At 74.2% G+C, this 54,345-nt stretch carries 54 protein-coding genes and 1 pseudogene (1 of these 55 running past the window's edge); 25 read left to right on the forward strand and 30 right to left on the reverse strand.

Going from position 1 to position 54,345, the window contains the following annotated elements; all coding sequences use genetic code 11:
- Positions 1–837, forward strand: the 3' portion of a protein-coding gene (locus AB0O19_RS22885; RefSeq protein ID WP_363621858.1) for a hypothetical protein. 603 nt of this gene lie to the left of the window's left edge; 837 of the gene's 1,440 nt are visible here — the last part of the coding sequence; its start codon lies off the left edge, out of view; the stop codon is at positions 835–837.
- Between the two features lie 241 nt (positions 838–1,078).
- On the opposite strand, the gene AB0O19_RS22890 is transcribed toward AB0O19_RS22885, so the two are convergent.
- Positions 1,079–2,548 carry a glutamate synthase subunit beta gene (locus tag AB0O19_RS22890; RefSeq protein WP_363621860.1) on the reverse strand — a complete coding sequence of 490 codons (1,470 nt, stop codon included), beginning with the start codon at positions 2,546–2,548 and terminating at the stop codon, positions 1,079–1,081.
- Positions 2,549–2,723: 175 nt separating this feature from the next.
- On the opposite strand from AB0O19_RS22890, the gene AB0O19_RS22895 reads away from it, so the two are divergent.
- Both AB0O19_RS22895 and AB0O19_RS22900 read left to right on the forward strand, forming a co-directional pair.
- On the forward strand, positions 2,724–3,404 hold the full coding sequence (locus AB0O19_RS22895; protein WP_363621862.1) for a response regulator transcription factor: 681 nt from the start codon (positions 2,724–2,726) through the stop codon (positions 3,402–3,404).
- Positions 3,401–4,792 carry a HAMP domain-containing sensor histidine kinase gene (locus tag AB0O19_RS22900; RefSeq protein WP_363621864.1) on the forward strand — a complete coding sequence of 464 codons (1,392 nt, stop codon included), beginning with the start codon at positions 3,401–3,403 and terminating at the stop codon, positions 4,790–4,792. The genes AB0O19_RS22895 and AB0O19_RS22900 overlap by 4 nt, the downstream gene beginning before the upstream one ends.
- 133 nt (positions 4,793–4,925) lie before the next feature.
- Here the strand turns inward: AB0O19_RS22900 and efeB are convergent, their stop codons facing one another.
- The 3 genes from efeB to AB0O19_RS22915 form a co-directional block, all read right to left on the reverse strand.
- Positions 4,926–6,254 (reverse strand): iron uptake transporter deferrochelatase/peroxidase subunit, encoded by a 1,329-nt coding sequence (gene efeB, locus AB0O19_RS22905; RefSeq protein WP_363621866.1) that lies wholly within the window; start codon positions 6,252–6,254, stop codon positions 4,926–4,928.
- Positions 6,254–8,323 (reverse strand): iron uptake transporter permease EfeU, encoded by a 2,070-nt coding sequence (efeU, locus tag AB0O19_RS22910; RefSeq protein ID WP_363621868.1) that lies wholly within the window; start codon positions 8,321–8,323, stop codon positions 6,254–6,256. Before efeU ends, efeB begins: the two co-directional genes overlap by 1 nt.
- Before the next feature lie 207 nt (positions 8,324–8,530).
- A complete protein-coding gene (locus AB0O19_RS22915) occupies positions 8,531–8,854 on the reverse strand; it encodes a hypothetical protein (protein ID WP_363621870.1) in 324 nt (107 codons plus the stop codon).
- A gap of 395 nt (positions 8,855–9,249) precedes the next feature.
- Here AB0O19_RS22915 and AB0O19_RS22920 point away from each other — a divergent pair, with 395 nt between their 5' ends.
- A complete protein-coding gene (locus tag AB0O19_RS22920) occupies positions 9,250–10,872 on the forward strand; it encodes a ubiquinol-cytochrome c reductase cytochrome b subunit (protein ID WP_363621961.1) in 1,623 nt (540 codons plus the stop codon).
- 78 nt (positions 10,873–10,950) lie between these two features.
- On the opposite strand, the gene AB0O19_RS22925 is transcribed toward AB0O19_RS22920, so the two are convergent.
- Positions 10,951–11,349, reverse strand: coding sequence for a cytochrome C oxidase subunit I (locus tag AB0O19_RS22925; protein WP_350881931.1), 399 nt, complete (start codon positions 11,347–11,349; stop codon positions 10,951–10,953).
- A gap of 256 nt (positions 11,350–11,605) precedes the next feature.
- Between AB0O19_RS22925 and AB0O19_RS22930 the strand changes: the two genes are divergently transcribed.
- The 3 genes from AB0O19_RS22930 to AB0O19_RS22940 all read left to right on the forward strand — a co-directional run bounded on the left by AB0O19_RS22930 (position 11,606) and on the right by AB0O19_RS22940 (position 14,302).
- Positions 11,606–12,217 (forward strand): TetR family transcriptional regulator, encoded by a 612-nt coding sequence (locus AB0O19_RS22930; protein WP_363621872.1) that lies wholly within the window; start codon positions 11,606–11,608, stop codon positions 12,215–12,217.
- Positions 12,218–12,244: 27 nt separating this feature from the next.
- On the forward strand, positions 12,245–13,795 hold the full coding sequence (locus AB0O19_RS22935) for an FAD-dependent monooxygenase (RefSeq protein ID WP_363621874.1): 1,551 nt from the start codon (positions 12,245–12,247) through the stop codon (positions 13,793–13,795).
- Positions 13,796–13,864: 69 nt separating this feature from the next.
- Complete coding sequence (locus AB0O19_RS22940; protein ID WP_363621876.1) at positions 13,865–14,302, forward strand: YchJ family metal-binding protein; 438 nt, start codon at positions 13,865–13,867, stop codon at positions 14,300–14,302.
- Between the two features lie 27 nt (positions 14,303–14,329).
- Here the strand turns inward: AB0O19_RS22940 and AB0O19_RS22945 are convergent, their stop codons facing one another.
- Complete coding sequence (locus tag AB0O19_RS22945; protein ID WP_363621878.1) at positions 14,330–15,265, reverse strand: polysaccharide deacetylase family protein; 936 nt, start codon at positions 15,263–15,265, stop codon at positions 14,330–14,332.
- A gap of 253 nt (positions 15,266–15,518) precedes the next feature.
- Here AB0O19_RS22945 and AB0O19_RS22950 point away from each other — a divergent pair, with 253 nt between their 5' ends.
- Entirely contained in the window at positions 15,519–16,040 is a 522-nt protein-coding gene (locus AB0O19_RS22950) for a GNAT family N-acetyltransferase (RefSeq protein ID WP_363621880.1), read from the forward strand.
- Here AB0O19_RS22950 and AB0O19_RS22955 read toward each other — a convergent pair.
- A complete protein-coding gene (locus tag AB0O19_RS22955) occupies positions 16,037–16,927 on the reverse strand; it encodes a carbohydrate kinase (RefSeq protein ID WP_363621882.1) in 891 nt (296 codons plus the stop codon). The two genes, AB0O19_RS22950 and AB0O19_RS22955, sit on opposite strands and share 4 nt — an antisense overlap.
- 378 nt (positions 16,928–17,305) lie before the next feature.
- On the opposite strand from AB0O19_RS22955, the gene AB0O19_RS22960 reads away from it, so the two are divergent.
- From AB0O19_RS22960 to AB0O19_RS22970, 3 genes are all read left to right on the forward strand, one after another.
- A complete protein-coding gene (locus tag AB0O19_RS22960) occupies positions 17,306–18,826 on the forward strand; it encodes a M1 family metallopeptidase (RefSeq protein WP_363621884.1) in 1,521 nt (506 codons plus the stop codon).
- Positions 18,827–19,178: 352 nt separating this feature from the next.
- Positions 19,179–19,703 (forward strand): SigE family RNA polymerase sigma factor, encoded by a 525-nt coding sequence (locus tag AB0O19_RS22965; RefSeq protein ID WP_363585614.1) that lies wholly within the window; start codon positions 19,179–19,181, stop codon positions 19,701–19,703.
- Positions 19,690–20,553, forward strand: coding sequence for a hypothetical protein (locus tag AB0O19_RS22970; RefSeq protein WP_363621886.1), 864 nt, complete (start codon positions 19,690–19,692; stop codon positions 20,551–20,553). Before AB0O19_RS22965 ends, AB0O19_RS22970 begins: the two co-directional genes overlap by 14 nt.
- A 354-nt stretch (positions 20,554–20,907) precedes the next feature.
- On the opposite strand, the gene AB0O19_RS22975 is transcribed toward AB0O19_RS22970, so the two are convergent.
- On the reverse strand, positions 20,908–22,005 hold the full coding sequence (locus AB0O19_RS22975) for a chemotaxis protein (protein WP_363621888.1): 1,098 nt from the start codon (positions 22,003–22,005) through the stop codon (positions 20,908–20,910).
- Between the two features lie 310 nt (positions 22,006–22,315).
- On the opposite strand from AB0O19_RS22975, the gene AB0O19_RS22980 reads away from it, so the two are divergent.
- Positions 22,316–22,552 (forward strand): hypothetical protein, encoded by a 237-nt coding sequence (locus AB0O19_RS22980; protein ID WP_363585617.1) that lies wholly within the window; start codon positions 22,316–22,318, stop codon positions 22,550–22,552.
- A gap of 65 nt (positions 22,553–22,617) precedes the next feature.
- Here the strand turns inward: AB0O19_RS22980 and AB0O19_RS22985 are convergent, their stop codons facing one another.
- The 3 genes from AB0O19_RS22985 to AB0O19_RS22995 all read right to left on the reverse strand — a co-directional run bounded on the left by AB0O19_RS22985 (position 22,618) and on the right by AB0O19_RS22995 (position 25,923).
- Positions 22,618–24,138: a sigma-70 family RNA polymerase sigma factor gene (locus AB0O19_RS22985; RefSeq protein WP_363621890.1), complete on the reverse strand. Its 1,521-nt coding sequence runs from the start codon at positions 24,136–24,138 to the stop codon at positions 22,618–22,620.
- Between the two features lie 118 nt (positions 24,139–24,256).
- Positions 24,257–25,279, reverse strand: a complete 1,023-nt coding sequence (locus AB0O19_RS22990) for a CAP domain-containing protein (RefSeq protein WP_363621892.1) — start codon at positions 25,277–25,279, stop codon at positions 24,257–24,259.
- Between the two features lie 176 nt (positions 25,280–25,455).
- On the reverse strand, positions 25,456–25,923 hold the full coding sequence (locus tag AB0O19_RS22995; protein ID WP_363621894.1) for a GNAT family N-acetyltransferase: 468 nt from the start codon (positions 25,921–25,923) through the stop codon (positions 25,456–25,458).
- A gap of 218 nt (positions 25,924–26,141) precedes the next feature.
- Here AB0O19_RS22995 and AB0O19_RS23000 point away from each other — a divergent pair, with 218 nt between their 5' ends.
- The 5 genes from AB0O19_RS23000 to AB0O19_RS23020 all read left to right on the forward strand — a co-directional run bounded on the left by AB0O19_RS23000 (position 26,142) and on the right by AB0O19_RS23020 (position 30,272).
- A complete protein-coding gene (locus AB0O19_RS23000) occupies positions 26,142–27,683 on the forward strand; it encodes an ATP-dependent DNA ligase (protein WP_363621896.1) in 1,542 nt (513 codons plus the stop codon).
- A 195-nt stretch (positions 27,684–27,878) separates the two neighbouring features.
- Positions 27,879–28,097, forward strand: coding sequence for a ferredoxin (locus AB0O19_RS23005; protein WP_363587319.1), 219 nt, complete (start codon positions 27,879–27,881; stop codon positions 28,095–28,097).
- Positions 28,098–28,275: 178 nt separating this feature from the next.
- Positions 28,276–29,457, forward strand: a complete 1,182-nt coding sequence (locus AB0O19_RS23010; RefSeq protein ID WP_363621963.1) for a cytochrome P450 — start codon at positions 28,276–28,278, stop codon at positions 29,455–29,457.
- Positions 29,458–29,665: 208 nt separating this feature from the next.
- The gene (locus tag AB0O19_RS23015) at positions 29,666–29,830 is read left to right on the forward strand and encodes a hypothetical protein (RefSeq protein WP_363621898.1); all 165 of its coding nucleotides are present in this window, start codon (positions 29,666–29,668) and stop codon (positions 29,828–29,830) included.
- A gap of 100 nt (positions 29,831–29,930) precedes the next feature.
- Positions 29,931–30,272 carry a hypothetical protein gene (locus tag AB0O19_RS23020; RefSeq protein ID WP_363587318.1) on the forward strand — a complete coding sequence of 114 codons (342 nt, stop codon included), beginning with the start codon at positions 29,931–29,933 and terminating at the stop codon, positions 30,270–30,272.
- 4 nt (positions 30,273–30,276) lie between these two features.
- On the opposite strand, the gene AB0O19_RS23025 is transcribed toward AB0O19_RS23020, so the two are convergent.
- The 4 genes from AB0O19_RS23025 to AB0O19_RS23040 all read right to left on the reverse strand — a co-directional run bounded on the left by AB0O19_RS23025 (position 30,277) and on the right by AB0O19_RS23040 (position 32,136).
- The gene (locus tag AB0O19_RS23025) at positions 30,277–31,098 is read right to left on the reverse strand and encodes a hypothetical protein (RefSeq protein ID WP_363621900.1); all 822 of its coding nucleotides are present in this window, start codon (positions 31,096–31,098) and stop codon (positions 30,277–30,279) included.
- A gap of 102 nt (positions 31,099–31,200) precedes the next feature.
- Positions 31,201–31,485: a DUF427 domain-containing protein gene (locus AB0O19_RS23030; protein ID WP_063346074.1), complete on the reverse strand. Its 285-nt coding sequence runs from the start codon at positions 31,483–31,485 to the stop codon at positions 31,201–31,203.
- Positions 31,486–31,580: 95 nt separating this feature from the next.
- Entirely contained in the window at positions 31,581–31,817 is a 237-nt protein-coding gene (locus AB0O19_RS23035; protein WP_350886018.1) for a DUF6296 family protein, read from the reverse strand.
- 82 nt (positions 31,818–31,899) lie between these two features.
- Positions 31,900–32,136: a DUF2277 domain-containing protein gene (locus tag AB0O19_RS23040; protein ID WP_063346075.1), complete on the reverse strand. Its 237-nt coding sequence runs from the start codon at positions 32,134–32,136 to the stop codon at positions 31,900–31,902.
- A 156-nt stretch (positions 32,137–32,292) separates the two neighbouring features.
- Here AB0O19_RS23040 and AB0O19_RS23045 point away from each other — a divergent pair, with 156 nt between their 5' ends.
- The gene (locus tag AB0O19_RS23045; protein WP_363621901.1) at positions 32,293–33,507 is read left to right on the forward strand and encodes an MFS transporter; all 1,215 of its coding nucleotides are present in this window, start codon (positions 32,293–32,295) and stop codon (positions 33,505–33,507) included.
- Here the strand turns inward: AB0O19_RS23045 and AB0O19_RS23050 are convergent.
- The 3 genes from AB0O19_RS23050 to AB0O19_RS23060 all read right to left on the reverse strand — a co-directional run bounded on the left by AB0O19_RS23050 (position 33,504) and on the right by AB0O19_RS23060 (position 36,112).
- Complete coding sequence (locus AB0O19_RS23050) at positions 33,504–34,064, reverse strand: gamma carbonic anhydrase family protein (protein ID WP_363621903.1); 561 nt, start codon at positions 34,062–34,064, stop codon at positions 33,504–33,506. The two genes, AB0O19_RS23045 and AB0O19_RS23050, sit on opposite strands and share 4 nt — an antisense overlap.
- Positions 34,065–34,141: 77 nt before the next feature.
- Entirely contained in the window at positions 34,142–35,344 is a 1,203-nt protein-coding gene (locus AB0O19_RS23055; RefSeq protein WP_363621905.1) for a serine hydrolase domain-containing protein, read from the reverse strand.
- 201 nt (positions 35,345–35,545) lie between these two features.
- On the reverse strand, positions 35,546–36,112 hold the full coding sequence (locus tag AB0O19_RS23060) for a DJ-1/PfpI family protein (protein WP_063346079.1): 567 nt from the start codon (positions 36,110–36,112) through the stop codon (positions 35,546–35,548).
- 256 nt (positions 36,113–36,368) lie between these two features.
- On the opposite strand from AB0O19_RS23060, the gene AB0O19_RS23065 reads away from it, so the two are divergent.
- A complete protein-coding gene (locus AB0O19_RS23065) occupies positions 36,369–36,917 on the forward strand; it encodes an alpha/beta fold hydrolase (protein WP_363621907.1) in 549 nt (182 codons plus the stop codon).
- A 31-nt stretch (positions 36,918–36,948) separates the two neighbouring features.
- Positions 36,949–37,533 (forward strand): hypothetical protein, encoded by a 585-nt coding sequence (locus AB0O19_RS23070; RefSeq protein ID WP_350886005.1) that lies wholly within the window; start codon positions 36,949–36,951, stop codon positions 37,531–37,533.
- Between the two features lie 8 nt (positions 37,534–37,541).
- Here AB0O19_RS23070 and AB0O19_RS23075 read toward each other — a convergent pair whose 3' ends face one another.
- The 5 genes and pseudogenes from AB0O19_RS23075 to map form a co-directional block, all read right to left on the reverse strand.
- On the reverse strand, positions 37,542–37,838 hold the full coding sequence (locus AB0O19_RS23075) for a hypothetical protein (protein ID WP_363621909.1): 297 nt from the start codon (positions 37,836–37,838) through the stop codon (positions 37,542–37,544).
- A gap of 68 nt (positions 37,839–37,906) precedes the next feature.
- Positions 37,907–40,306: a transglycosylase domain-containing protein gene (locus AB0O19_RS23080; protein WP_363621911.1), complete on the reverse strand. Its 2,400-nt coding sequence runs from the start codon at positions 40,304–40,306 to the stop codon at positions 37,907–37,909.
- A 180-nt stretch (positions 40,307–40,486) separates the two neighbouring features.
- The gene (locus AB0O19_RS23085) at positions 40,487–41,968 is read right to left on the reverse strand and encodes an alpha/beta hydrolase (protein WP_363621913.1); all 1,482 of its coding nucleotides are present in this window, start codon (positions 41,966–41,968) and stop codon (positions 40,487–40,489) included.
- A gap of 181 nt (positions 41,969–42,149) precedes the next feature.
- Positions 42,150–42,281: pseudogene (locus AB0O19_RS23090) on the reverse strand (hydrolase); the annotation flags it as partial.
- A gap of 15 nt (positions 42,282–42,296) precedes the next feature.
- The gene (gene map, locus AB0O19_RS23095) at positions 42,297–43,064 is read right to left on the reverse strand and encodes a type I methionyl aminopeptidase (RefSeq protein ID WP_363621915.1); all 768 of its coding nucleotides are present in this window, start codon (positions 43,062–43,064) and stop codon (positions 42,297–42,299) included.
- A 160-nt stretch (positions 43,065–43,224) separates the two neighbouring features.
- On the opposite strand from map, the gene AB0O19_RS23100 reads away from it, so the two are divergent.
- The 3 genes from AB0O19_RS23100 (at position 43,225) to AB0O19_RS23110 (ending at position 45,900) form a co-directional block, all read left to right on the forward strand.
- Positions 43,225–43,494: a helix-turn-helix transcriptional regulator gene (locus AB0O19_RS23100; protein ID WP_363621917.1), complete on the forward strand. Its 270-nt coding sequence runs from the start codon at positions 43,225–43,227 to the stop codon at positions 43,492–43,494.
- Positions 43,495–43,855: 361 nt separating this feature from the next.
- Positions 43,856–44,893, forward strand: a complete 1,038-nt coding sequence (locus tag AB0O19_RS23105; protein WP_363621918.1) for a lysine-2,3-aminomutase-like protein — start codon at positions 43,856–43,858, stop codon at positions 44,891–44,893.
- Between the two features lie 29 nt (positions 44,894–44,922).
- A complete protein-coding gene (locus AB0O19_RS23110) occupies positions 44,923–45,900 on the forward strand; it encodes a DMT family transporter (protein WP_363621920.1) in 978 nt (325 codons plus the stop codon).
- 133 nt (positions 45,901–46,033) lie between these two features.
- Here the strand turns inward: AB0O19_RS23110 and AB0O19_RS23115 are convergent, their stop codons facing one another.
- The 3 genes from AB0O19_RS23115 to AB0O19_RS23125 all read right to left on the reverse strand — a co-directional run bounded on the left by AB0O19_RS23115 (position 46,034) and on the right by AB0O19_RS23125 (position 49,315).
- Positions 46,034–47,425, reverse strand: coding sequence for an ABC transporter substrate-binding protein (locus AB0O19_RS23115; protein WP_363621922.1), 1,392 nt, complete (start codon positions 47,423–47,425; stop codon positions 46,034–46,036).
- Positions 47,426–47,489: 64 nt separating this feature from the next.
- On the reverse strand, positions 47,490–48,398 hold the full coding sequence (locus AB0O19_RS23120; protein WP_363621924.1) for a carbohydrate ABC transporter permease: 909 nt from the start codon (positions 48,396–48,398) through the stop codon (positions 47,490–47,492).
- Positions 48,395–49,315, reverse strand: coding sequence for a sugar ABC transporter permease (locus AB0O19_RS23125; protein ID WP_363621926.1), 921 nt, complete (start codon positions 49,313–49,315; stop codon positions 48,395–48,397). The genes AB0O19_RS23120 and AB0O19_RS23125 overlap by 4 nt, the downstream gene beginning before the upstream one ends.
- Positions 49,316–49,638: 323 nt before the next feature.
- Between AB0O19_RS23125 and AB0O19_RS23130 the strand changes: the two genes are divergently transcribed.
- Positions 49,639–50,301 (forward strand): SMI1/KNR4 family protein, encoded by a 663-nt coding sequence (locus tag AB0O19_RS23130; RefSeq protein ID WP_363621927.1) that lies wholly within the window; start codon positions 49,639–49,641, stop codon positions 50,299–50,301.
- 103 nt (positions 50,302–50,404) lie between these two features.
- Here the strand turns inward: AB0O19_RS23130 and AB0O19_RS23135 are convergent, their stop codons facing one another.
- The 3 genes from AB0O19_RS23135 to AB0O19_RS23145 all read right to left on the reverse strand — a co-directional run bounded on the left by AB0O19_RS23135 (position 50,405) and on the right by AB0O19_RS23145 (position 53,283).
- Positions 50,405–51,166: a glucose 1-dehydrogenase gene (locus AB0O19_RS23135; RefSeq protein ID WP_363587301.1), complete on the reverse strand. Its 762-nt coding sequence runs from the start codon at positions 51,164–51,166 to the stop codon at positions 50,405–50,407.
- Positions 51,163–52,596: an MFS transporter gene (locus tag AB0O19_RS23140; RefSeq protein WP_363621929.1), complete on the reverse strand. Its 1,434-nt coding sequence runs from the start codon at positions 52,594–52,596 to the stop codon at positions 51,163–51,165. The genes AB0O19_RS23135 and AB0O19_RS23140 overlap by 4 nt, the downstream gene beginning before the upstream one ends.
- 105 nt (positions 52,597–52,701) lie before the next feature.
- Complete coding sequence (locus AB0O19_RS23145) at positions 52,702–53,283, reverse strand: TetR family transcriptional regulator (RefSeq protein ID WP_363621931.1); 582 nt, start codon at positions 53,281–53,283, stop codon at positions 52,702–52,704.
- Positions 53,284–53,434: 151 nt separating this feature from the next.
- Between AB0O19_RS23145 and AB0O19_RS23150 the strand changes: the two genes are divergently transcribed.
- Positions 53,435–53,920, forward strand: coding sequence for a DoxX family protein (locus AB0O19_RS23150; RefSeq protein WP_363587298.1), 486 nt, complete (start codon positions 53,435–53,437; stop codon positions 53,918–53,920).
- Between the two features lie 55 nt (positions 53,921–53,975).
- Here AB0O19_RS23150 and AB0O19_RS23155 read toward each other — a convergent pair whose 3' ends face one another.
- Positions 53,976–54,272, reverse strand: a complete 297-nt coding sequence (locus AB0O19_RS23155) for an MTH1187 family thiamine-binding protein (protein ID WP_363621933.1) — start codon at positions 54,270–54,272, stop codon at positions 53,976–53,978.
- Positions 54,273–54,345 lie beyond the last annotated feature (73 nt).

Genomic DNA, 54,345 nt, shown 5'->3' on the forward strand with positions numbered 1-54,345 from the left:
TGGACGGGCGGCAACATCTACGTCACCGACCGCTCGACGGGCGGGACCCGCCTGGTCAGCGTCGGCGCGGACGGAACCGAGGCGAACGCCTCCTCCGCCGAGCCGGTGATCAGCGGGGACGGCGGCTCGGTCGGCTTCATCTCGAAGGCCACCAACATCATCGGCCAGGACAAGCCCGGCGCCCTCGCCGCGAAGGCCGCCGCCGAGCTCGACGGCGTCTCCGACGAGGAGTTCGTCCGCGACTCCTTCCGGCACGACGACCAGCCGACGATCCTCAAGCCCCGCTTCTACCCGCTCTACGTCCGCGACCTCCGCGACGAGCAGAGCGTCCTGGTGAGCACCGACGGGGCGGGCGGCTACCGCGGGGCGGCCTCCCCGGCGCTCAGCCGGGACGGCCGCTACGCCGTCTACTCGGCGCTGCTCCAGGACGGCAACGGCCCCCGGGGGCACCACTTCGAGGTGTACGTCCGCGACCTGGAGGAGGACACCGAGACCCTGGTCAGCGCCGGGCTCCCGGGGACGAAGACCTCCGGCGACTCCTACCACGCGCAGATCACCGCCGACGCCCGCTGGGTCTACTTCGACTCCGACGCGGCGAACCTGGTGCCAGGGGACACCAACAACGCCGGGGACGTCTTCCGGCGCGACCTGCGGACCGGCCGCACCGAGCGGGTCAGCGTGGCGACGGACGGCTCGCAGACCGCCGGCGCCTCGGAGCGGCCGTTCATCGACGCCCTCGGCACCACGGTGCTGTTCACCTCCGAGGACGGCACGCTCGTCCCGGGCGACACCAACCAGGCCCCTGACGTCTTCCTCCGCCGGCTGCCGCTGCTCTGACCCGAAACCGACCGGGCCCGGCCCCGCTCACCGCACCGGCAGCAGATACCCCACACCGCAATGGGTTGCGCGGAGGTGCGGCCGGGCCGCCGGGCCCGCCCGCACGCCCCTCAGAGCAATGAACGCCCGCACGCCCCTCAGCGCGTGAGCGCCCGCACGCCCCTCAGCGCGTGTGCGCCCGCACGCCCCTCAGCACGTGACCGCCCGCACGCCCCTCAGCACGTGACCGCCCGCACGCCCCTCAGAGCGTGAGCGCCCGTGCCGACGCCCGGATCGGCGCCGGGAGTTCGGTGCCGCCGCGCAGATGGCGGTCCACCGCCGCGGCCACCGCCCGCCCCTCGGCGATCGCCCACACGATCAGTGACTGCCCGCGCCCGGCGTCCCCGGCGACGAAGACGCCCGGCGCGCCGGTGGCGAAGTCGTCGTCCCGGGCCAGGGCGCCGTCCGGGCCGGTGGTGAGGCCGAGTTGGGCGATCAGCCCCTGGTCCGGCTCCGGGCCGCTGAAGCCCAGCGCGAGCAGCACCAGCTCCGCCGGGATGCGCCGCTCGGTGCCGGTCCGGGGGCTGCGGTCGGCCGGTTCGGCCTCGGCGAAGCGGACGGCGGCCAGCCGGCCGTCCGGTCCGGCCTCGAAGCCGACCGTGGTCGCCGCGAACACCCGGGGACCGGCCGCCGCGGCCCCCGACTCCTCGTGCGAGGTGGTCTCCCGGTACACCTTCGGGTGGACGGGCCAGGGCTGCTCCGGCGCCCGGCACACCGGCGGACACGGGTTGATGTCGAGCTGGGTGACGGAGGCCGCGCCCTGGCGCAGCGCCGTCCCCAGGCAGTCGGCCGCGGTGTCCCCGCCGCCGACGATCACCACGTGCCGACCCTCGGCGGACACCGGCGGGGCCGCGCGGTCGCCCTCGTCGACCCGGTTCGCCCAGGTCAGGTAGTCGATCGCCTGGTGCACGCCGGGCAGGGCGCACCCCGGCACCGCCAGCTCCCGGCAGGCGGTCGCACCGACCGCCACCACCAGCGCGTCGCACCCGGCCCGCAGTTCCCCGGCCGCGAGGTCCCGGCCGACGAACACCCCGGTGCGGAAGTCCGTGCCCTCGGCCCGCATCTGGTCGAGCCGCCGGTCCAGCCGGTGCTTCTCCAGCCGGAACGGCGGGATCCCGTAGCGCAGCAGCCCGCCGGGACGGTCGGCCCGCTCGTACACCGTGGTGGCGTACCCGGCCCGGGTCAGCTGTTGCGCGGCGGCCAGGCCCGCCGGGCCCGAGCCGACCACGGCCACCCGCCACCCGGCGCCCCGATCGGGCGGCTGCGGCAGGTCCCAGCCCTCTTCCCAGGCCCGGTCGGTGATCGCCAGCTCGACGTTCTTGATCGCCACCGCCGCGCCGTCGATCGCCAGCACGCACGCGCTCTCGCAGGGTGCCGGGCAGAGCCTTCCGGTGAACTCGGGGAAGTTGTTGGTCGCCAGCAGCCGGGCGGCGGCGGCCCGCCAGTCCGCGTCCGCCACCAGCCGGTTCCACTCCGGCACCAGGTTTCCCAGCGGGCAGGCGTGGTGGCAGAACGGCAGCCCGCAGTCCATGCACCGGCCCGCCTGCCCGCCCACCACCGGCAGCGGCGTCCGCGGCTGGTACACCTCCCGGGAGTCCCCCAGTCGCTGCTGTGCGTCCCGCCGCTCGCGCTCGGCGCGCGGGGTGGTGAGGAAGGCCATCCGGTCTGCCATCGCGGCCTCCGGCGGGGTGTGCCGACAAGGACCCGGCGGCGCCCCCGGCGGACACGCCACCGTGTGGCCACCGTACGCCCCTCCCCGGCGCTGCGAAAGCCGCGGCCGGCACGGCCACCGGCCGGGCCCGGACCCGCCGGACGCCGCCGTGGGCGCGCCGGGGAGAATCGGGGCCATGACCCACACCGTGCTGATCGCCGAGGACGACCGGGCCATCCGCGACTCCCTCACCCGCGCCCTCCAGTTGGAGGGCTACCGGGTGAGCACCGCCGCGGACGGCGCGCAGACCCTGGCCGCCCTCACGGAGCAGCGCCCGGACCTGCTGGTGCTGGACGTGATGATGCCCGGCCCGGACGGCCTGGAGGTCTGCCGCCGCCTGCGCGCCGACGGCGACCGCACCCCGGTCCTGATGCTCACCGCCCGGGTCGAGGTCCCGGACCGGATCGCCGGGCTCGACGCCGGGGCCGACGACTACCTGGTCAAGCCCTTCGACGTGGACGAGCTGTTCGCCCGCCTGCGCGCCCTGCTGCGCCGCAACCCGCCCGAACCCGCCGGGGGCGTCCTCGCGGTGGCCGACCTGCGGGTCGAGCCGCACGCCCGGCGCGCCTGGCGGGCCGGGCAGGAGCTGGAGCTCTCCCGGACCGAGTTCGACCTGCTGGAGCTGCTGACCCGGCACGCGGGCTCGGTGCTCGACCAGGCCACGGTGTACGAGCGGATCTGGGGCTACGACTTCGGCCCCGGCTCGAAGAACCTCGCGGTGTTCATCGGCTACCTGCGCCGCAAGCTGGACCGGCCCGGCCTGACACCGCTGATCCACACCGTCCGCGGCGTCGGCTACACGCTGCGCGAGTCGTGACCGGCCGGGGCCGGTCGCGGCCGCGGCCGCTGTGGCCGCGCCCGGGGCTGCGCACCACCGTCTCGCTCGCCTTCGCCGCGATGGCCGCCCTGGTCGCGGTGCTGATCGGCGCGCTCGGCTACCACTCCGCCGCCCGGCTGATCCGGGACGACGAGGGCGCCGACTTCACCGCGGCCGTCCAGGCGGTGCACCAGCAGGTCGGCCGGGAGATGCTGTTCCCCGGCGACTTCAACGGCACGGGCGGCCTGAGCGAGGATCTGCTGCGCCCGATCCGGGTCACCTCGCAATCCCTCGGCCCCGACGGGGAGGTGCTGCCCGGCACCGCCCGGATCGACCTCCGGCCGACCCCGGAGGACCGCTCCCTCGCCCGCTCCGACGACCCCGGCCAGACCTCGTCCGGGCTCCGGCGCGTGCACGGCGACACCTACCGGGTGGCCGTGGTCTCGCTCGGCGGCGGCCGCGGCGCGGTCCAGATCGCCCAGCAACTGGGCCCCACCGAGCACCTGCTGGCGACGCTGCGGATCCGTACCGGGGTGTCGGTGGCGGTGGTCGCGGTGCTCGCGGGCGGGGCCGGCTGGCTGCTCGCCCGGCGGATCACCGGCCGGCTGGTCCGGCTCACCGACGCGGCCGAACTGGTCGCCGCCAGCGGACGGTTGGACGTTCCGGTACCGGCCGCCGGAACGGACGAGGTCGGCCGGCTCGGCCGGGCCTTCGACCGGATGCTGGGCCGGCTCGCCACGGCCAAGGAGAACCAGCGCCGGCTCGTCCAGGACGCCGGGCACGAGCTGCGCACCCCGCTGACCAGCCTGCGCACCAACCTCTCGGTCCTGCCCGGCCTGGACCGCCTGCCGCCCGCCGAACAGGCCGCACTGATGGCCGATCTGGCCGAGGAGGCGAGGGAGTTGACGCTGCTGGTGGAGGAGCTGGTGGCGCTCGCCGCGGACCGGAAGGCCGACGAGGAGCCGACCGAGCTGGTGCTGGCCGAGCTGGTGCGCGAGGCCGCCGCACAGGCCCGGCGGCGCAGCGGCCGGGAGATCACCGTGGACGCCGACGACACGGTGGTCACGGCCCGCCCGGACGCGCTGGCCCGGGCGGTGGGCAACCTGCTGGACAACGCCGCCAAGTTCGACCCGGCCGGGACGGCCCCGATCGAGGTGGTGGTGCGCGGCCGCCGGGTCGAGGTGCGCGACGGCGGGCCGGGGATCGACGAGGCCGACCTCTCCCGGGTCTTCGACCGCTTCTACCGGGCCACCGCCGCGCGCAGCCTGCCCGGTTCGGGGCTGGGCCTGGCCATCGTGCACGAGGTGGCCGGCTCGCACGGCGGCGAGGCCTTCGCCGCCAACCGGGACGGCGGCGGCGCGGTGATCGGCTTCACCCTCGGCCCGTAGGGCGTGTCCTCGACCTCCCGTCCGCGTGGCGGCTCCGGGGCACGCGCAACGCCGCCGGGCCCCGGGCACGCGGCAGCGCCCCGGGCCCGGCGGCGTCACGTCGGCCGCCGTGGGACCGCCCGTCAGACCGCCGTCAGACCGCCGCGAGCAGCCCGCGCCCGAGCCAGTCGGCGTTGTCCTTCACGCCCGGCAGGACGAAGAAGTACCCGCCGCCGGTCGGCGAGATGTAGTCGACCAGCGGCTCGTCGATGAGCCGGGTCTGGGTGGCCTCGAACTGCCGCACCACGTCCTGCTGGTAGCAGCAGAACACCAGGCCCATGTCCAGGTTGCCGGCCTGGTCGACGCCCCGGTCGTAGTTGAAGCCGCGGCGCAGGATGCGCGAGGTGTCGGTGTCGGCGGTGCGCGGGTTGGCGAGCCGGATGTGCGCCTTGAGCGGGATCGCCTTGCCCTCCGGGTCCTTGCCGTAGTCCGGCGCGTCGGTCTCCTGGCGGCCGTCCAGCGGCGCGCCGGTGTCGCGGCGGCGGCCGAACATCTTCTCCTGCTCGGCGAGGGTGACGCGGTCCCAGAACTCGATCAGCATCCGGATGATCCGGATCACCTGGTAGCTGCCGCCGGTCGCCCAGGCGGGCTCGCCCAGCCCGTCGGTGATCCAGATCAGCCGGTCCATCTCGCGGGCGGAGGTGGTGTCGGGGTTGACGATGCCGTCCTTGAAGCCGAGCAGGTTGCGCTGGGCGCCGTCCGGGCGGGACTCGCTCTGGAAGCCGTCGATCCGCCAGAGGATCTGCATCGCGCCGCGGGTGTGCCGGGTGATGTCGCGCAGCGCGTGCAGCACGGTGTCCTGGCGGTCGGCGCAGATCTGCAGCGAGAGGTCGCCGTGGAGTTCGGCGGCCTGCAGATTGTCGTTGGGGAAGGTCTTCATCGGGGCCAGCTTGGTCGGCTTGGCCTTGGCCAGCCCGTACCGGTCGTCGAACAGCGAGGCGCCGACGCCGACCGTGACGGTCAGGTTGTCGGTGGGCACGGTGGGGCCGAGGATGCCGCTGTCGGCGGGCGGCGCGCCGACGCCGAGGTCGGGCGGGGTGCCGCCGGCGGTGAGGAAGCGGATCCGCTCGGTCAGGGTCTTGAGGAGGTCCTCCAGGCCCTTGCGGTCCTGGGCTATCACCTGGCAGGACACGAAGGCGGCGTAGCCGGGGGCCGGGGTGGTGACGCCGGCCTGGTGGTCGCCGTGGAACGGGACGACTCCGCTCTTCGCCTGGCGGCTGTCCCCGGCGGAGGCCGGGCCGGCGGCCAGGGTGAACGCCCCGCCCGCCATGACGGCCGCTCCGGCGCCGGCGCCGAGGGCGGTCCGGACGAAGCTGCGGCGGGCCGGACCGGCCGGGCAGCCGCCCTCGGCGACGGCCGGGGCGGACGCGGCGGCGTGCGGGAACGGGCAGGAGCCTCCGGTGGCAGCGGTGTGGTCGGTCATCAGGCGGCCTTCCGGATCTCGAGCAGGGCGGGGATGGGGGCGAGGTCTTCGAGCAGTTGGCCGGTGGCGCCGTTGAGCTGGCGGCGGGCGTCGGCGGGGAGCTGCTCCAGTGCGGTCCAGCCCTCGGGCTTGTGGGCGGCGGCGACCAGATCGCCGACCCGCTTCATCCCGGCGTCGACGCGGGGGAGCAGCTGGGGGTCGCGCTCGTCGAGCAGCGGCTGCAGGACGGTCAGCAGTTCCCGGGTACCGGCCAGGTTGGCCTGGGCGGTGGCCAGGTTGGTGCCGCTGCCCTGGTCGGTGTCGCCGGTGAGCTCGAACTGGAGGGTGTTCTCCAGGATCTCGTGGGCGCGCAGCGGGAGGTCTCCGGGGTCGAAGTCCTGGCCGGGGAAGTCCTGCCCGAGCTTGGCGACGTCGGCGGCCAGCTGGTCGGCGACGGGCGTCAGGTCGGCGGCGGACTGGCCGTGCCACAGGCCGTACTCCAGGCGTAGGAAACCGGTGAAGTCCTTGTCCTGGGCCTTGTCGGCGAGCCCGTCGGGCCGGCCGTCGATCTTGCCGTCGAGCTCGGCGAAGGTGCCGTAGGCGGCGCCGAGCGAGGCGTACTGGAGGTGGGCGGTGAGCCAGTCGGCCTTGGCGGTGGCGAGGTCGCCGCCGTGGACGTCTGCCTGGAGCTTCTGGGTCTGCGTCAGCAGGGTCGCGAGGCCCTTGCCGACGTAGTCCTTGTAGGCGTCGAGCGGGCCCTTGAGGTCGTCCTCGGCGACCGGCTTGACGGCCTTGACCTGGCCGCCGCCGGTGACGTGCACGGCGGCCGAGGTGACGGACGTGCCGCCGGTGGGCACGCAGCGCCAGGCGTAGTCGCCGGAGCCGATGGTCGCGGTCAGCGCGCGGGTGGTGCCGGGGGCCAGGCCCTCGATCTCGCCGTAGACGGCGCCGCTGGCCGGGTTGACCAGGTAGACCTCGGAGACCTTGTCCCCGGTGTTGTGCATCTGGAAGACCTGCTGGCCGGGCAGCGGGGTGCTGAAGCCCTTGCCGCACTCCTGCTCGGAGACGGACACGGTGGCGGAGCTGCCCTGCTTGCCGTCGCTGACCGCGATCACGGCCCCGGCGACCACCACCGGCACCGCGACCAGCGCGGTCGGCACGGCCCAGCGCGGCCGCCCGGACCGCACCGGCCCGGCGGCCTCGGGCGCGGCCGCCCCGGCCTTCTCGCCCTGCGCCGCCTCGCCCTGCGCCGCCTTCCCGGCGGCCGGAGCGGTCTTGCCGCCGCGGACGCCCTCGACGAACAGCGTCATCACGATGCACAGGTAGGCGAGGTAGCCGACGACCTGGAGGACCGTCATGGTGACGGTCAGGTTGAGGGTGCCCTGCACCAGCGTGGCGTACCAGGACGAGGCGTCCAGGTGGCCGCTCAGGTCGAAGGCGTACGAGCTGCCGCCGCCGACCAGCCCGGACTCCTGCAAGTCGCGCAGGCCGTAGCCGAGCACGCCCGCCGCGACCACGATCAGGCCGGCGCCGGTGATGGTGAAGAACCGGGTGAGGTTCATCTTCAGCGCCCGCCGGTACAGGCCCCAGCAGAGGCCGGCCGAGAGCACCAGGCCGACGGCCGCGCCGAGCAGCGGCCCGGTGGACTCCCCGGCGGTGCGCACGTTGGTCCACAGGAAGAGCGAGGTCTCCAGGCCTTCGCGGCCGACGGCCAGGAAGCTGGTGAGCACCAGCGCGCCGGCGCCCATCGCCAGCGAGGCCTGGACCTTCTCCTTCAGCTCGGCGGAGAGGGTGCGTGCCGAGCGGCGCATCCAGAACACCATCGCGGTGACGAAGCCGACCGCGATCAGGCTCAGCACCCCGCCGAACGCCTCCTGGGCGTGGCCGGAGAGGTTGGCGGCGGTGAAGGTGAGCACCGCACCGAAGCTGAGGCTGAGCGCGATCGCCGCCGCGACGCCGGTCCACACCTGCGGCAACCGGGCCTTGTGCCCGAAGCGGACGAGCGTGGCGACCAGGATCGACACGATCAGTCCGGCTTCCAGACCCTCGCGCAGCCCGATCAGAAAGCTGGGAAACGCCTCATCCCACATGCAGCGGGCTCCTCCCCCGGTCACCCCGGGTCGTACCTGAACTCGGCGGCCCGCCGCGGGTGGCGGCGGCGCGGCACAGCCGAACGCCCCGGACACGAAGGTCCAGGGCGCTTCGACTTAGCTTAGGCAAACCTTAGAGCCGCCGTGGTCAACAGCACCCCCCGTTCAGGTAAGGGTTCGGTATGAGGGCTGCCGAGTCGGCCCGGCTCAGCCCCACCACTGCTCCGGCACCGTCTCCGGCTCCGCCGGCACCGCCACCGGTGCGGCGGCGGGCGTCACCAACAGCTCGCCGCCGGCCGTCTCGGCGACCAGGTAGCCGCACTCGCGCAGCACGACGGCGGCCGCACCGCTGACCGCCTCGCGCGCCCCCCGGGAGGGCGGCCCGTCCGGCCCCTCCCCCGGCGACCAGCCGACCGCCACCCCCGGCGGCCGATGGCCGATCCGCAGCAGGGACGGGCCCGGCCCGGCGTCGATCCCGGCGCGGGCGAGGGCCGCGGTGACGTCCTCGAAGAGTTCAGGGTGATCCACCATTGGCGCAGCGTAGGCCCGGGATCGCGCGACCTCCGGACGCGGCGCGCGCCGAAACGGTTCAGCGGCACCCGGGCGCAGCACCGCCACCCGTCCGGCGGCCGATCGGACGTCAGGACCCCCCGTCCGGCCCGACACGAGCGGCCGTACGGACCGATGGACGTGCACAGTCGGCCCCCTGCCGACAGCATGACAGAGTAAGCGCTCCATCACCCTGAGCAACGGGCCAGTGGGTCACCCGCTCCGCGTGCCGGTTCAGCCGGCGGGCCCGTATCGAGAGGTCCCATGATCACAACACTTCGCCGGCCGGCGTCTTTGCCGGCGGGCCTCCAGCCCGGCACGCCGAGGACGCCGGGGAGTCCGTCGTGAGAACCGACCAGCAGTCGCAGCCGGGACCGGTGACCAGCACGCGCGCCAACCCCGCGAACAAGGCCGAGGCCCTGGCCGACTGGACCGACGGCCGGGTCGGCATCTACTCCCTGGCCAAGGCCAATCTGCGCAAGATCTTCCCGGACCACTGGTCCTTCATGCTGGGCGAGATCGCGCTCTACACCTTCGTCATCATCATCATCACCGGCGTCTGGCTGACCCTCTTCTTCAAGCCGAGCATGGGCGAGGTCATCTACGACGGCTCGTACGTCCCGCTCAAGGGCATCCAGATGTCGGAGGCCTACGCCTCGACCATCGACATCAGCTTCGAGGTCCGCGGCGGCCTGCTGATGCGCCAGGTCCACCACTGGGCGGCGATCGTGTTCGTCGCCTCGATGCTGACGCACATGATGCGCGTCTTCTTCACCGGCGCGTTCCGCAAGCCCCGCGAGATCAACTGGGTCTTCGGCGCACTGCTGCTCTTCCTCGGCATGTTCGACGGCTTCATGGGCTACTCGCTGCCGGACGACCTGCTCTCCGGCACCGGCATCCGGTTCATGGAGGGTGCCGTCCTGGCCGTGCCGATCGTCGGCTCGTACCTGCAGTTCTTCATGTTCGGCGGCGAGTTCCCCGGCCAGGACATCGTGCCGCGGCTGTTCACCGTGCACGTCCTGCTGATCCCGGGGGTCATGGTCGGCCTGCTCGCGGCGCACCTGATCCTGGTCTTCTACCACAAGCACACCCAATTCGCCGGGCCCGGCCGGACCAACGACAACGTGGTCGGCATGCCGCTGATGCCGGTCTACATGGCCAAGGCCGGCGGCTTCTTCTTCCTGGTCTTCGGCGTGGTCGCGTTCATGTCGGCGATCGCCACCGTCAACCCGATCTGGGCCTACGGCCCCTACCGGCCCGACCAGGTGTCCACCGACGCCCAGCCGGACTGGTACATGGGCTTCTCCGAGGGCCTGGTGCGCGTGATGCCCGGCTGGGAGATCAGCGTCTGGGGCGGCCACACCCTGAACCTCGGGGTGTTCGTCCCGCTGATGGTCTTCCCGACCGTGCTGCTGATCATCTGGTGCTACCCGTTCCTGGAGGCCTGGGTCACCGGGGACCGCGGCGAGCACCACATCGCCGACCGGCCGCGCAACGCACCGGTGCGCACGGCCTTCGGCGCGGCCTGGATCGGCCTCTACCTGATCCTGCTGGCCGGCGGCGGCAACGACCTGCTCGCCACCCACTTCCACCTGTCGATCAACGCGATCACCTACGCGGTGCGCACCGGCTTCTTCGTCGTGCCGGTGGTCGTCTTCGTGGTCACCAAGCGGTGGTGCCTGGGCCTGCAGCGGCGCGACAAGGAGAAGGTGCTGCACGGCCGGGAGACCGGCGTCATCAACCGGCTCCAGCACGGCGAGTTCGTCGAGGTGCACGCCCCGCTCCCGCCGGGCCGGATGTACACCCTCACCGCGCACGAGCAGCCGCAGCCGGAGGACCTGCCGCCGGAGGTGGACGAGAACGGGGTGGTCCGCAAGGCCGGGCTGTTCGCCCGGACGAGGGCCAAGCTGTCCCGCGGCTTCTACGGCGAGGGCAGCCAGATCGCCAAGCCCACCGCCGAGGAGCACCAGGAGATCAGCAGCGGCCACGGCCACCACTGATCCCCGCGCACGCCCGAGGGCCCGCTGCGCCGTCATCGGCGCGGCGGGCCCTCGGGCGTGCCGGCGGATCGGCCCGGCTCAGGCCCGCAGGGCCGCCGGGACGACGGCGAACAGCGCCGCCGCCAGGGTGACGGAGAGGCAGAGCGCGGCCCAGCGGGCGCAGATCCGGCGGCACTCGCTGCGGTAGCGGGCGGCCAGCCGGCGGCAGCGCTCGACGGCGCGGTCGACGACCTCCTCGGCGTAGCGCAGCCGGTCGGCGGCGTAGGCCTGCTCCAGGCTCTCCCGCTCCGCGGCGGGCAGCCACGGGAACTGCCCGGCGAAGGCCCGGGCGTCCCGTTCGGCCGCCGCCACCTCGGCCTCCCAGGCGAGATAACCCTCCAGCCGGGCGATCTCCGCCCGGGCGTTCACCCGGCCGCCCGCGACGGGCCTGCCCTGCCGAGGGGTCCGCGCTCCCGGCGGACGCTGTCTGCCACCCATGACCGCTCCTCATGTCCTGTCGAGGTGTGCTGTCGGGACGTCCTGTCGAACCGTCCCGCCGAACCGGCGCGGGAGACCGCTCCGCAACCAGGCCACTACTATCAGTGACCAACCGGGTGGGCAGGGCGACTCGCCGAGCCGCCGCGCGACTCCTCGCAACCCCGCCGGGGCGGATCCGCCCGGGGTGTCGGATCCGAAAAAGTTGCGTGCCACGCAGTCTTGCGCGGCGCGCAGACTTCCGGGGAGAGTGGTGGTCATGACGAAGAGTCAGATCGGTCTGCGGGAACGGAAGAAGGCCGCGACCCGGGAGGCGCTGAGCTGGGCCGCACTGCGCCTGGCGGTGGAACTGGGCCTGGAGAACGTCCGGGTCGAGGACATCGCGGCCGCGGCCGGGGTGTCGCCGCGCACCTACAACAACTACTTCTCCAGCAAGGCCGAGGCCATCGTCTCCCGGCACTGCGACCGCATCCGGCTCGTCGGCGAGGCGCTGAGCGAGCGGCCCGCGGCCGAACCGCTCTGGGAGGCGCTCACCCGGGCCACCCTCGCGCCCTTCGACGGCGCGGCGGAGCAGCCGGACCCGCGGTGGACCGCCGCGGTGCGGCTACTGCTGCGCGAACCGGCCCTCCAGGCCGAGCTGGCCCGCGCCGGCGCGGACGCCGAGGCCGGGCTCACCGCGGCGGTGGCCGCCCGGACCGGGGCCGACCCCGGCGGCCTCCACCCCAGACTGGTCGCCGCCGGCGTCCTGGCCGCGCTCAAGGCGGCCAGCGACGTATGGCTGCGCGCCGACCCGCCGGTACCGCTGCAAACGCTCCTGGCGGAGGCACTGCGGCAGCTGGCGGCCGGCCTCCCCGAACCGTCGTCTTCGTGAACTCACCGTCGCACAGGGGGATTTACCATGACCCACGATGTCATCATCGCCGGCGCCGGCCCGAACGGGCTGATGCTGGCCTGCGAACTGGCGCTGGCCGGAGTCCGGCCGGTGGTGCTGGACCGGCTGGCCGAACGTTCGTCGGAGCAGAAGGCGAACGGGCTGGTCGGCCAGGTGATCCGGCTGCTGGACCACCGCGGCCTGTACGAGCGGCTCGGCGGCCCGGGCGCCCCGGTCCCGGTGCCCCGCTTCGTGTTCGGCGCGTTCCCGCTGGACCTCCGGGAGCTCGACGGCAACCCGCTGTACGCCCTGCCGGTGCCGCAGCACCGGATCGAGCAGGCCCTGGCGGAGCGGGCCCGCGAACTCGGCGTGACCGTGCACCACGGCCGCGAGGTCACCGGCCTGAGCCAGGACGCGGCGGGGGTGACCGTCGAGGTCCTCGGACCGGACGGGCCGGAGCGGCTGCGCGCCCGCTACCTGGTCGGCGCCGACGGCGGCCGCAGCACCGTCCGCAAGCTGGCCGGGATCGGCTTCCCCGGGGTCACCTCGCCCGACCCCGTCGCGCGCATCGCCCACGTGCGCCCGCCCGAGGGGCTGCGGGTGCTCGACACCGGTGAGGTGCTGCTGCCCGGCTGCCCGACGCCGTTCCGCCCGTTCACCCACACCCGCACCGCGCACGGCGTGTTCGTGCTCGCCCCGATGGGCCCGGAACTCGCCATGATGGCCACCATGGAGTGGGCCGGCCCGCCCGTCGACGAGACCGTGCCGGCCACGCTGGACGAACTGCGCGCCAGCGTCCGCCGGGTGACCGGCGCCGACCTGCCGCTCGCCCCGGCCGACACGCCCGGCGCGCACACCCCGCGCCGCCAGGTCGGGCACAACACCCGGCTCGCCGAGCGCTACCGCGAGGGCCGGGTGCTGCTGGTCGGCGACGCCGCGCACGTGCACGCCGCCACCGGCGGTCCGGGCCTCAACCTCGGACTCCAGGACGCCGCGAACCTCGGCTGGAAGCTGGCCTCCGACCTCCAGGGCTGGGCCCCGCCCGGCCTGCTGGACAGCTACCACCGCGAGCGGTACCCCATCGGCGAACGGGTCTTCATGCACTCGCAGGCCCAGATGGCCCTGATGTCCCCGGGCCCGGCCGTCACCGCCCTGCGCGCCCTGTTCGGCGAGCTGCTCGCGTACCAGGACAACCTCGGGCGGATCGCCGCGCTCATGGCGGGCAGCGACGTCCGGTACGACACCGACTGCCCGCACCCGCTCGCCGGCGGCTTCGCGCCGGACCTCCCGCTGACCACCGCCGCCGGCCCCACCCGGCTCGCCGAACTGGCCCGCGGCGGCCGGGCCCTGCTGCTCGACCTCGCGGAGGGCCCGCCACGGCTCGCCGACCTCGCGGCCGGTTGGAAGGGCCGGGTGGACGTGCTCACGGCCGACTGCCCGCAACCGCCCGCCGGCGCGCTGCTGGTACGCCCGGACGGCTACGTCGCCTGGGCCGCCGCTCGCGGGGAGGAGGATCCGGACGGGCTGCTGCGCGCGCTGCACGCCTGGTTCGGCGAACCGGACTCCGCCCGCTGCTGAGCACCCGCACCCGGACGCCCCACCGGCCCCGGTCGGGGCGGCCGGGGCCGGAGGGAGAGAATGGACCGCATGTCCCGACGTCACCCCGCGCCCCGCGCCTCCGCCTCCGTGCCCCGGCTGCTGCCCTCCTCCCCCTGCCCCTGCGGCCTGCCCGCCGCCTACGGCGACTGCTGCGGGCGGCTGCACCGCGGCCAGACGGCGGCCACCACCGCCGAGTCCCTGATGCGCTCGCGGTACAGCGCCTTCGCCGCCCAGGACGAGGCCTACCTGCTGCGCACCTGGCACCCGGACACCCGGCCCGCCGAGGTGGACTTCGACCCGGCGCTGCGCTGGACCGGCCTGGAGGTGGTGGCCACCACCGAGGGCGGCGCCTTCCACGCGGAGGGCACGGTCGCCTTCCGGGCGCACTGGACCGAGGGCCGCGAGCAGGGCGTGCTCACCGAACACAGCCGGTTCGTCCGGCACGAGGGCGCCTGGGTGTACCTCGACGCCCTCTCGCTCGGCTGATCCTCGGGGCCCTCGACGGGCGAACCCCTACAGGTAGTCGTCCAGCCGGCCGAGGGCGAAGCCCTGCGCGGTGACGTCGTTGACGACCTTGCGGAGCAGGTCCGGCATCGAGGCCTTCCAGAGGTCGGTGCCCCGGAAGTGGGTGAGGATGATGTCGCCCGAGTGGAGCTTGCGGTCGTCGTAGCGCCACTCCATGTGGTCCGGGAAGGCCTCCTCGTTCCACAGCGGCACCGCCTGGACCCCGCAGGACGCCGCCGCGCGCAGCGTGTCGTCGTTGTACTCGCCGTACGGGGGCCGGAACAGCCGGGGGCGGACGCCGATCTGCTTCTCCAGCTGGTCCTGCTGACGGCAGATCTCGTCGCGCTGGGCCTCGTAGCCGAGGACCTTCAGGTTGCGGTGGTTGATGGTGTGGTTGTTGATCTCCACCCCCTGGGCGTGCAGGTCGCGGAAGTAGCCGTAGTTCTCGCGGGCCAGGTAGTCGGAAACGTAGGTGCTGAGCGGGATGCCGAGTTCGTCGGCCATCCGGGAGAACTCCGGGTCCTTCTCGGAGCCGTCGTCGACGGTGAGGAAGACCACCTTCTCGTCGGTCGGCACCCGGTAGACCACCGGCGGTCGCCCCTCCTTGAGCTTCACGCCCTGCGACTGGGCGAGCACCGGCCTGGTCGCCGGGCGTGGCGGCGCCTTCAGCGGCGGGGCCTCCAGGCCCCAGCGGTGCGCGGTCTCCAGGGCCGCCCGGGTTTCCGACTCCCGGCGCGCGACCGCCTCGGTGCCGGCCTCCTCCTCCTTGCGGGCCAGGCCCGGCAGCACCGGCAGCGCCTCGGGCGGGCGGCCGACCCCGTGTTCGACGACGGGCACGGCACCCGGCGCGGGCGGGACGACGGCCGGCTGCGCGGGGTCGGCCGGCCCCGCGCAGCCGGCGGCGACGGCGGAGAGGCAGACGGTGGCCAGCAGACCGGTCCGCACACCTGCCCGAGCGCCGGCGCCGCGTCCCTGAATCCCTCTCAAACCCGCATTAATGCGATGATTTGATGATCTGTTCATAGACGCACTGCTCCCCCGCAGCGCACCCCCGCCAACCCCCTCATCACCCGTGCGGGGCAACGACGCGCCGGGCTCCTTGCCCTTCCTTTGCCGAACCGGCCGGGCACCCGAGCCGACCGGGCGGCCGTGCGAAACCCGATTGCGGACCGGGCCCGCGACCACCGATCATGCGCCCATGACCGACACCGCGCCCCGCACCGCCCGCCTCTGGTCCGTCGCCACGGCGGACGTCACCGCACCCGAGGCCCTGGCCCTGCTGCGCGAGTACTACTACGACGTGGCCAACCGCTACTACCGCCTGCACCTCGGCCGCGAAGGCACCCCCGAGGAACTGGAGTCGGGGCTGGCCGGCTCCCCCAGCGACGACCTCGCCGCACCGGACGGCCTCTTCCTGCTCGGCCACTACGACGGCGCGGCCCAGTCCTGCGCCGGGCTGCGCCGACGCGACGCCGACACCGTCGAGCTGACCCGGGTGTTCGTCCGCCCCGGCCTGCGCGGCACCGGCGGCGGCACCCGGCTGCTCGCCGCCGTCGACGAGGCCGCCCGCTCGCTCGGCGCCCGGCGGATCGTCCTCGACACCCGCCTCGACCTGGTCGAGGCCCGCGCGCTCTACACCCGCCACGGCTACCGCGAGATCCCCGCCTACAGCAGCGGCCCGTACGCCCAGATCTGGTACGGCAAGGAGCTGGCCGGCTAACCCGTCCGCGTCAGGGCGGCCGTCAGCTCCGCCGTCGAGGGCGGGTTGGCGCCGGGGCGGGAGACCGTCAGCGCGGCGGCCGTCACCGCCTGGGTGAGGCAGCCGGCGAGGTCGGCGCCGGCCGCGCGGGCGTGCAGGAAAGCCGCCGTGAAGGAGTCCCCGGCGCCGACGGTGTCGGCGACCGGCACCGGAACGGCTGCGGCCCGCGCGTGCCCGCCCCCGGCGGTGAGCGCGAACGCGCCGTCGGCGCCCAGGGTCACCGCGACCACGGCCGGGCCGAGGGCGAGCCAGCGGCGCGCGACCGCCTCCGCGTCCTCACCGGGGTAGAGCCAGGCCAGGTCCTCGTCGCTCGCCTTGACCACGTCGCTCAGTGCCACGCAGCGCTCGACCCGCCGCACGGCCCGCGCCCGCTCACCCATCAGCGCGGGGCGCACGTTCGGGTCGTAACTGATCTGCGCCCGGCCGCGCCACCGCTCGACCAGCGCCAGCACCGCCGCCGCGCCCGGGTCGGTGACCGCCCCGATCGAGCCGAGGTGGATCGCGCCCGGCGCTTCGGCGAGTTCGGTCGGCGGCAACGTCCAGCCGATGTCGAAGGTGTAGCGCGCCCGCCCCTGCCCGTCGAGACGCACCACGGCCGAGGGGGTCCGCGCCACCCCGGCGGCCCGGACCACCACCCCCACCGACTCCAGGTGCGCCCGGATCAGCCGGCCGTTGGCGTCCTCCCCGAGCTGGGTGAGCAGGGTGGCGGGCCGCCCCAACCGGGCCAGGCCGTAGGCGACGTTCGCGGGGCTGCCGCCGGGGTGGACGGTGTCCGGGGCGCCATCCGTGCGGACGATGTCGGCGACGCACTCGCCGATCACCAGAACGTGCGAATCGGGGCTGGTCACGGCGGCTCCTGGCATCCGGTACGCGGGCGTCGTCTCGGCCGCCAGCCTACGGGGTGCGCCCGGGCATGAAGGACGGCCGCCGGACCTGGCCAGGTTCTCCGACGGCCGTGGCCTCGTCCGTCAGGGGGCGAAGCACTTCGAACGTTAGCCAGCGCGCGGCGGCCCCGCCATCGCTGTAGGCCGTCCGGGGGATCCTCGTGTCGACAGCCGTCCGGGCGGCAGCGCCTGGCGGGCGCCCCGGTCCGCTAGGGTCCGTGCCCGGTGCGTCGCGCACGTACCGCCGCCCGGCCCCGCTCCTCACCGGGGCTCCCGAAGCCAGGACTCCCGAAGCCACGAGTCCCCCAGCCAGGCCCCCGAGGCCACGACTCCCGAAGTGCGGTGATCGCCCTGTCCAGGCCCCGTGTCGGCCTCGTCCTCCCGCTCGTGCTCAGTGCGGTGCTGCTGTCCGCCGGCACCCCGGCCGCCACCGCCGCGGACGGCCTCGGCGACCCGGTCTTCCCCTCACTCGGCAACAGCGGGTACGACGCGCTCGCCTACGACCTGTCGTTCGACTACCGCGCCGATACCCGCACGGTCGACGCGACCGCGGTGATCACCGCCCGGCCGTCCCGCACCCTGGCACACCTGGAGCTGGACGCGCTGGGCCTGACCGTGCGCGCCGTCCGGGTCGACGGGCGCCCGGCGGGGTTCGCCTCCCACGACGAGAAGCTGACCATCACCCCGCCCCGGCCCCTGCACCGCGGCACCACCGCGCGGCTGACCGTCGAGTACACCGCCGACCCGCGCGCCAGGCTCCCGCACACCGGCTGGGTCCCGACCCCGGACGGCTTCGCGGTGGCCGGCCAGCCGGACAGCGCGCACACCGTCTTCCCGTGCAACGACCACCCCAGCGACAAGGCCCGGTTCACCATCGCCGTCACCGCGCCCGACGGCCTGCTGGGCGTCGCCAACGGGGAGTTGACGCAGACCGAACGGCTCGGCGACGGCCGGACCACCCGGCGCTACGCCTCCCGCGAGCCGATGGCCACCGAACTGGTGCAGGTCTCCGTCGGGAACTACACCGTCCGCGAGCGCACCGGCCCGCACGGCCTGCCGCTGCGCGACGTCGTCCCGACCGCCCGGGCCGCCGACCTCGAACCCGCCCTGGCGCTCACCGCCGACCAGCTGACCTGGGCCGAGCAGCACCTCGGGCCGTTCCCCTTCGAGACCTACGGCCTCCTGCCGGCCGACACCGACGACCCCGCCGCGTTCGGCTTCACCGGCCTGGAGACCCAGACCCTCACCCTCTACAAGCCGAACTTCCTGCGCCAGCCCGAGTCCGCGATCGGCTCGCACCAGATGCACGAGTTGGTGCACTCCTGGTTCGGCGACAGCGTCTCCCCCGCCAGTTGGGCGGACCTGTGGCTCAACGAGGGGCACGCCGACTACTACGCCCTGGTCTACCGCTACGAGCGCGGCTGGCCGGACGCCTGGGGCCACACCACCCTGGTCGACCGGATGCGGGCCCTCTACGGCCTCGGCGACCAGTGGCGGCACGACTCCGGACCGGTCGCCGCTCCCAGCGCCGCCAAGCTCTTCGACAGCCAGCGCTACACCGGCGGCGCGCTGGTGCTGTTCGCGCTGCGCGAGCGGGTCGACGCCGAGACCTTCGACCGGATCGAGCGCACCTTCCTGCGCGAGCACCGGTACGGCACCGCCACCACCCGGGACTACCTGCGCACCGCCTCCGAGGTCTCCGGCCAGGACCTCTCCGGCTTCCTCACCGACTGGCTGTACGGGCTGCGCACCCCGCCGATGCCCGGCCACCCCGACTGGACGGTCACCCCGGTGACCTCGGACCCGGCGGCCGCCGCCCGCGGTGTCCCCACCGAGGCGCCGCACGGCTCCGGGACGCTCTGACCCACCGCCACCCGGTCGGCCCGGTCCGTGGGTCCGCCGCCCCCTGCGTCCCACCCGTACGCCCCTGGCGCGCCGCATCGTGCGCCCGGACGCCCCGTGAGCGCCTCTGGCCGGACGGGCCCGACGCGGCCATCGTGGTGCCCACGGCCCGCCCGCCGCCCGGCCGAGTCCCGGCCGGCTCGCGGGCCGTCCAACCTCCCCGCGCCGGCCGGCCGAAAATCCCCGTGCCCGGAAGACAACCCGAAACACCGTCCAGCACGTTCATCAGCTGTGAGTAGGACACCACGATCGCGGCCCAGCAGGCCGCCACGGCTGACAGGGACGACACGGACACCATGGCGGGGACGGCGGGATGAGGGATGGCACACCGGACTTCGAGGAGTTCGTCTCCGCCTGCGGCCCGAAGATGCTGCGGGTGGCCTGGCTGTTGACCGGCGACCCGCACCAGGCGGAGGATCTGCTGCAGACCGCGCTCGCCAAGATCTGGCCCAAATGGGACCGGATCTCCATCGACCGGCCCGAGGCCTACCTGCGCAAGGTGCTGGTCAACTGCAACGTCTCCTGGTGGCGCCGCCGCTGGACCGGCGAACTGCCGCACGGCGAACTGCCGGAGCCGCCGCCGGCGAGCGCGGACCCGTACGAAGGGGTGGTGCTCGGAGAGGTGGTCGCCCAGGCCGTCCGCGCCCTGCCGCCGCGCCAGCGGGCCGTGGTGGTGCTGCGCTTCTTCGAGGACCTCAGCGTCGAGGAGACCGCCGAGGTCCTGGGCTGCAGCACCGGCACGGTCAAGAGCCAGACGCACCGCGCGCTCGCCGCGCTGCGCGGCCGGCTGCCGGCCCGGGAACTGCTGCTGGCGGGGGGACCCCGTGATCGGTACTGACCTGCTGGACCCGGACGACCCGAGGCCGGACGGCGGTGAGGGCGAGGAGCTGCGGATCCTGCTCCACCAGGCCGTACCGGAGCTCGCCACGCCCGAGGACCGGATGGAACGGGTGCGCGCCCGCGCCATCGGCACCCGGCGCCGACGGCGGGCCGCCGGGCTCGGGGCCGGACTGACCGCCGGGCTGGTCGCCACGGCGCTGGCCGCCGCGCCCGCGATCGCGCCCACGCCGGAGCGCGGAGTGGGCGCGGGACTGGGGACGGCTGCGGGACCGGGGGTGACCGGACCGGCCGAAACGGTGCCGGGCGGGGTACCGCCCGCTCCGACGATCGGCCCCAGCGCGACACCGACCACGATGCCGACGCCCGGATCGCAGGTCCACTTCTCGTCGTACCCGAACCTGGCGCTCGACCTGCCGAGCGGCTGGTACAGCCAGAGCACCTTCAACGGCGACCCCCGGAACGGCATCGGCTACCTGGCCACCGGGCCGATCAGCCCCACGTCCCCCTGCCGGACGGCGGGCATCGCCTGCCCGTCCAACACGCTGCTGCCCGTCGGCGGCGCCCTCCTCTCCCTCCGGCTGGTGGACCAACCGGACCTGGTCGGGAAGTTCACCAGCTCATTGGCCGTCACCTCCGACATCACGCTCGACAAGGAATGCCTCACACGCGGCGGCACCCGAGAGCTCATCGGCCATCGGGCCGTCGCCCGGACCGGCACGCTGGTGCTGATCCAGCTGACGGCCTGCCTGCGGGAGCCGTCGCACGTGACGATCCAGCAGGTACAGCAGGTGCTGGACTCGATCCGGACCTCCGAGGGGAACACTCCCTCCTCGACCACGACCCGCTGAGGACCGTCCGGGCCGACCTGGCCGACCCGGCCGACCTGGGCTCAGTGTCAGTGGCTCCTGCTAGCGTCCCGAGCACGATCAGAGAACGGGGGTCCTCTCATGGATGGCGAGCGGCGACGGGTAGCTGCCGGGGGCTGCGACCGGTGGACGGCGCGGTGGTACGGCGCGGGCGGCGGGGCGGCCCTGCGCGGTGCGGACGCCCGGCCGATCACCGGCGGGCTGATACCCGGGGTCGGGTCGGTCTCCTCGGGTGCCGCCGGGCGGGCGTTCCACCGGTCCTGACGCGGCCGTGACACGGCGGTGCGGGCCCGGTGCCGTGCCGGGCCCGCACCGGGCGGTTCAGTACCGGGCGGGTCAGTACCGCAGGACGGCCGCGATGTGGCCGCGGGCGTCGAGTTCGCCGGTGGGGACGAACTGCACCTTGGCGCCGGTGTCGAGGGCGCGCTCCACGATCTCGTCGACCATGTCCTCGCGGACGTCGGGCTCACCGGCCGCCGCCGGGACGAGGTGGTTGTCGGTCACCCGGACGGGCTGCCAGTAGTCCTCCTCCACCGCGACCAGCGCGGCGCGGCCCTCGGCGACGGTCTGCCAGACCTCGTCGATGCCGGCGGCCAGGCCCTTCACGCCCTGGGCCTGGTCGAGGCGCTCGTGCAACTCGGTGACGGCCTTGCTGCCCTGCTCGGCGACCGTGGACCGGACGGCTTCGGCCACCGCGGCGGCGGCGTGGCCGAGGCCGCCGTGCGAGACCTGGGCGGTGGCCCGCTTGGCAGCGGTGCCGACCTCGTCGAGCAGGGAGATCGCGGCGGCCTCGCCGAGCACGTACAGCGGGCGGTTGTCGGCCTCCAGCACGGCGGCCAGCGCGGTGTCGGCCGAACGCAGGAAGCGGCGGGTCTCCTCGTCGCGGAAGGTGCTCGGTACATCCCCGATCCGCTCCTGGCGCTCGACGTCCCAGTCCGGCCGGACCTGGTCGAGCGGGAAGGCGGCACCCGTGTGCTCGGCCAGGTGCGCCCCGCTGCCGCTGAACAGGGCGACCCGGTCGGCGGCGACGGTCAGCACCCAGTAGGGCGCACCGGCGGTGTAGGCGGAGACCAGGTTGCGGGTCAGGAAGGTTTCGGACAGCACGACCCGGGAGGGCACCGGGCGCGGCAGGGACCACACCTGGTGCTCACCGGGGGCGGCGTAGATCACCAGGCCGTCCTCGGCGTGCACGAGGTCGACCTCGGTGAGCGCGCGGTCCAGCTGCTCGACGACGTCCAGCCGGTCGGCCCGGCTGACCGCCTCGTCGGCGTGCAGCCGGTTCTTCGCCTCGGCGACGAGGTTGCGCAGGCGGACCGGGTCCTGGGTGTTGTCGGGCTCGCTGCGGTGGGTGGGCAGCAGAACGGAGACGGCCGGGTAGCGCCGGGGGCGGCGCAGCTCGGCGAGGACGGCTGGCGTGAGCTCGGCTGCGTGCATCGGGTGCCCTTCGTGTCGCGGTGGGGGGTCCTGGTCGATGAGACCGACGTCGATGAGACCGAAAGTGTGGTGATTCAACCGATTTGCCGGAATCATTCCCGACCCCTCCCCATCCCACCGCCCTCCCACGCCTCCCGCCACCGGAAAAGGCCCGGGGCCCGACAGCCCGTCCGGGGCCCGCGGCGCCACCGTTCGGCCGACCGGCCGTCACCGGGCTGCGGCTGTGCCGCGGCCCCGGCCGCACGGCCACGGACGAGGGAATCCGCCGCCGTCCTCGTAACCCGCCCGGCGGATCGTCGTTGGACCCGCCATGAAGAAGCGCAGCATGCTCGCCGTCGCCTCGCTCGCCGTGGGTTTCGTGGCCTCGCTCACCGCACCGAGTGCGCACGCCAGTGCCGTCGGGGGGCAGGACGGACTGTCCGGGTCGCTGACCAGCGCGCCGGACGCGTTGCCGGGGCAGGTCGGGGACGCGGGCGGTGTGGTCGGGGAGGCGACCGGGTACGTGACGGGCTCGGCCGACGGACTGGTCGGTGTCACCCCCGCCTAGCTCGCGGCAGCGCGACAACGCGGCGGTACAACGGTGCTGCGGTACGACGGTGCTGCGGTGCGGTGTCAGGACAGCGGGGAGCCGAGGTCCTGGGTCCAGTAGGTGCCGGCGGGGCCGGTGGCCAGACCGACGCCGACGTCCTTGAAGCCGCAGTCCAGCATGTTGGTCTGGTGGATGCCGCCGTCCATCCAGTGGGCGACCACCGTGGCGGGGGACGTCGGCCCCCGGTCGAGGTTCTCGCCCCACTGGGACCAGCGGTAGCCGACGGCCGTCAGCCGGGCGTCGGTACGGACGCCGTCCGGGTTGACGTGGTCGAAGAAGCCACGGGCGACCATGTCGTCGGCGTGCTTCTGGGCGGCCGCGTGCAGCCGCGGGTCGATCCGCAGGGGGGCGCAGCCCGCCTTGCCGCGTTCGACGTTGACGAGGTCGACGAGTTGGCGCTCCGGGCTGGGCGGCGGCGGGGCCACCGACCGGGTGGCGGTGGGTGACGGCGTCGCCGTCGGTGTCTCGCTGGGGGTCGGCGTGGGCGTGGCCGACAGGGTGACCGGGGCGGCGGCCGGGGTCGCGGGGGGCACCGGGGCGACGGGAGCGGCGGCCGGGGTGGTGGGTACGGGGGTCGCCTCCCTCGGGGTGTCGGCGGGGTGCGACCAGACCAGGGCGAGGGTGGTGACGGTCACCACCGCCACCGCACCGCTCGCCAGGACGGCCTTGCGCGCGGCGGTCCCGGCCCAGCCCGCATGGGTGCTCGCGGCGGTCGGGGCGGTGGTGGCGACGGTGGCCGCGGTGTGCTGGAAGTGCAGCAGCGCGGGCGATCCGAGCGGGATCGGCACCAGGGCGAGGCCGGCCAGCAGTCCTTCGGCGGGGAAGAGGTCACGGCCGAGGCGGTCGCAGGTGGCGCAGCCGCGGATGTGGCGGGCGATGCGCTTGCGCCACACGGAGTTGGGGGTGCCGTCGAAACCGGTGGTGACGTCGGCGAGTTCGGGGCAGCGCGGGTAGGCGCCGAGGGCGCGGACGACGATCCGGCCGGCTTCGAGCTGCTTCTTCATCCGCTGCACGCGGACGGCGGTGTGCTGCGGGGTCAGGTCGAGGGCTTCGGCCAGTTCGGCGCGGGTGAGTTCGCCGCTGGCCTCCAACCACCAGAGGGCGAGGAGTTCGCGGTCGTCGGGGTCGAGCCAGCGGGTGGCCTCGGCGACTTCCCGGCGCTGGCCGGAGAGGCCGAGGCGCAGGACGGTGAGGTCGGTGAAGTCGGCCCTGGGGTCGGCGAGTTCCCAGGTCTCGTCGAGGCCCCCGACGGTGGGCTGCTGCTGGCCGGCGGCGTGGCGACGACGGATCTGGTTCATCGTGATGGCGACCAGCCAGGAGCGGAAGGACTCCGGCTCGCGCAGCCCGTCCAGGCCGTCCAGGGCGCGGATCATGGTCTCCTGGGCGACGTCGTCGACGTCGGCGTGACCGTCCAGGGCGCGCCCGGCGACGTTGTAGACGAGCGGCAGCCAGGCGGCGACCAGCGCCTCCTGGGCCTGCCGGTCGCCCGCCTGGGCCGCGCGTACCAGGGTGGTCCCGGTCCTGTTCTGCACGTCAGCGTTCATGGTCCGCACTCCGTCTTGCCGTGTTCCGTTCGCCGCTGCCTCCTCGGAGACCTGTGGTGAGTGATCAGATAACAACAATTTGCGCGGAATCGGAAAACGGACCCTGCCGGAGGGCCGGTCAGGCCGGGGCGGCGAAGACCTGGGTCCACCAGGGGCCGCCGGAACCGGTCCGCACACCGACCCCGAGCTGCTTGAACGCGCAGTTCAGGATGTTCGCACGGTGACCGGGGCTGTTCATCCAGGAATCCATCACCGCGGCCGGGTCCTTCTGGCCGCGGGCGATGTTCTCGCCCCAGGTGCTCCAGCGGTAGCCGGTCACCTCGATGCGGTGGTCGGCGTGGTCGCCGTCGGGGCTGGCGTGGTCGAAGTAGTTGCGGTCCGCCATGTCGTCGCTGTGCGACTGGGCGGCGCCGGCCAGCCGGGGCTCGGCGCTGACCGGGCCGCAGCCGGCCTTGGCGCGTTCGACGTTGACCAGGTCGACGACCTGCTGGGCGGAGGAGGGCGCGGCGCCGCCGCCGACCGGGGTGGGCGCCGAGGCGCTCGTGGGGGCGGGGGCACCGGTGCGCTGCGCGGCGGCCGGGGTGCCGGCGGACTTGGCGGGAGCGGTCACGGGCGTGCTCGGGCTCGGCCTCCCGGTGGCCGTCCGGGTCGGCGTCGCGGTCGCCGGGGCCGTCGGGGACGCCGGGGCGGCGGGGGTGGTCGCGGCGGCACTGGTCGGGGCCGGTGCCGGGTCGGTGGCGGCCGGGGTGACCGGCGGCGCGGCGACGTCGGGGCCCGCTCCCCCGGCGCCGGGGACCTGGATGCCGTCGTGGGTGCCGGCCTCGGCTGCTATCAGGGCGGCGTCCGCCGCCAGCGCCTGGCCGGTGGCGTCCCGGTCGGCCTGCTTGCCACCGTAGGCCGCGTAGCCGGCGCCGACCAGGGCGGCGAGCAGTCCGGTGCCGGCCACGGCGGCGGCGACGGCGGCGACCGGGCCGACCGGACCGCGCCGTCCGGCCCGGCGGGCCCGGCCTCCGGGGCGTTCCGCGTGCCGCTGGGCGGCCCGGCGCGCGGCGCGGCCGCCGGGTCGGCCGGAGGCTCCGCTCCGTGCACCGCTCTCGGCACCGTTCGCCGGGAGGATGGTCGTCCTGTCGTCGCTGTTCACGTGCCCACGCTTTCTGTCCGGGTCGGCGGGTCGGGTGCCGACACCTGGGAGACCACCCGGCGACGCCCCGATAACAGAAAGTCCGAACGAATGTCCGGCGGCAGGGCCGCGGGCCCGGCCGCGGCCGGGCCCGGGGCCCGCTCCCGAGGCACGCCCTCAGGCCGCCCGGCCGCGGGTCACGGGGCGTCCGGGGCCATGTCGTAGGTGACGAACATGGTCCGGGTGGCGACCTGGTCGTACTTGCTGCGGGCGCGGTGGTTGTCGTCGGCGGTGATCCAGCGGACGGTGTTCCAGCCGCGCTCGGCGGCGATCGCCCGCAGCCGGGCCAGCAGCTGGTCCACCGCGCCGCCGCCGCGCACCTCGGGCGCGACGAACAGGTCGTCGAGGAAGCCTCCGACCGCGCCGTGCAGGGGGCGGGCGAACGGGCGGTAGTGGGCGAGTCCGACCGGCGTGCCGTCGCCGCCGCGGACCAGCAGGCCCTCCAGTTCGTGGTCCGGGTCGTGGAGCCAGGACCAGACCAGTTCGGCCTTCTCCTCCGGCATCGGCAGCCGGTAGAACGCGCAGTAGCCGCGGAAGAGTTCGCGCCAGGCGGGGTAGTCGGCGCGCTCCGGCGCGCCGACGCTCCAGCGGGTCGTGGTGGTCAACTCGGTCTCCCTCGATCGGGCGGGCGGGCCCCGGGGTCGCCGGGCCGCGGTGTGGCGCCAGCATGACGGGCCGTCGGCTCCGCGCCGAGCTCCACCACGGCCAAGACCGGCCGCCCGCGCACTCCACTCCGGCACGGTACGGGCGCACCGCCCGCCGTGCGGTGGCCGGTCGGGTGGCCGATCCTGGACGCCCGGCCACGCACCACCCGAGGAGCGCCATGCGGCTGCGGCACCTGGCCCAGACGTCCCGCGCCGTCGCCGCCGAGCCCGGACGGCGGGCCAAGACGGCGCTGCTCGCGGACTGCCTGCGCGCACTGGGCCCGGCCGAGGCCCCGGCGGCCGTGGGCCTGCTGTCGGGCGAGTCGCGGCGGCTGCGCACCGGCGTCGGCCCGGCGGGCCTGCGCGACCTGCCGCCGCCCGCCGCCGAGGCCTCGCTCGACGTCCGGGAGACCGAACGGGAGCTGGAGCGGATCGCCGGGGTGCACGGGCCCGGCGCGCAGGCCGAGCGGCGGCGGCTGCTGGCCGGGCTGTTCGCCCGGGCGACCGAGGTCGAGCAGGCGTTCCTGCGCGCGGTGCTGGTCGGCGAGCTGCGCCAGGGCGCGCTGGACGCGCTGGTCGGCGACGCCGTCGCCCAGGCGGCCGGGGTGCCCGCGGCGGCGGTGCGCCGGGCGCTGATGTTCCGCGGCTCCGCCCGGGCGGTGGCGGAGGCGGCGCTGACCGGCGGGGCGCCCGCGCTGGCCGCGTTCCGGCTGGAGGTGGGCCGGGCGGTGCGGCCGATGCTGGCCGCCTCCGCGCCCGACGTGGCCTCGGCGCTGGAGCGCACCGGCCCGGCCGCCCTGGAGTGGAAGCTGGACGGCGTCCGGGTGCAGGTGCACCGGGACGGCGCGGAGGTCGCGGTGTTCACCCGCGGCCTGGACGACATCACCACGCGCGTCCCCGAGGTGGCCGAGGCGGCGCTCGCGCTGCCGCTGCGCTCGGCGGTGCTGGACGGCGAGGCGATCGTGCTCGGGCCCGACGGGCGGCCGCGCCCGTTCCAGGAGACCGCCGCGCGCACCGCCTCCCGGCGGGATCCGGAGCGGCTGCGCGCCGAAGTCCCGCTCAGCGCCTTCTTCTTCGACCTGCTGCACCGGGACGGCGAGGACCTGGTGGACCGCCCCGGCCGGGAGCGGTGGGCGGCGCTGGACGAGGCGGTGCCGGAGGGCCTGCGGGTGCCCCGCACCGAGACCGGGGACGGCGAGCGGGCACTGGCGTTCTTCCGCGAGACCCTGGCCCGCGGTCACGAGGGCGTCCTGGTCAAGGACCCGGCGGCCGGGTACGCGGCCGGGCGGCGCGGCGCCGGCTGGATCAAGGTGAAGCCCCGGCACACCCTGGACCTGGTGGTGCTGGCCGCCGAGTGGGGCAGCGGCCGGCGGCGCGGCCTCCTCAGCAATCTGCACCTGGGCGCCCGGGCGGCGGGCGAGCCCGGGCTGGGCCCGTGGGTGATGCTCGGCAAGACCTTCAAGGGCCTCACCGACGAGACGCTCGCCTGGCAGACCGCCGAACTCCTCGCCCGCGAGAGCGGGCGGGACGACTGGACGGTGCGGGTCCGGCCGGAGCTGGTCGTCGAGATCGCCTTCGACGGTCTCCAGCGCAGCCCCCGCTACCCGGCGGGGCTGGCCCTGCGGTTCGCCCGGGTGGTGCGCTACCGGCCGGACAAGAGCGCCTCCGAGGCCGACACCGTCGCCACCGTCCGGGAGATTGCCGCCGCCGAGGGGCTGTGAGCCGTCCTTTGGCGGAGTAACGTCAATTTCAAACCCCCTTTGCGGCGACGCTGGACCGGCTCCGACCCGAATCGGCCATTCTGGACGATCCCCGCATCGCCCCTCCGTGGACGCAAGGGTGACGGTTAGGTTGGCAATGACAACGAGAGGCGGCCGCCGGACGCCCGGCGCCGCACTGGCGAGAGGTGCTCGACCATGAAGGTGAGCGTCGACCGGGACCGCTGCTGCAGCTCCGGGATGTGCGTCCTGAACGCTCCGGAGATCTTCGACCAGGACGAGCAGGACAGTCTGGTGGTCCTCCGTCAGACCGAGTTCAAGCCCCCGCAGTTCGCCGTGCTGAGGCTCGCCGCCGAGCTCTGCCCGGGCGGCGCGATCACCGTCACCGAGGAGGACTCCGCCGAGGACGCCGGCTGACGCTCCCGCCGGCTCCCGACGGTCCCCCGCCCGCGCCGACCCCGGCCACCGTGACGACCGCCGCTCCCGGCCGCCGTCGCGCGAACCGTCGGCCCCGGCGCCACCCCACCCACCCGAGGACATTGCGACGCAAGGAGACCCCACCTTGACGAGCACACCCACCGCCCGGACCTTCCCGATGCCCGCCCCGCGCGACGCCGGCTGTCCGTTCAGCCCGCCGCCCGCCTACACCGAGGCCGCCGCGACGGCGCCCATCACCCGCGCCGCCCTGCCCGACGGCGAGTCCTGCTGGCTGGCCACCGGCTACGCCGAGGTCCGCACCATCCTGTCCGACCGCCGGTTCAGCGCGGACGCCCGCCACCAGGGGTTCCCGATGCTGGTGCCCGGCCGCCGGGAAGCCCTCCTCGCCAACCCGAGCTTCCTGCGGCTCGACGACCCCGAGCACGCCCGGCAGCGCCGGATGGTCACCGGCGACTTCCTGGTCAAGCGGGTCGAGGCGATGCGCCCCGGCATCCAGCAGATCGTCGACGAGGCGCTCGACCGGATGACCGACGGCCGGACCGAGGCCGACCTGGTCGCCGACTTCGCGCTGCCCGTCCCCTCGCTGGTGATCTGCCTGCTGCTCGGCGTCCCGTACGAGGACCGGGACCGCTTCCAGGGCCTCAGCCGGACCCTGCTCAACAAGCACAGCTCGGCCGAGGAGGTTCAGGCCGCCTCGGACGAACTGCGCGAGTACCTCGGCGGCCTGGCCGCCCGCAAGCGGGAGGAGCCGGGCGACGACATCCTCAGCCGGCTCGCCGTCCGGGACGACCTCACGCCGGGCGAGGTCGCCACGACCGGCATCCTGCTGCTGATAGCCGGGCACGAGACGACCGCGAACATGATCTCGCTCTCCACCGCCCTGCTCCTCGACCAGCCCGAGCAGATCGCCAGGCTGGCCGACCCGGCCGCGCTGCCCGGCGCCGTCGAGGAACTGCTGCGCCACCTGACCATCGTGGACCACGGCCTGCCCCGGGTCGCGCTGGAGGACGTCGAGCTGGGCGGCACCGTGATCAGGGCCGGGGAGGGCGTGATCGCGCTGATCTCCACCGCCAACCAGGACGAGGAGATGTTCGGCGGCGCCGACCTGCGGCCGGCCGACCAGCTCGACCTCGACCGGGACGCCCGGCGGCACATGGCCTTCGGCTTCGGCGTGCACCAGTGCCTCGGGCAGCCGCTCGCCCGCGCCGAGCTCCAGATCGCCCTGGCCACCCTGTTCCGGCGGCTGCCCGGCCTGCGGCCGGCGGCCACCGGGGAGGGCCGGAAGTTCCGCTCGGAGGCGTTCATCTACGGAATGCGGTCGCTGCCCGTCACCTGGTGACGGCTGTCGGACGGAGGGCGGGGCCGGCCGACGACCAGGGCGTCGTGTCTGGCAACGCGCGCCCGGCGGGAATTGTCAGACCCGCCCTAGCCCGTTCGGCTGGCCCCGGGGCCGGGGCGGGGGCAGGCTGGGGGGTGAGAGACAGACCCGGCCCTGCCGCACCCCGGCTCGGAGCGCGCCCGGACCGGCCGAGGAGACGGAGCCCGCCATGACCGACATGAGCGAACGGGCCGGGATGAGCACGGACCGTGACGAGGACGTCCGCGCCGCGGATCCCGAAGAGGGCATCACCTCGATGCAGAACCTGCACGCGCAGGACACCTCCCAGGCGGAGGGCGAGCCCACCCTGGAGGAGTCCGGTCCGGACCGCTGAACAGCTGTGAGCACCCGACCGCCCGGTGGGACCGGGCGGTCTTCGCGACCGCAGGTGTCGCTGCCCGGGCAGCGACTCACCGGCGGGGGAGGATAAGCGCATGACCGAACACGATCAAAACGGCAGGCAGGCCCGACCGCCCGTCGACCCGCGCACGTCGTGGGCGACCTGGACCACGCAGTCGATCATCAGCGGACCCGGCGGGGTCACCACCACCGAGATCGGCCCCATCTCCGGCGACCTCACCGTGCACACCACCTGGGTGGACGGCGAGGCCCGGCTCACCGTCCAGTACACCGGCGCCTTGGACTGGTACACGGTGACCGGCAGCCCCGTCCCGGCGGCGGACGAGACCACCGCGCGGGCGATACACCAGGCGATGGTGAACGGCGTCAAGGCCGGCCGGGGCGCGGCCGCCCCGGCCCCGCCGGACAGGCCCTAGCTGTTCAGTCCCCCGGGACGACCTCGCCCCGCACCGCCGGCGCCGCGGCGGCCCAGTAGGCGCGGTCGACCGGGGGACGCGCACGCAGGTCCGCGCGGACCTCGACGGCCAACCGACGGGTGTCGCGCCGGTTGACGGTGGCGCCGATGCCGGCGCCGACCAGCAGCGGGGTGAGCGACGGCAGGCGGCGCAGCGAGCTGCGGGTGAGCCGGCGGCTGACCTGCTGGCGCACCTCCGCCCCGAGCGCCAGGGCGGCGAACCCGGCCGGCCGGGACAGCAGCCTCGCGTCGATCCCCCGGCGGTTGGCCCAGGCGCCCAGGTAGGCCCCGGCCCGCTGGGTGACACCGCCCGGCGCCCGGGCGCCGTAGACCTCGTGCAGTTCGGCGATCAGCTTGATCTCCAAGGCCGCGACGGCGAGCGTCTCCGCCGCGATCTCCACCGGCATCGCGGGCGGCACCGGCAGCATCGCCGCCGCGCCCACGCCGGCGCCGAGCGCGCCGGAGGCCCGGGCCGCGCCGGTGACCAGCAGGTCGGCCAGCGCCTCCGGGTCGGCCGCGCCGGGGTGCTGGGCGCGCAGCGTGGCGAGGTCGCGCACCGGGATCCGCGGCGCGGCCCGCACCAGTTGCTCGGTGAGGGCGCGGCCGCCGAACACGGCACCCTTGGCGGCGACCCGGCCGCCCCGGCCGAGCAGGTGGGCCGCGTTCGCCACCAGGGCCCGGCCGCGGCCACGGCCGGCCCGGTACTCGGCGATCCGCCACTCGCCCTCGGGCTGCTCGGCCTGCTCGACCAGTTCGGCGAGCTCGCCGGCCAAGCCGGCGTCGGGCACGGCGGCGGGGGTGGGAGCGGGCTCGGGGTCAGGCCTGGAACGTCCGGGTTTACGGAAGACTGCCATAGATGTCCGGTACCCCCTCCGCTCCCGGGGTACGCCCTACCCGGTGATCTCGACCCCGCGCCAGAACGCCACCCGGCCGCGGATCTCCTCGGCCTCCGGCTTCGGGTCGGCGTAGTACCAGGCCGCGTCGGGGTTGGTCCGCCCGTCCACTTCCAGCGTGTAGTAACCGGCGGTGCCCTTCCAGCCGCAGACGGTGGTGGTGTCGGACGGACGCAGGAATTCGGTCCGGACGGATTCGACCGGAAAGTAGTGGTTGCCCTCGACGACGACGGTCTCGTCGCTCTCGGCGACGACGGTGCCCTGCCAGCGCGCTGTGGTCATGCGGCCGATTCTGCCCCAGGGGCGGACGACACCCGGGGGGTTCGCGGAAATCGTCGGCGGATGCCGGCCGGTCAGGGCAACAGCCGGGGCAACGGTCAGGGCAGCGGCTCGGCGTGGACCGGCAGGTGCGGGGACTGGTGGCCGCCGCTGGCGAGCATCCGGACCTCGCCGGCGTCGCTGATCTCGGCACGGACGATGCCGCTGGCGTCCTCGTACACCGGGTGTCCGCCCGGGCCCGTCGCGCTGGTGCGGACGACCACGACGACGTCCTGCGGGGCCTGGGTGCCGGGGGTGCCGGGGAAGGTGAGCACGTAACGGTTCGCGGGGGTCATCTCCATCTCCTGTCCCGATTGTCCCGATCTCCTGGTCCCGATGCGTGGCCGCGGTCGGCGGACCCGCCGGACGGCGGTCGGCCTACGCGGTGGCCCCGGCGGCCCGGGCGGGCGCGCCGCGGACCTCCAGCTCGGTGAGCAGCCGGGCGGTGGCCTCGGCGACCGCGTCCACGGCCCGGTCGAAGGCCTCGCGGTTGTGCGCCGCCGGGGCGCGGAACCCGGACACCTTGCGGACGTACTGCAGCGCGGCGGCGCGGAAGTCGTCCTCGTCGGCGTCGAGCGTCACCGGCGGGCGCAACGTCTTGATGTTGCGGCACATGCACCCAGTCTCGCGCGTGGACGCCGTACTGGCGACCCCCTCCCGTCACGCGCACCTCACGGCGGCGTCATCCGACCGGATTAGGATGCCGGACGAACGAATCCCCCCGTCCCGCCGCGCCAACCCGTCCGCGGGCGTCACCCCGGAGTCACCCCCTTGCCTCTCGCGCTGCTCGCGCTGGCCGTCACCGCGTTCGCCATCGGCACCACCGAATTCGCCGCCATGGGGCTGCTCCCCCAGGTCGCCGACGATCTGCACGTCTCCATCCCGCAGGCCGGCTGGCTGATCTCCGCGTACGCGCTGGGCGTGGTCATCGGCGCCCCGCTGCTCACGGCGCTCGCCTCCGGCCGGCCGCGCAAGGCGGTGCTGGTGGCGCTCGCCGGGCTGTTCGCCACCGGCAACCTGCTGTGCGCGCTGGCGCCGGACTTCTGGACGCTGGCCGCCGCCCGGCTGATCACCGGACTGCCGCACGGCGCGTTCTTCGGGGCCGGCGCGGTGGCCGCGGCCGAACTGGTGGCCCCGGACCGCCGGGCCCGGGCGGTGGCCGTGATGTTCTCCGGCCTGACCATCGCCAACATCGTCGGCGTGCCGGCCGCCACGCTGCTGGGCCAGCACCTGGGCTGGCGGGCGACCATGCTGGTGGTCGTCCTGATCGCCGCCGCCGGGACGCTCGCCATCGCCCGGCTGGTGCCGTCGCTGCCCTCCCCCGGGCAGGCCGGGCTGCGGCACGAGCTGCGGGCCTTCCGCGACGGGCAGCTGTGGCTGGCGCTGGCCACCGTGGTGTTCGGCTGCGGCGGCTTCTTCGCCTGCTACAGCTACATCGCGCCGCTGCTCACCGAGGTGTCCGGGTACGCCACCGGCTCGGTGACACTGGTGCTGGCGCTGTTCGGGGTGGGGATGACGATCGGCAACGTGATCGGCGGGTTCGCGGCCGACCGGGCACTGCGCCCGACGGTCTGTGCCGCCTTCGTGCTGCTGGCCGCCACCCTGGCGCTGTTCGCGGTGACCGCGCACGCCCGCTGGTCGGCCGCCGTCACGGTGGTGCTGATCGGGCTGTTCGGCTTCGCGATCGTGCCGGCGGTGCAGACGCTGGTCCTGCAGAAGGCGCGCAGCGCGCCGACGCTGGCCTCGGCGACGGTGCAGGGCGCGTTCAACCTGGCCAACGCGCAGGGCGCCTACTTCGGCGGGCTGGCCCTGGACGCCGGGTTCGGCTGGACGGCGCCGACCCTGGTGGGCGCAGGCCTGGCCGCTTCGGGCGCGCTGATCGCGGTGCTCGCCTGGGCGGCCGACCGGCGCCGGCCCGTGCCCGCCGCACCGGAGCCTGCCGCGACGGCTCCGGCCGCGGCGGCTCCGGTCGGCGTCCAGGGTTAGGGCTGGGGCTGGATCTTGGCCTGGGGCTGCGCCAGGGGTTCGAGCTCGCGGTGGGCGGCGGCCAGCAACAGGTAGCCCTCGCCGTTGGCCTTGATGCCGGCCTTCTCGTCCTCGGTCAGCTCGCGGCGGACCTTGGCCGGGACCCCGGCGACCAGCGAGCCGGGCGGCACCCGCATGCCCTGCGGCACCACCGCGCCCGCCGCGACCAGCGAACCGGCGCCGATCCGGGCGCCGTTGAGCACGGTGGCGTTCATCCCGACCAGGGCGTCGTCCTCGACCACGCAGCCGTGCAGCACCGCGTTGTGCCCGACCGAGATCCGCTCGCCGATCACCAGCGGGAAGCCGGGGTCGGCGTGCAGGGTGCAGTTGTCCTGGATGTTGCTGTCCCGGCCCACGGTGATGGACTCGGCGTCGCCGCGCAGCACCGCCCCGTACCAGACGCCCGCGCCGGGGCCGATCGTCACGTCCCCGACCACGACGGCGTTCGGTGCGAGGAAGGCGCCCGGGTCGACGGTGGGCACCTTGCCCCCGACTGCGGCGATCAGCGGCTCTGCCATGTCTCGTCCTCCTGGTGACGGTCGGCCGTTCCTGTCGCCGGACAGCGTAGGGGGCGGTCCGATCCGCAGCACCCGTCCTACCCCTGCCCGCCGCACACGCCGGCGTTCACCGCCCGCTGCCAGGCGGCGAGGGCCGCGGCCGGATCCGGGGCGTCGTAGAGGGTCGTGCTGTTGGCGAACTGGCGCTTCCCGTCGAGCGAGCCGAGCATCATCGTGCTGTAGCCGGGGATCCCGCCGGCGTGGCCCCAGAACGCACCGCACGGGGTGTCCACCCGCTGGAGGCCGAGCCCGTAGGCCTGGCCCCCGCCGTGGGCGGTGGTCTTCTGCATCTCGGCGAGTTCGGCGGGGCGCAGCAGCCGGCCGCCGAGCAGGGCGCGGATGAACGTCGTCAGGTCCGTGGTGGTGGAGATGCCCGCGCCGGAGGGGCCGGCCATGGAGGGGTCGAGCGAGGTGACGTCGGCCGGGCCGCTGTCGAGCTTGAGGTAGGCGTGGGCGTGCGGGCCGGGGATGACCGGGGAGTAGAGCGGCATCGAGGTGGCCGTCAGGCCGAGCGGGCGGATGATCCGGCGTTCCACCTCCTCGTTCCAGCCGTGGCCGGTGAGGCGTTCGATGATCAGCGCGACCAGGGCGTAGTTGGTGTTGGAGTACTGCCAGTCCTGGCTGGGGCGGAAGGCGGGCGGGTACTTGTCGGCGATGTCCACCTGGTCCTGCGGGCTGTACGACGTGTAGCGGCCGGTGTCGAGCCAGTTCTGGTCGTAGGAGTTGAAGGCCGGGTCCTGGGTGTAGTCGGCGACGCCGCTGGTGTGGTTGAGGAGTTCGCGGACGGTGATGTCCGCGCTGTTCGGCACCGCGCCGGGCAGCAGGCTCTCCAGGCGGTCGTCCAGTCCCAGCCGTCCCTCGCCGACGAGTTGGAGCAGCACGGTGGCCACGAAGGTCTTGGTGGTGCTGCCGATCCGGAAGCGGCCCGCGGGGTCGGCGGGGGTGTCGGCGCCGAGCCGGGCGACGCCGCCGGCGGCGCGGTGGACGAGCCGGCCGTTCTCCCGCACGGCGGCGAGGGAGGAGGTGGCGACGTTCTTCGCGGTCAGGTCGGCGAGGGCGGTGTCGAGGGCCGTCCAGTCGGCGCTGCGGTCGGTGGCGCTCGCCGGACGGGCCGCGTCCTGGGCGGCGGCGGCCGGGGCGAGCGCGGCGATCAGGCCCGCGCCCGCGAGGGCCGCGACGGCGGCGCGCAGGGCCGGCCCGCGTCGGCGGCGCCGGGTGGTGGCGGCTGGGTCGGTGGTCATGGCGTCCTCCCTGGTCCGGCCGGCAGGGCTGTCAACCTCCGCCGCTGCCACGGTCTTTGACACCATGGCAGGGCGACTGCGGGGTGGTCGTCAGCCTCCGGGGCGGCGCGTCTGCTACCTGGGGAGGGGCGTGACCCTGACGGGTTCCCGGAGTCGCGCCCCCGAGACGGGTCGGGGGCGCGACGGGCCGGGGCGGGCGGGTCAGGAGGCCGGCGCCTTGGTGCGCAGGATCTCGATGAACGCGCGCAGCCACGCCGGGTGGTCGGGCCAGGCGCGGGCCGAGACGACCACGCCGTCCACCACCGCCTCGCCGTCGACGAATTCGGCGCCCGCCGCCTTCACGTCCGGCGCCAGCGCCGGGTAGGCGGAGCTGCGGCGGCCGGACAGCACCCCGGCGGCGGCGGTGATCAGCGGGCCGTGGCAGATCTGTGCGACCGGCTTGTCGCCGGCGAAGAAGTGCTGGACGATCCGCTGCACGTCCGGATCGTTGCGCAGGTACTCGGGGGCGCGGCCGCCGGGGATGACCAGCGCGACGTAGTCGGCCGGGTCGACGTCGGCGAAGGCGAGGTCGGCGGGCCAGGTGTAGCCGGGCTTCTCGGTGTAGGTGTCGTAGCCGTCGACGAAGTCGTGGACGACGAACTGGAGTCGCTTCCTGGTCGGGGCGGCGATGTCGACCTGGTAGCCCTCCTCGCGCAGCCGCTGGTACGGGTAGAACACCTCCAGCGACTCGGCGGCGTCCCCGGTGACGAGCAGGATCTTCGATGTCATCGCCGACATCCCTCCACATGGTCGAGCGTCCGACACGGCGTGGGCCCCGGCCGGTGGCCACCGGCCGCGGGCCCGGACCAACCTCCCGCACCGGCCGTGCCGTTGGCAACAGGGCGCACCGGGCGTACTGCGGCGCGTCACCGGGCGTACGCGCCTGCCGAGGGCCGTGCGCGCCGGGTCACCGCCCGGCTGCGGGCCGCGGCTGCCCGCGTCCTAGACTCCTGCTGCCCGCCACGACCGCACACCGGAGGAGCCCATGCCGGACCGCACCACCCACCTCGTCCTGCCCGGCTACCAGAACTCGGGCCCGGAGCACTGGCAGACCCGCTGGGAGGCCGCCGAACCGGACGCCTTCCGCCGGGTCCAGCAGGCGGACTGGGACCACCCCGACCAGAGCGACTGGATCGCCCGGGTGGACGCGGCGGTGGCCGAGGCCGCCGCCGACGGGCCGGTGGTGCTGGTCGCCCACAGCCTCGGCTGCGTCACGGTGGCCCGCTGGGTGGCCGCCGCGCCCGCCGGGCGGACCGCCGCGGTGCGCGGCGCGCTGCTGGTCGCCCCCGCGGACATCGACACCGCCGAAGTCCCGCAGCTGACCGGCTTCCGGCCGGTGGCCCTGGCACCGTTCCCGTTCCCGGCCGTGGTCGTCGCCAGCACCGACGACCCGTGGGTCAGCCCCGAGCGGGCCCGGCTGTTCGCCGGTGCGTGGGGCGCCCGGTACGTCGAGCCGGGCGCGTACGGACACCTCAACTCGGACTCCGGGCTGGGCGACTGGCCGGAGGGCCGCAAGCTGCTCGCGGAGCTGTGACGCATCGGACGGGGGGACGATGAGGAACCGGATGCCGAAGGCCAGGCGCGTCCTGGTCCGGCTGCTGCTGGCGGGCGGGGCGGCCGCCGTGCTGCTCTACACCGAGGGGCAGTGGGAGAGCCGCTCGGGCGGGCTGATGCTGGTCGCCGACCTGCTCAACCGGCCCGAGTTGCTGCTCGGCGCGGCGCTGGCCGCGCTGATCGCCGCCGCCTGGCTGGGCGACCGGCGCACCGCCGTACGGACGGCCACCCGGGCGGTCACGGTGACGGCCGGGGTGGTGTTCCTGCTCGGCGTGCTGGCCGCGCACAAGGTCTCGGCGGCCGAGACGCGCAGCCGGGAGACCGCCCCGGCCCGCCCGGAGCTGGCCCTGGTCGTGGTGCACCGTTCGTACGCCACCGCGCCGAAGGACAACGACGACTGGCAGGTGCTGCTGGAGGTCGGCGCGGGCTGGTCCGGGCGGCGCTGGTCACTGGCCCAGATCGGCCGGGCACCGGACGACGCCCGGCTGGTGGAGGCGAGTTGGACCGGCCGGGACCAGATCACCGTGGTCACCGACTCCTACCGGCGGGTCTTCAACCTGGACCAGGACACCGGCGAGCCGGTCGAGGCACGGTAGCGTCCGCGCTACGGCAGCCCCACCGCGTGGGCGAGCAGGGCGAGCAGCGCCGCGTTGCCCGCCGCGCCCACGGCGGTGGCGGACAGGAAGCGGGCCGCACTGCCGTCCGGGAACGGGTTGACGACCATCGCCGGCAGGAAGCCGGGCAACGTCCAGACGGCGGCGGTCCACTGCCGGACCGCGTTGGCCGCGCCGGTACCCGCGCGCAGTTCGCGGGCGGCGGCGAGCCCGATCACCAGGTACCCGGCCAGGTAGCCGATCGAGGGCCAGAACACGGCGGGAACACCGAGGATGCTGTGCGGCATGGCACCCATCGTCCGCCGCCGGTCAGCGGTCCCGCCTGAGTACGGGTACCCAGGCGGGACCGGGCGGCTCACTGGTCCTGGTTGTCGCCGGGGTCGGCCGGCGCGGAGGGGGCCAACGGGGTGGACTGCCCGGACTGCCCGGACGGCGTGGACGGCGCGGAGCGGCCGACCGGACTGTTCGGGTTGAGCGGACCGCCCGTGCCGCCCGGATTGCCCAGGGTGCTCGGGTTGCCGGGGCTGCTCGGGGTGCCGGGGCTGCTCGGGCGCTGCTTGCCCGAGCCGCTCCCGCAGGTGCCGGTCGGCGAGCCGCTGGGGGTGGCGCAGTTCGGGTCGCGCTTGGGCGGGTCCGGGATGTAGACCGTCGGGAAGTCCTTCTCCGGCATGTTCCGGACGGCGTCGCTCATCGCCTGCTCCCAGATCGGGCCCGGGCCGGTCGCGCCGAAGACCTCCTGCTGGTAGTGGCCGCCGATCCGGATGTTCTTCATCGGCACCTTGGTGCCCGGGCTGCCCAGCCAGACCGAGCCGGCCAGGTTGCCGGTGTAGCCGGTGAACCAGGCCGACTTCTTCTCGTCCGTCGTCCCGGTCTTGGCCGCGATCTGCCGGCGGTCGTCCAGCCTGAGCTCCTTGGCGGTGCCCTTCTCCGTCACCCCGAGCAGCACGCTGTTGATCACGTCGGCGGTGTCCGTGGACATCGCCTCGGTGCACTTGGCCGGGCTCACCGGGACGTCCTTGCCGTCCACCGTGGAGATCTTGTTGATCGCCAGCGGCGCGCAGTAGGTGCCGCGGGCGGCGAAGCTCGCGTACACGTTCGCCATCGTCAACGGGCTCACCTCCTGGGTGCCGAGGCCGAGGGCGGGGACCTCTTCCAGCGGCTTGCCGTCGGCCTTGCCGGTGACGCCCAGCTTGTCGGCCATCTGCTTGACCGCGCAGAGGCCGATCTCCTGCTCCATCTGCACGAAGTAGGTGTTCACCGAGAGGGCCATCGCCTCCTTGAGCTCGTACGGGCCGACCTCGCGCGGGCTCTCGTTCGGGATGCTGCCCTCCTTCTTGCCCTTGTTCGGGTTCTTCCAGGTGCCGTCGCAGGTCCTCGTCGTCGGCCAGTCCATCCGGTTGGGCGAGTCGTACCGCTGGGTGGGCGGCAGGCCGGCCTCCAGGGCGGCGGCGGCCACGATCGGCTTGAAGTTGGAGCCGGGCTGGAAGCCGATGCCGCCGCCCATCGCCGCGTCCACGTTGTAGTTGACGACGGTCTGGTTCTTCTCCTTCGCCAGACCGTAGGGGCGGGTCTGCGCCATCGCCAGGATCTTGCCGGTGCCGGGCTCGACCATCGTCATCGCCGCCGAGACCGGGTCGGTGACGTACACCTGCTCGGAGACGGCGTTCTGGGCGGCGGCCTGCTTCTCCGGGTCCAGCGTGGTGTAGATGTTGAGGCCGCCGGTGTCCCACAGCTTCTTGCGCTCGGCGGCGCTCTTGCCGAACACCGGGTCCTGCTTGACCACGTGGCGCACGTAGTCGCAGAAGAAGCCCATGCCGGCCTGGGCGGTGATGCAGCCGTTCTGCGGGTCCTGGTACTTCAGGCCCAGCGGTGCGGCCTTGGCCTCCTTGGCCTGGTCCGCGGTGATGTGCTTGTTCTCGACCATCTTGTCGATGACGGTGTCCCGGCGCTTCTGCGCGGCCACCGGGTGCAGCTTCGGGTCGTACTGGGACGGGTTCTGCACCAGCCCGGCCAGCATGGCCGCCTCGGGGAGGGCGAGGTCCTTCGCGTCCTTGCTGAAGTAGCGCTGGGCGGCCGCCTGTATGCCGTACGCCTGATGGCCGTAGAAGGTGATGTTCAGGTAGTTGGTGAGGATCTGATCCTTCGTCAGATCCTCCTCCAGCTTGATGGCGTACCGGAGTTCCTGGATCTTGCGGCCGAGCGTCTTGCGCTGCGCCTCCAGGACGGCCACCGGGTCGTCGCCGGCCTTCTCCACGTTGACGTTCTTCACGTACTGCTGGGTGAGCGTCGACGCGCCCTGGACGGCGGCGCCGCTCTCCGCGTTCTTGGTGATCGCCCGCAGGATGCCCTTGAGGTCGACGGCGCCGTGCTCGTAGAAGCGGGCGTCCTCGATGTCGACCTGCGCCTGGCGCACCAGCGGTGACATCTGCTCGGCGGGTATCACCGTGCGGTCCCGCTCGTAGACCTTGGCGATCAGGCCGCCCTTGGCGTCGAAGACCTGGGTGGCCTGCGTCAGCGCCGGCGCCTTGAAGTCGTCGGGGATGCTCTCGAAGCCCTCGGCGCTGCTCTTGGCCCCGAGCCCGACGGCGCCCGCCGCGGGAAGGATGAGGCCGGCCAGCAGGACACCGCCGAGAGTGCAGCAGCCGAGGAACGTGACCGTGTGACCCAGGAATCCGATCGGGGTCTCACGGCGCCGCGGGCGCGGCACCCAGGTGTCGCCCGCGTCCGGGGCAGGTATGCGGCTCTTCGGTGACATAACTGGAACACTACGGCCGCGAATACCGTGCCAGGGCAGGGTGCTGGCGAAGCTTTGTCACAAATCCGCCACAGATTCGGCTCATTCCAGCCGGTCGGACGGGCGCCCGGGTTCGGACAAGGACCGTTCGCCTACGGCCTGTTGATCCCGCCGTCCGCCGGTCGGCCGGCCCGCCCCTGCTCAGCCTGCCGGGCAGGACACGTCCCCGGCCGGGCGACGACCGGTGACCAGGAAGTCCGTCACCGCCGCGTCGCCGCAGGCGTTCCCGTTGGCCCGGTAGACGTCGTGGCCGCCGGAGTCCACCGTCACCATCCGGGCCCGATCACCCAGCGCCGCACGGAGCTTGAGCGCACCCGCGTACGGGGTGGCCGGATCCCGCAGGTTCTGCGCCAGCAGGATGTTCGCCGGGCCCCGGCCGGTCACCCGCACCGGCGGCTCGCCCGGCGCGAACGGCCCGAAGGCGCACGGCATCACGTTCACCGGCATGCCCGCGGTGAGCGGACGGGCGGCGCGCTCGGCGGCCACGTCCCGGACGTAGCCGGCCGGATCGGCGGGCCAGCCGACGTCGTTGCAGAGGGTGCCGACCGACACCGCGATGGTGTTCTGCACCGCCTCGTCCGGCGGCAGCACCGGGGCGGGCAGCGGCCGACGGCCGAGGCCGGCCAACATCAGCCGGGCCAGGTCGGGGAACTTGGCGTCCGCGTACAGGCTCTCCAGCATCGTCTCGCGCAGCACGTTGCCGCTCAGCTCCGCAGGGTTGGCGCCGGGCCAGGGCAGCGGCGCGGCGTCCAGGCGGGCGGCGAGGTCCAGGAACAGCGGGCGGACCTCGTCCGGGGTGTCCGCGACCCGGTCCGGGTTGCCCGGCGCCGAAGCCCACGCGGCGAAGTCCGGGAAGCGGTCCTCGGCGCCCCGGCCGAAGGCGGCGAGCCAGCCGCGCCCCACCCGCGACGGGTCCGGGTCGTCGTTGCTGTCCAGCACGATCCGGTCGGTGCGCCCGGGGAACATGGTGGCGTACACCGCCCCCGCGTACGTGCCGTACGAGGTGCCCCAGGCGGAGAGCCGGCGCTCGCCGAGGGCCTCGCGGATCCGGTCGACGTCCCGGGCCTCGTTCCGGGTGGAGATGCTGCGCAGCACCGGGCCGCCGTTGCGGGCACAGGCCTCGGCGACCCGGCGGGCGGTGGCCAGGTTGTCGTCGATCGAGCCGTCCGCGGCCGGCCACGGGCGCAGCTTCACCATCGCGAGATCGGCGTGCTCCAGACCGCAACTGACCGGGGTGGAGCGGCCCACGCCGCGCGGATCGAAGCCGACCAGGTCGTAGCGGTCGAGGACGGACTGCGGCAGGCGCTTCACCGCGCCGCTCGGGACGTCCACACCGGAGCCGCCCGGCCCGCCCGGGACGGTCAGCAGCACACCACGGCGCAGGCCGGGCTTGGCGGCCGCGATCCGGGAGACGGCGATGGTGATCCGCTCGCCGTCCGGGTCCGCGTAGTCGAGCGGCACGGTGACGGTGGCGCACTGCTGGCGGGGATCGGCCTGGCCCGGGCAGGCCGTCCAGGTGAGGCGGTCCGAGCCGGCCGCGGCGGCGGGGTGGGCGGCGAGGGCGGTGACGGAGAGCGCGGCGGCCGCGGTGACCACGGCGAGGGTGTGGTTGAGGTTCGGCATGCCCGGAAGTCTTCCGGGCACGGGGACTTGGGCCCATCCGGGCAGCGGGCCGACCGGGGGTGGGGTAAACCCCCGCAAGCCCGACCGTACTTGACGGTGCGTCAAATCACCTGGCGGATCCGGCTCGGAGGCCGGCGCACACGGCGGCTCACGCGGCCGGGAGCGAGGCCGCCGGCGGCGGTCAGGGCGACAGGTCGAGCAGCGGCGTCAGGGCGGCCGGGCGCTGCTCGACCGGCAGATGGTCCACCGGGTGGAAGGCGCAGCCGAGGGCGGCCGCCCCGCCGTCACAGGTCCGGTCGTCCCCGACCATAAGCCCACCGCGCTCCGGCTACCGGAGGGTCAGGACGCGCGGGCCGTCCTCGGTGATGGCGACGGTGTGCTCGATGTGCGCGGCACGGCTGCCGTCCGTGGTGCGCAGCGTCCAGCCGTCCGGATCGGTGTGGTAGTCGCCCCGGCCGCCCGCCGTCAGCATCGGCTCCAGCGCCAGCACCAGGCCGGGGCGCAGCGGGTAACCCCGGCCCGGGCGGCCCTCGTTGGGCACGTGCGGGTCCTCGTGCATGCTCCGCCCGATGCCGTGCCCGCCGAAGCCTTCGAGCAGGCCGTAGCGCCCGGCGCGGGCGACCTTGCCGATGGCGTGCGCGATGTCGCCGATCCGGTTGCCGACCACGGCGGCGGCGATCCCGGCTTCCAGGGCGCGCCGGGTGGTGTCGATCAGTGCCGCGTCCTCGGGCCGGGCGGCGCCGACGGTGAAGCTGACGGCGGAGTCCCCGGCCCAGCCGTCCAGGAGGGCGCCGCAGTCGATGCTCACCAGGTCGCCGTCGCGCAGCCGGTAGCCGCCCGGGATGCCGTGCACGACGGCGTCGTTCACCGAGGCGCAGATGACGGCCGGGAACGGCACGGGCGCGAAGGACGGCCGGTAGCCGAGGAACGGCGAGGTGGCCCCGGCCGCCCGCAGCACGCCGCGCGCCACCTCGTCCAGCTCCAGCAGGCTGACGCCCACGGCCGCCGCGCCCTGCACGGCGGCCAGCGCGTCCGCTACCACCCGCCCGGCTTCGCGCATCGCGTCCAGGGCGGCGTCCGACTTGATTTCGACCATGGTGGGTCGTCTCCCCTCAATCCAATTCTTATACCGGTATTTGTATCACGGTCGAAGGCGGAGCGGCCGCGCGGCAGGACGGGAGCACCGGGGCGGGGCGCACGGCGCGACCTCGCGGGAGCACGACGCGACCCCGGAGGGAGGGCCTAGTATCGACGGCATGGTGAGGACTCCACTGACCCCGTGGGAGCGCGAGCGCGGGGAGCGCTTCGGGGCACTGCTGCGCGAGGCGCGCGGCGCGCGCAGCATGGTCGAGGTGGCGGCGGTGGCCGGCGTCTCGGCGGAGACGTTGCGCAAGATCGAGACCGGACGGGCACCGACGCCGTCGTTCTTCACCATCGCCGCGCTGGCGTTCGCGCTGGATCTGTCGCTGGACGAGCTGGCGGCCGCGTGCGCGCTCCCGGAGGACGGCGAAGCCCTCTCGGCGTGACGCCTTAACGCTTTAACGCCTTACCGGCTTAACGGCTTAACGGCCTTTTGCCGGGGCCGGAATCGATCATCACCATTCGATGACCGGAGGCCCCGGACACCGCCACAGACGATCCTTGACGCGTTCAGACCACCGAGGGTAGCGTCCTTGATTGTCGGCCTTCAGTCGAGGGACAAACGGACCTGTCCCGACTGGGTTTCGCCGCCGGATCGCCCTCCGGATCCGCACCCTCGCAGCCTCGCGGCGCTATCGCCCCCGGAATTCCACTGTCCGCCGACGTGCGTTCCCGGATTCTCCCCGGGCACCTCCGTGCCCGGTCGCTGAACGATCCCCATTCGGTTTCTCTCCAGGAGTTGAACCCATGGCTGGTTCGCGCCCGATCCGCACTCCCAAGGAACTGCTCGCACAGCACCTGATCCAGGAGGATCAGGTCGCGGCGATCACCGATGTCGCCAAACGGTACGCATTGAGCATCACACCGGCGATGCGCAGCCGCATCGTCGAGCTGGACGACCCGGTCGCCCGCCAGTTCGTGCCCACCGAAGACGAGTTGACCTCCCTGCCGGAGGAGCGGGAGGACCCCATCGGCGACGATCCCTTCACCCCGGTGAAGGGCGTCACCCACCGCTACCCGGACCGCGTGCTGCTCAAGCCCGTCCTGGTGTGCCCGGTGTACTGCCGGTTCTGCTTCCGCCGGGAGGTGGTCGGCCCCGGCGACTCGATGCTGAAGGAGTCCCAACTCGCCGCCGCGCTGGACTACATCCGCTCCCACCCGGAGATCTGGGAGGTGATCTTCACCGGTGGCGACCCGTTCATCATGTCGCCCGACCGCCTGCGGCCGATCCTCAGGGCGCTCGACGGGATCGAACACGTCAAGGTGATCCGCTTCCACACCCGCGTGCCCGTGGTGGACCCGGACCGGGTGACCGAGGACCTGGTCGAAGCCCTCACCATGGACACTCCGGTCTGGGTCGTCGTGCACACCAACCACAGCCAGGAGATCGGCGACGGCGCGCGGCGCGCGCTGCGGCTGCTGGCCGGCTCCGGGATCCCGCTGGTCAGCCAGACGGTGCTGCTCAAGGGGGTCAACGACAACCCCGAGGCGCTGGAGGACCTGTTCCGCACCCTGATCGTCAACCGGGTCAAGCCCTACTACCTCCACCACGGCGACCTCGCCGTGGGCACCAGCCACTTCCGCACCACCATCACGGAGGGGCAGGCGCTCGCCCGCAGCCTGCGCGGCCGCGTCTCGGGCCTGTGCCAGCCCACCTACGTGCTCGACATCCCCGGCGGCCACGGCAAGGTGCCCATCGGCCCGACCTACCTGAACGGGAACGGGACCGTGACCGACCCGTGGGGCATCACGCACACCTACCCGCCCAAGACCACCGAGGACTGACCGCCCCCGCCGAAGGGAACCACCGGCCCATGGTCTCCGAACCCACCCCGCGCCGGCCGAACCCCACCCTGCCGCCCCCGCCCCGGGGCTCCGGCACCGGCGTACTCGGCAACGCCGTCCGCCACCCGGGAGGGACGCTGACGCTGATCGGGGCCTCGGCGATCTGGGGCCTGTGGACCACCGCGGAGAAGTACTCCATCCGGGGACTTCCCGTCATGACGGTGCTCGCCGTCTCCCTGTTCACCGCCGCCGCCCTGCCGTGGGCCGTCCTCCTGTACCGGGGCGGCCACCGGCGCCCGTCGCGCGACCAGTTGAAGCGCCTCGCCCTCCTCGGGCTGTTCGAGCCGATGGTGGGGTACGGAGCCATCGGACTGGGGATGGCGCGGATCGACGCCACCCAGGCGTCGATCCTCCGCGGCTCCGAGGCGTGCTTCGTCGTCGCGCTGGCCGCGGTGATCAGCCGCCGGGCACCCACACCGCGCGGTGTCGGCGGCGTCGTGCTGGGTGCGGTCGGCGTCGCCGCGCTGGGCGGGAGCCACGCCCTGCTGGGGCTCGGCGTGGGGGATCTCCTGGTGCTGGCCGGGACGTTCGCCGCCGCGGCGGCCACCATCATCACCGGACGCGTCGTCAGGGAGACCGATCCGCTGGTCACCACGGCCTACCAGTTCGGCTTCGGCCTGCTGTTCTCCCTGCCGCTGTTCGTGGGCCAGTGGGTCATCAGCGGCAGCCTGGTCACCGGCGGCGCCCGCCCGCTGCACTGGATCGTCGCGGCCGGCGTCTGCGGCGGCGGGCTGGCCGGCGCGTTCCTGATGTACAACTACGCCGTGACGCGGACCCCGGTCACCACGGCGGGCGTCCTGCTCAACATCATCCCGGTGTTCGGACTCGCCTTCGCCGTGGCGCTCCTGGGCGAGCGCATCGACGTCTGGCAGTACGTGGGGGCCGCGCTCATCCTGGCCGGGATCTTCCTCTTCTCGGAGATCCCCGGGGCGGACGCCGACGGCTGAGCCCCGACCGGCCGTCCCCGACGATGGTCCCGAACGGCGGCGGCCCGCCGGGCGCGTGCTGCGCCGGGCGGGCCGTCGTGGGGGCGGGCCGGTGGCCGTGAGTCGGGCCGGTGACCGTGGGGCAGGGAGGTGGTCAGCTCACGGAGCTGTTGTAGCTGTCGATGGCGGGCTGGAGCTCCTTGGCCGCGTCGGCCAGGGCCTGCTGGGCGGTCTTGGAGCCGGCGATGGTCTGCTCGATGGCCGTCTCGACGCCCTTGCGGGCCTGCGGCATCACGCCGAGCAGGCAGCCGGCGGTGGCCGGGGAGGGCTTGGTGGCCTTGAGCTGCTCGATGGCCGTCTGGAACTGCGGGTACTTGGCCACCCACTCCTTGTCCTTGGGGTCGTCCAGGGACTTGCGGTTGACCGGGAAGTAGCCGGTGCCGGTGTGCCAGGCGGCCTGCTGCTCGGGGGCGGTGACGAACTTCTCGAACTCCCAGGCGGCGCGCTTCTCGGCGTCGGAGTGGCCGGGGCCGCTGATCCACAGCGAGGCGCCGCCGATGACCGGGCCGCCCTGGTCGGCGGCGGCGACCTTGGGGAAGGCCGCGGTGCCGACGGCGAACTTGGCGGCCTCGGTGTAGCCGCGCAGCACGCCGGTGGACTCCAGGTGCATGGCGACGGTGCCGGCCTTGAACGCGGCCTGGGCGTCGTCGGTGTTGCGGCCGGTGTTGGCCGCGTAGCCGCCCTTGACGAGGTCGGCCCACCACTGGACGATCTGCGCGCCCTGGGCGGAGTCGAAGACGGCCTTGCCGGCCTTGTTGGTGCGGCCGTTGTCCTGGTCGCAGTACATGGTGCCGGACTCGGCGAGCAGCTGCTCGACGAACCAGCCGTAGATGGCGGCGCCGAAGCCGTAGCGGACGGTCTTGCCGTCGGCGTCCTTCTTGGTCAGCTTCTTCGCCAGCTCGCCGAGTTCGGCGAGGTCCTTGGGCGGCTGGGCCGGGTCGAGACCGGCCTCCTTGAAGGCGTCGGCGTTGAGGTAGAGCAGCGGCATGGAGGAGTTGAACGGCATCGAGACGAGCTTGCCGCCGACGGAGTAGTAGTTGCGGATGTTCGGGTCGAGGTCGTCGAGGGCGAAGCCGTCCTTGTCGGCGAAGGCCTGGGCCGGGACGGTCTGCTTGGAGTCGATCATGAACCGGGTGCCGATGTCGTAGACCTGCACCAGGGCGGGGGTGCCCTTCTGCTGCACCGCGGCCTTGTACTTGGCGACCAGGTCGTCGTACTTGCCCTGGAACTGCGCCTTGACCTCGATCTTGCCCTGGTGGGCGGCGTTGAACTGGCTGACCAGCCCGGTGAGGACCTCGGCGTTCTTCCCCGTCATCGAGTGCCAGAACTCGACGCCGGTGACGCCCGAGGCCTGGTCGAGCGCCTGGGCGCCGGGGACGGCGTCGGAGGAGCCGCCGGAGCCGGAGGTGGAGTCGCCGGAGCTACAGGCGGTCAGGGACAGGCCGGCCACCAGCAGGGCCGCGAGCGCGCGGGCACTCTTCTTCACGGGAGGGTTCTCTCTCTGTCGGGAGGGACGTGCTCGAAGGAGCGGGAGGAAGCGGCGGAGCGGGTCAGCGGACGGCGCCCGCGGTGAGACCGCGGACGATGAAGCGCTGGCCGAAGACCACCAGGGCGAGCGTGGGCAGCAGGGAGAGCACGACGCCGGCCAGGATCAGGCCCGGATCGGACATCTCGGAGTCGCGCAGCGAGGTGAGGCCGATCTGCAGGGTCTGCATGTTCGCCGTGCGGGTGATGATGAGCGGCCAGAAGTACTGGTTCCAGGCGGACAGGAAGACGTAGATCGACAGCGCCGCCAGGGCCGGCTTGTTGAGCGGGACGACGATCCGCCACAGGAACCGCCAGTGGCCCGCGCCGTCGATCCGCGCGGCGTCGCGCAGTTCGCCGGGCAGCTGCCGGAAGGCCTGCCGCAGCATGAAGGTGCCGAAGCCGGAGGCGAGGAAGGGCAGCACCAGGCCGAAGTAGGTGTTCCCGAGCCCCCAGCCGGACAGCGTCAGGTAGTTGGGGATGATGATGGCCTCCCACGGGACCATCAGCGTCGCCAGGAACACCCCGAACACCACGGCCCGCGCCTTGAGCGGCAGGAACACGAAGGCGTACGCGGCGAGGACCGAGGTGAACAGCTGGGCGAGCGTGATGACGGTCGCCACGATCGCCGAGTTGGCGTACTGCCTCGCCAGCGGGACGGTGTCGACGGCGCCGGCGAAGTTCCGCCCGGTGACCGAGTGGGGCACCAGCGCCGGCGGGTAGGAGGAGAGTTCGGACGGGCTCATGAAGGCGCCGGCGATCGCGTAGTACACCGGGAAGGCCACGGTGACGAGGGCGACGGCGAGCAGCAGGTAGACGGCGGCGCGGCCGAGCAGGTCGCGCGGCGAGCGGCCGGCCAGCACGCGGGGGCGCGGGCGCGGCGCGGCGGCCCCGTCCTGGGCCCCGGGCCCGGCCTCGGTGGCGGTCACGGTCATGCGTAGTGCACCTTCCGCTCCAGGACGCCGAACTGGACGGCCGTGCAGGCGAGGACGACCACGAGCAGCACCACGGCCTGGGCACTCGCGGTGCCGAAGTCGCTGGAGCCGTAGGCGAAGGCCTTCTCGTAGACGGAGTAGACGAGGGTCCGGGTGGCGCCGTCGGGGCCGCCCTTGGTGAGGATGTGGATCTGGCCGAAACTCTGCAGCGAGTGGACGGTGGAGACCACGGTCAGGAAGAACAGGTTCGGGCCGAGCATCGGCACGGTGATCGAACGGGCCAGCCGCAGCCCCGAGGCGCCGTCGATCCGCGCGGCCTCCAGAACCTCGCCGGGGATCGAGCCGATGCCGGCGGACAGCACCAGCACGTTGTAGCCGAGGCTCATCCACACCGTGGTGACGGCCACCGAGACCAGCGCGTACCGGGAGTCGGTCAGCCAGCCGATCGGGCCCAGCCCGACGTGCGAGAGCAGGCCGTTGAGCACCCCGCTGGCGGGGTTGAAGAACACCGCGAAGACCACGGACGCGCTGGCCACCGAGAAGGCGAAGGGCAGCGCGAACGCGGAGCGCAGCAGCCGTACGCCCCGGATCCGGTTCTCCAGGAGCAGCACCAGCACCAGCGCGCCCAGCACGCCGGGCACCACGGTGAGCAGCGTGAACAGGGCGGTGGTGACGAGCGTGCGCCGGAAGTCCGCCGAGGTCAGCAGCTCGGTGTAGTGCTTCAGCCCGACGTAGCGCGAGGGCGCGCCGAACAGGTCGTTGGCGTGTCCGCTCAGGTAGATGGTCCGTCCCAGCGGGTAGCCGATGAAGAGGACGAAGACCACCAGGGACGGCAGCAGGAAGGCCCAGGCGAGGCCGTGCTCACCCCAGCGGCTTCGGCGGCCCGGGTGGGGCTTGGTGTGCGGTGCGGTCGGCATGGGTTTGCGCGTCCCGCCTTTCGTTGCGTCGGTTCCGGCCGAAACCGTGTCCTGCCCACACGACGGGTCGGAAACCCCACGGTGAGCAACGGGTGTCGGCGGGATTACGCGTTCGCGTCAGATTCGGCCGGTCGTGGGCGGACGGGCGTTGGGGCGCGTCCCCGGCCGGTCGTAGGCGGGCGGGATGTGCGGCGCGCCCCCGCCCGTTCCGGTACGCCCTCCGGTGGCACCGGACTGTCGGTGGGGCGTCGTACGGTTCCCGGCCTGCCGGTGGGGCATCGCATGGTTCCCGGACTGTTGGTGGGACGTCGTACGGTTCCCGGATGGACGACACCGAATTCGACATCCGGGCCGCGATGGCCGAATCCCTGCGGGGCCGCGCGGGCACCCGGGCGCTGGTCGAGGGCTTCGCCGCCTACTGGGGCGAGCCGCTGCGGCCCGACGACGGCTTCACGGACGCCGAACTCGACGCCGCCGAAGGGCGTCTGGGCCTGCGGCTGCCGGCCGCGCTGCGCGAGGCGTACCGGCTGTTCGGCCGCCGGGAGGACCTCACCGGCAACCACAACCGGCTGCTGTCGCCGGAGGAACTGTTCGTCCTGGACGGCGCCCTGGTGTACCAGGAGGAGAACCAGGCGTGCGCGCACTGGGGCGTCCTGCTGGCCGACCTCGACCAGGACGATCCGTCGACGGTGGGCCGACTCGACCTCGCGGACAAGTCGGAAGAGCGCTGGGAGCCCTGGGAGGAGCGCTTCTCGACGGCCGCGACGGCGATGGTGATGGTGGAGAAGCTGTTGCAGGACGACGAGTTGAGCGTGTTCGCCGAGTCCGGAGTGGAGGTACCGGAGGGGCTGACGGAGCTGCCCCGGCTCGGCCGTGGCTGCCGCTGGTTCACCGGGCCGGACGTGCTGGTCGTCGAGCTCGACGCGGACCTCGTGGTGGCCCGGGCCCGGACCGAGGAGGCCCGGGACGCACTGGCCGAGCAGTGACCTGATGGCCCAACGACGGTGCGCCGACCGGTCGTTGGGTCATGGGTGGATCAGGCGGTGGCCCAACGACGGCGCTCCGCACGGCCGTTGGGCCACGGGTGGATCAGGCGGTGGCGCCGCCGTCCAGGACCAGGTCGGCGCCGACGGTGAATCCCGCCTCGGACGAGGCCAGGTACAGCACCGCGGCGGCGACCTCCTCGACCGCACCCGCCCGGCCGACGGGGAGGCTGTCCTTCATCCGCGCGGCCTTGTCGTCGGCGTTCTCGCCGGGCCGGGTGGACATGCTGGTGTCCACCGGGCCGGGGCTCACCATGGTGATCCGGACGCCGTCCGCGATGTGGTCGAGGGCGGCGCTGCGGGTCAGCGCGGTGACGGCGGCCTTGCTGGCTGCGTAGGCGCCGAGGCCGGGCACACGCATGTGGACGCCGAGGTTGGAGGAGATGTTGACGATCGCGCCGCCGCCGTGGGCCCGCATGTGGCCGATCTGGTGCTTCATGGCGAGCCAGGTGCCGGTCAGGTTGACCGCGAACACCCGGTGCCACTCGTCCTCGTCGATGTCGGCGACCGGGCCGACGGCGCCGAACACCCCGGCGTTGTTGACGGCGACGTCCAGGCCGCCGAGGAGTTCGACGGTCTCCCGGACCAGCCGGGCGGCGTCCTGACCGTCCGCCACGTCGCCGGTCAGCGCGACGGCCTTGCCGCCCGCCTGCTCGATCAGCTCGACCGTCTCGGCGAGCGGGCCCGCGCTGCGGCCCGCGACCGCGACCCGGGCGCCCTCCCGGGCGAAGGCGAGCGCCACGGCCCGTCCGATACCGCTGCCGCCGCCGGTGACCAGGACGGACTTGCCGATGAAACGCGTGGTCATGAGAGGTGCTCCTTGATCTGGATGGTGCGTTCTGGTGCGGTGTCGGTCTCTGTGGTGGCCTCGGGAGTCGCCCGCGCCGGCAGGGCGACGGCGAGGGCGGTGAGCGCCAGGGCGGCGCCCGCCGCCGCGAAGGCCGTGGCGTAGCCGCCGACCACGCTCGGGCGGGTGGCGGCGAGCGCCATCAGGGCGGCCACCCCGGCGGTGGGGCCGAGTTCCATCGCGGTGTTGAGCACGCCCGCGGCGAGGCCGGTCCGTTCGGGCGGCACGCCCGCGGTGGCGAGCACGGCCGCGCCGGCGAAGGCGGTAGCGGCCCCGGCGGGCAGCAGGAGCAGCCCGGGCAGCAGCCCGGTGGCGTAGTCGCTGGCGGGCGCGAGGCCCGCCAGCAGGCCGAGCCCGGCCGCCGCGAGGGCGAGCCCTCCGGCGGTGACCGCGACGGCGCCGTAGCGGGCCGTCAGCGGCCCGGCCAGGCGACCGGCCGTCAGCAGTGCCGCCGCGTACGGCAGGAAGGCGGCGGAGGTGGCCAGCACGCCCCAGCCGCGGACCTGTTGGAGGTAGAGCGCGAGCAGCAGGAAGGTCAGCGCGGTGCCGGCGGCGGTCGCCATGACGGCGGCGAGGGCGGTGGCCCGGCGGCGGTCGGCGAGGAAGCCGGGCGGCAGCAGCGGGTCGGCGGTGCGCCGTTCGACGGCGGCGAAGGCGCACAGCAGGGCGAGCCCGGCGGCCAGCGGCAGCAGCGTCCCGGGGCTTCGCCAGCCGTGGCCGGTGGACGCCACCAGCCCGTAACTGGCCGCGCAGACACCGGCGGCGGCCAGGGCGGCGCCGGGCAGGTCCAGCCCCGGCCGGCCGACGGCCGACGGTCGGCCGGCGGGTTCGGCGGGCGGCAGCGAGCCGGAGCGGACCAGGCCGACGAGGGCGACCAGGACGGGCACCACGAACAGCCAGCGCCAGGAGACCCAGGCGGCGAGGGCGCCGGAGAGCAGGTTGCCCGCCGTGGCGCCGAGCACCGAGAGGCCGCCCCAGGCGGCCATCGCCCGCCGGTATTCGGCGGGTTCGGGCCGCAGCACCCGGACCACGGCGACCGCCGCCGGGGCTGCCAGGGCCGCGCCGACGCCCTGGGCGAAGCGGCTCGCCAGCAGGACGGGGTAGCCGGGCGCGAGGGCGCAGGCGATCGAGGCGGTGCCGAGCAGGGCCAGGCCCACCCGCAGCAGCCGGCGGCCGCCGTGGCGGTCGGTCAGCCGCCCGCCGAGGAGCAGCAGGGCGCTGAAGGAGAGTCCGTAGGCGGCGCTCAGCAGCAGCACACCGGACGGGCCGAGCCCGAACTCCCGGGCCACCAGGGGCAGTGGCACGGACAGGATCATGATCGTGAAGATCAGCGTGGCCTGCACGCCGCCGAGCAGGGCGAAGCCGGGCCGGTCGGCCGTGGCGACACTCATGGAAACCCCCCCTCTCCATAATGACCGTTCGGTCCAGTATTGGGACAGCAAGAGGCGGCCTCCACCGTCGCCCCGCCATCGCCCCACGATCCGTCAGTCGACTCGTCAGTCGAGCAGCACCAGCGCCTGCTCGACGGCGTCCCGCACCCGGGACGCGCCGTCGGCGGTCCGGCCCAGCACCCGCACGCCCTGCAGCAGCACCAGCAGCATCCGGGCCAGCGCCCTCGGGTCCCGCCCGGCGGGCAGTTCGCCCTGCGCCTCGGCCCGGACCAGGGCGGCGGTCAGCACCGTCTCCAGGTGGCCGAGCCCGGCCTCCACCCGGCGGGCCGCCGAGGGGTCGCGCGCGGCGAGCTCGACGGCGGTGTTGGTGATGAAGCACCCGCGCTTCAGCCCGTCCTCGGCGGACTCCGCCGCGAACCGGCGGACCAGCGCGCGGACGGCCGGCAGCACCGGGCCGGGCTGGGAGAGCTCGGCCAGGAGCACCGGGTCGGCCTGCTCGCCGTACCGCTCCAGCGCCCGCAGGAACAGTTCGTGCTTGCTGCCGAAGGTGGCGTAGATGCTCGCCCGGGCGATCCCGAGCTCCTCGACCAGGTCGGCCATCGAGGTGGCCTCGTAACCGCGCCGCCAGAACAGCTCAAGGGCCGACTGGAGCACGGCGTCCGGGTCGAATTCCTTCGTTCGCGCCATGGATGAACGCTAACCCTTTCCAGAACGGTCGGTCAAGATCCTCCCCGAAGGTCGCACACGTGGGATCTGACGGAGCATTGCCAAGTGGACTAGACCAAGGCTACCCTTACCGCCCCGTACCTCCTCCTCCCCCCACAGGAGGCGTTTCCCCATGCCCGCGAACCTTCCCACCTCTCCCCAGCAGGCGGCCGAGGCCGCCCGCCCGCTCGTCCTGACGGCCTTCCGGGTCGTCGTCGGGCTGCTCTTCGCCTGCCACGGCGCCGCCTCGCTCTTCGGCGTCCTCGGTGGCACCAAGGGCGGCGGCACCGTCCCGCTCGGCCAGTGGCCCGGCTGGTGGGCCGCGCTGATCCAACTGGTCGGCGGCGCCCTGGTGCTGCTCGGCGTCGGCACCCGGACCGCCGCCCTGCTCTGCTCCGGCTCGATGGCGTACGCCTACTTCACCGTTCACCAGGAGCACTCCCTGCTGCCGCTGCAGAACGGTGGCGAACCCTCCGTCATGTTCTGCTGGGCCTTCCTCGCCATCGCGGTGCTCGGCTCCGGCCCCTACGCCCTGGACCGGCTGCTGGCCCGGCGCACCACGGCCGAGCCGGCCGCCCAGCCCGCCCCGGCCGGGGCACACCAGGGCCAGACCGGCTGAGCACCCGGCCCGGCCCAGGGCCCGACGGGCGGCTCGACGGACTGACTGTGCGGGGTCAGTCCTCGGCCAAGTGCCGTTCCACCGAGGCGACCTTGGCGGTGAGCCCGTCGGTGACCCCGGCCCGGTCGTCGATCTTGATGACCGTGCTCACCCGGCCGCTGTAGGCCTTCACCGCCTCGATCGCCGCCCGGATCACCGGCATCACCTCGTCCCACTCCCCCTCGATGCTGGTGAACATCGCGTCGGTCCGGTTGGGCAGTCCGCTCGCCCGGACCACCCGGACGGCTGCTGCCACCGCCTCTCCCACGTCCTCGCCGATCCCCAGCGGGCTCACCGAAAAGGCTGCGATCACGGCTCTGCGCTCCTTCCGCCGACGGCACTCACCGGCGGCACCGGTCGTGGCCGGGACCAGGTTCCGGTCCGGG

Origin of the sequence: Kitasatospora sp. NPDC091276, assembly GCF_040684355.1 — a bacterium.
Classification (GTDB): Bacteria; Actinomycetota; Actinomycetes; order Streptomycetales; family Streptomycetaceae; genus Kitasatospora.

What these genes read in the sequence shown, in the direction of transcription:
- AB0O19_RS22890 (WP_363621860.1), bottom strand. Translation starts at nt 2,548, where the DNA reads ATGGCAGACCGGATGGCCTTCCTCACCACCCCGCGCGCCGAGCGCGAG.
- AB0O19_RS22895 (WP_363621862.1), top strand. Translation starts at nt 2,724, where the DNA reads ATGACCCACACCGTGCTGATCGCCGAGGACGACCGGGCCATCCGCGAC.
- efeB (WP_363621866.1), bottom strand. Translation starts at nt 6,254, where the DNA reads ATGACCGACCACACCGCTGCCACCGGAGGCTCCTGCCCGTTCCCGCAC.
- efeU (WP_363621868.1), bottom strand. Translation starts at nt 8,323, where the DNA reads ATGTGGGATGAGGCGTTTCCCAGCTTTCTGATCGGGCTGCGCGAGGGT.
- AB0O19_RS22915 (WP_363621870.1), bottom strand. Translation starts at nt 8,854, where the DNA reads ATGGTGGATCACCCTGAACTCTTCGAGGACGTCACCGCGGCCCTCGCC.
- AB0O19_RS22925 (WP_350881931.1), bottom strand. Translation starts at nt 11,349, where the DNA reads ATGGGTGGCAGACAGCGTCCGCCGGGAGCGCGGACCCCTCGGCAGGGC.
- AB0O19_RS22930 (WP_363621872.1), top strand. Translation starts at nt 11,606, where the DNA reads ATGACGAAGAGTCAGATCGGTCTGCGGGAACGGAAGAAGGCCGCGACC.
- AB0O19_RS22935 (WP_363621874.1), top strand. Translation starts at nt 12,245, where the DNA reads ATGACCCACGATGTCATCATCGCCGGCGCCGGCCCGAACGGGCTGATG.
- AB0O19_RS22940 (WP_363621876.1), top strand. Translation starts at nt 13,865, where the DNA reads ATGTCCCGACGTCACCCCGCGCCCCGCGCCTCCGCCTCCGTGCCCCGG.
- AB0O19_RS22950 (WP_363621880.1), top strand. Translation starts at nt 15,519, where the DNA reads ATGACCGACACCGCGCCCCGCACCGCCCGCCTCTGGTCCGTCGCCACG.
- AB0O19_RS22965 (WP_363585614.1), top strand. Translation starts at nt 19,179, where the DNA reads ATGAGGGATGGCACACCGGACTTCGAGGAGTTCGTCTCCGCCTGCGGC.
- AB0O19_RS22975 (WP_363621888.1), bottom strand. Translation starts at nt 22,005, where the DNA reads ATGCACGCAGCCGAGCTCACGCCAGCCGTCCTCGCCGAGCTGCGCCGC.
- AB0O19_RS22980 (WP_363585617.1), top strand. Translation starts at nt 22,316, where the DNA reads ATGAAGAAGCGCAGCATGCTCGCCGTCGCCTCGCTCGCCGTGGGTTTC.
- AB0O19_RS22985 (WP_363621890.1), bottom strand. Translation starts at nt 24,138, where the DNA reads ATGAACGCTGACGTGCAGAACAGGACCGGGACCACCCTGGTACGCGCG.
- AB0O19_RS23000 (WP_363621896.1), top strand. Translation starts at nt 26,142, where the DNA reads ATGCGGCTGCGGCACCTGGCCCAGACGTCCCGCGCCGTCGCCGCCGAG.
- AB0O19_RS23005 (WP_363587319.1), top strand. Translation starts at nt 27,879, where the DNA reads ATGAAGGTGAGCGTCGACCGGGACCGCTGCTGCAGCTCCGGGATGTGC.
- AB0O19_RS23010 (WP_363621963.1), top strand. Translation starts at nt 28,276, where the DNA reads ATGCCCGCCCCGCGCGACGCCGGCTGTCCGTTCAGCCCGCCGCCCGCC.
- AB0O19_RS23015 (WP_363621898.1), top strand. Translation starts at nt 29,666, where the DNA reads ATGACCGACATGAGCGAACGGGCCGGGATGAGCACGGACCGTGACGAG.
- AB0O19_RS23020 (WP_363587318.1), top strand. Translation starts at nt 29,931, where the DNA reads ATGACCGAACACGATCAAAACGGCAGGCAGGCCCGACCGCCCGTCGAC.
- AB0O19_RS23030 (WP_063346074.1), bottom strand. Translation starts at nt 31,485, where the DNA reads ATGACCACAGCGCGCTGGCAGGGCACCGTCGTCGCCGAGAGCGACGAG.
- AB0O19_RS23035 (WP_350886018.1), bottom strand. Translation starts at nt 31,817, where the DNA reads ATGACCCCCGCGAACCGTTACGTGCTCACCTTCCCCGGCACCCCCGGC.
- AB0O19_RS23040 (WP_063346075.1), bottom strand. Translation starts at nt 32,136, where the DNA reads ATGTGCCGCAACATCAAGACGTTGCGCCCGCCGGTGACGCTCGACGCC.
- AB0O19_RS23050 (WP_363621903.1), bottom strand. Translation starts at nt 34,064, where the DNA reads ATGGCAGAGCCGCTGATCGCCGCAGTCGGGGGCAAGGTGCCCACCGTC.
- AB0O19_RS23055 (WP_363621905.1), bottom strand. Translation starts at nt 35,344, where the DNA reads ATGACCACCGACCCAGCCGCCACCACCCGGCGCCGCCGACGCGGGCCG.
- AB0O19_RS23060 (WP_063346079.1), bottom strand. Translation starts at nt 36,112, where the DNA reads ATGACATCGAAGATCCTGCTCGTCACCGGGGACGCCGCCGAGTCGCTG.
- AB0O19_RS23065 (WP_363621907.1), top strand. Translation starts at nt 36,369, where the DNA reads ATGCCGGACCGCACCACCCACCTCGTCCTGCCCGGCTACCAGAACTCG.
- AB0O19_RS23070 (WP_350886005.1), top strand. Translation starts at nt 36,949, where the DNA reads ATGCCGAAGGCCAGGCGCGTCCTGGTCCGGCTGCTGCTGGCGGGCGGG.
- AB0O19_RS23075 (WP_363621909.1), bottom strand. Translation starts at nt 37,838, where the DNA reads ATGCCGCACAGCATCCTCGGTGTTCCCGCCGTGTTCTGGCCCTCGATC.
- AB0O19_RS23080 (WP_363621911.1), bottom strand. Translation starts at nt 40,306, where the DNA reads ATGTCACCGAAGAGCCGCATACCTGCCCCGGACGCGGGCGACACCTGG.
- AB0O19_RS23085 (WP_363621913.1), bottom strand. Translation starts at nt 41,968, where the DNA reads ATGCCGAACCTCAACCACACCCTCGCCGTGGTCACCGCGGCCGCCGCG.
- map (WP_363621915.1), bottom strand. Translation starts at nt 43,064, where the DNA reads ATGGTCGAAATCAAGTCGGACGCCGCCCTGGACGCGATGCGCGAAGCC.
- AB0O19_RS23100 (WP_363621917.1), top strand. Translation starts at nt 43,225, where the DNA reads ATGGTGAGGACTCCACTGACCCCGTGGGAGCGCGAGCGCGGGGAGCGC.
- AB0O19_RS23105 (WP_363621918.1), top strand. Translation starts at nt 43,856, where the DNA reads ATGGCTGGTTCGCGCCCGATCCGCACTCCCAAGGAACTGCTCGCACAG.
- AB0O19_RS23110 (WP_363621920.1), top strand. Translation starts at nt 44,923, where the DNA reads ATGGTCTCCGAACCCACCCCGCGCCGGCCGAACCCCACCCTGCCGCCC.
- AB0O19_RS23120 (WP_363621924.1), bottom strand. Translation starts at nt 48,398, where the DNA reads ATGACCGTGACCGCCACCGAGGCCGGGCCCGGGGCCCAGGACGGGGCC.
- AB0O19_RS23125 (WP_363621926.1), bottom strand. Translation starts at nt 49,315, where the DNA reads ATGCCGACCGCACCGCACACCAAGCCCCACCCGGGCCGCCGAAGCCGC.
- AB0O19_RS23130 (WP_363621927.1), top strand. Translation starts at nt 49,639, where the DNA reads ATGGACGACACCGAATTCGACATCCGGGCCGCGATGGCCGAATCCCTG.
- AB0O19_RS23135 (WP_363587301.1), bottom strand. Translation starts at nt 51,166, where the DNA reads ATGACCACGCGTTTCATCGGCAAGTCCGTCCTGGTCACCGGCGGCGGC.
- AB0O19_RS23140 (WP_363621929.1), bottom strand. Translation starts at nt 52,596, where the DNA reads ATGAGTGTCGCCACGGCCGACCGGCCCGGCTTCGCCCTGCTCGGCGGC.
- AB0O19_RS23145 (WP_363621931.1), bottom strand. Translation starts at nt 53,283, where the DNA reads ATGGCGCGAACGAAGGAATTCGACCCGGACGCCGTGCTCCAGTCGGCC.
- AB0O19_RS23150 (WP_363587298.1), top strand. Translation starts at nt 53,435, where the DNA reads ATGCCCGCGAACCTTCCCACCTCTCCCCAGCAGGCGGCCGAGGCCGCC.